General features: G+C 68.1%; 54 protein-coding genes (2 of these 54 running past the window's edge). 36 read left to right on the top strand and 18 right to left on the bottom strand.

Features of this window, described 5'->3' with window-relative positions; genetic code table 11:
- Window positions 1-307, top strand: partial view of an exodeoxyribonuclease III gene (locus tag BKH33_RS03310; protein ID WP_076069598.1) — the 3' portion only. Its footprint begins 527 nt before the window's first position; only the last 307 of its 834 coding nucleotides appear in the window; the start codon falls outside the window, past its left edge; its stop codon occupies window positions 305-307.
- Window positions 308-376: 69 nt separating this feature from the next.
- On the opposite strand, the gene BKH33_RS03315 is transcribed toward BKH33_RS03310, so the two are convergent.
- The 5 genes from BKH33_RS03315 to BKH33_RS03335 form a co-directional block, all read right to left on the bottom strand.
- A complete protein-coding gene (locus tag BKH33_RS03315; RefSeq protein ID WP_076142533.1) occupies window positions 377-1792 on the bottom strand; it encodes an ABC transporter permease in 1416 nt (471 codons plus the stop codon).
- Window positions 1789-2577 (bottom strand): ABC transporter ATP-binding protein, encoded by a 789-nt coding sequence (locus tag BKH33_RS03320; protein ID WP_003781990.1) that lies wholly within the window; start codon window positions 2575-2577, stop codon window positions 1789-1791. Before BKH33_RS03320 ends, BKH33_RS03315 begins: the two co-directional genes overlap by 4 nt.
- Window positions 2574-3641 carry a permuted SH3 domain-containing protein gene (locus tag BKH33_RS03325; protein WP_076067916.1) on the bottom strand — a complete coding sequence of 356 codons (1068 nt, stop codon included), beginning with the start codon at window positions 3639-3641 and terminating at the stop codon, window positions 2574-2576. The genes BKH33_RS03320 and BKH33_RS03325 overlap by 4 nt, the downstream gene beginning before the upstream one ends.
- Before the next feature lie 182 nt (window positions 3642-3823).
- Window positions 3824-5095: a galactokinase gene (gene galK / locus BKH33_RS03330; protein ID WP_076069603.1), complete on the bottom strand. Its 1272-nt coding sequence runs from the start codon at window positions 5093-5095 to the stop codon at window positions 3824-3826.
- A 90-nt stretch (window positions 5096-5185) separates the two neighbouring features.
- Window positions 5186-5983, bottom strand: coding sequence for a DeoR/GlpR family DNA-binding transcription regulator (locus BKH33_RS03335; RefSeq protein WP_043539097.1), 798 nt, complete (start codon window positions 5981-5983; stop codon window positions 5186-5188).
- Window positions 5984-6302: 319 nt separating this feature from the next.
- Here BKH33_RS03335 and BKH33_RS03340 point away from each other — a divergent pair, with 319 nt between their 5' ends.
- From BKH33_RS03340 to BKH33_RS03420, 17 genes are all read left to right on the top strand, one after another.
- The gene (locus BKH33_RS03340) at window positions 6303-6962 is read left to right on the top strand and encodes a 2'-5' RNA ligase family protein (protein WP_003782070.1); all 660 of its coding nucleotides are present in this window, start codon (window positions 6303-6305) and stop codon (window positions 6960-6962) included.
- Window positions 6959-7981: a YihY/virulence factor BrkB family protein gene (locus BKH33_RS03345; protein ID WP_003782034.1), complete on the top strand. Its 1023-nt coding sequence runs from the start codon at window positions 6959-6961 to the stop codon at window positions 7979-7981. The genes BKH33_RS03340 and BKH33_RS03345 overlap by 4 nt, the downstream gene beginning before the upstream one ends.
- A 192-nt stretch (window positions 7982-8173) precedes the next feature.
- Window positions 8174-8569, top strand: a complete 396-nt coding sequence (locus BKH33_RS03350; RefSeq protein WP_232621461.1) for a hypothetical protein — start codon at window positions 8174-8176, stop codon at window positions 8567-8569.
- A gap of 101 nt (window positions 8570-8670) precedes the next feature.
- Window positions 8671-9852: a mannose-1-phosphate guanylyltransferase gene (locus tag BKH33_RS03355; RefSeq protein ID WP_003781987.1), complete on the top strand. Its 1182-nt coding sequence runs from the start codon at window positions 8671-8673 to the stop codon at window positions 9850-9852.
- A gap of 625 nt (window positions 9853-10477) precedes the next feature.
- Entirely contained in the window at window positions 10478-11578 is a 1101-nt protein-coding gene (locus BKH33_RS03360) for a BMP family lipoprotein (RefSeq protein WP_003781983.1), read from the top strand.
- A gap of 66 nt (window positions 11579-11644) precedes the next feature.
- Entirely contained in the window at window positions 11645-13174 is a 1530-nt protein-coding gene (locus BKH33_RS03365; RefSeq protein ID WP_003781981.1) for an ABC transporter ATP-binding protein, read from the top strand.
- On the top strand, window positions 13171-14514 hold the full coding sequence (locus tag BKH33_RS03370; protein WP_076067924.1) for an ABC transporter permease: 1344 nt from the start codon (window positions 13171-13173) through the stop codon (window positions 14512-14514). The genes BKH33_RS03365 and BKH33_RS03370 overlap by 4 nt, the downstream gene beginning before the upstream one ends.
- Before the next feature lie 3 nt (window positions 14515-14517).
- Window positions 14518-15810 carry an ABC transporter permease gene (locus BKH33_RS03375; RefSeq protein WP_003782061.1) on the top strand — a complete coding sequence of 431 codons (1293 nt, stop codon included), beginning with the start codon at window positions 14518-14520 and terminating at the stop codon, window positions 15808-15810.
- 43 nt (window positions 15811-15853) lie between these two features.
- Complete coding sequence (locus BKH33_RS03380) at window positions 15854-16291, top strand: cytidine deaminase (protein ID WP_043539095.1); 438 nt, start codon at window positions 15854-15856, stop codon at window positions 16289-16291.
- Between the two features lie 71 nt (window positions 16292-16362).
- On the top strand, window positions 16363-17709 hold the full coding sequence (locus BKH33_RS03385; RefSeq protein ID WP_003782018.1) for a thymidine phosphorylase: 1347 nt from the start codon (window positions 16363-16365) through the stop codon (window positions 17707-17709).
- Complete coding sequence (locus BKH33_RS03390; protein WP_076142535.1) at window positions 17706-18518, top strand: hypothetical protein; 813 nt, start codon at window positions 17706-17708, stop codon at window positions 18516-18518. The genes BKH33_RS03385 and BKH33_RS03390 overlap by 4 nt, the downstream gene beginning before the upstream one ends.
- A gap of 44 nt (window positions 18519-18562) precedes the next feature.
- The gene (locus tag BKH33_RS03395; RefSeq protein ID WP_043539093.1) at window positions 18563-18895 is read left to right on the top strand and encodes a VOC family protein; all 333 of its coding nucleotides are present in this window, start codon (window positions 18563-18565) and stop codon (window positions 18893-18895) included.
- Between the two features lie 89 nt (window positions 18896-18984).
- Window positions 18985-19638 (top strand): deoxyribose-phosphate aldolase, encoded by a 654-nt coding sequence (gene deoC / locus BKH33_RS03400; protein ID WP_003782002.1) that lies wholly within the window; start codon window positions 18985-18987, stop codon window positions 19636-19638.
- A gap of 115 nt (window positions 19639-19753) precedes the next feature.
- Complete coding sequence (locus tag BKH33_RS03405; protein WP_003782048.1) at window positions 19754-20938, top strand: metal ABC transporter substrate-binding protein; 1185 nt, start codon at window positions 19754-19756, stop codon at window positions 20936-20938.
- Between the two features lie 8 nt (window positions 20939-20946).
- On the top strand, window positions 20947-21747 hold the full coding sequence (locus BKH33_RS03410) for a metal ABC transporter ATP-binding protein (protein WP_003782025.1): 801 nt from the start codon (window positions 20947-20949) through the stop codon (window positions 21745-21747).
- The gene (locus tag BKH33_RS03415) at window positions 21744-22796 is read left to right on the top strand and encodes a metal ABC transporter permease (protein WP_043539083.1); all 1053 of its coding nucleotides are present in this window, start codon (window positions 21744-21746) and stop codon (window positions 22794-22796) included. The genes BKH33_RS03410 and BKH33_RS03415 overlap by 4 nt, the downstream gene beginning before the upstream one ends.
- Window positions 22793-23677, top strand: coding sequence for a metal ABC transporter permease (locus BKH33_RS03420; RefSeq protein WP_003782072.1), 885 nt, complete (start codon window positions 22793-22795; stop codon window positions 23675-23677). Before BKH33_RS03415 ends, BKH33_RS03420 begins: the two co-directional genes overlap by 4 nt.
- 260 nt (window positions 23678-23937) lie before the next feature.
- Here the strand turns inward: BKH33_RS03420 and BKH33_RS03425 are convergent, their stop codons facing one another.
- Entirely contained in the window at window positions 23938-25677 is a 1740-nt protein-coding gene (locus tag BKH33_RS03425) for a phospho-sugar mutase (protein WP_043539081.1), read from the bottom strand.
- 273 nt (window positions 25678-25950) lie between these two features.
- Here BKH33_RS03425 and BKH33_RS03430 point away from each other — a divergent pair, with 273 nt between their 5' ends.
- Window positions 25951-26706, top strand: a complete 756-nt coding sequence (locus BKH33_RS03430; RefSeq protein WP_043539079.1) for an LOG family protein — start codon at window positions 25951-25953, stop codon at window positions 26704-26706.
- Window positions 26707-26811: 105 nt separating this feature from the next.
- On the top strand, window positions 26812-26979 hold the full coding sequence (locus tag BKH33_RS03435; protein WP_003782053.1) for a DUF3117 domain-containing protein: 168 nt from the start codon (window positions 26812-26814) through the stop codon (window positions 26977-26979).
- Window positions 26980-27128: 149 nt separating this feature from the next.
- On the opposite strand, the gene BKH33_RS03440 is transcribed toward BKH33_RS03435, so the two are convergent.
- Window positions 27129-27764 carry an O-methyltransferase gene (locus BKH33_RS03440; RefSeq protein WP_003782064.1) on the bottom strand — a complete coding sequence of 212 codons (636 nt, stop codon included), beginning with the start codon at window positions 27762-27764 and terminating at the stop codon, window positions 27129-27131.
- Between the two features lie 159 nt (window positions 27765-27923).
- On the opposite strand from BKH33_RS03440, the gene BKH33_RS03445 reads away from it, so the two are divergent.
- Window positions 27924-28760: a twin-arginine translocase TatA/TatE family subunit gene (locus tag BKH33_RS03445; RefSeq protein ID WP_076142538.1), complete on the top strand. Its 837-nt coding sequence runs from the start codon at window positions 27924-27926 to the stop codon at window positions 28758-28760.
- A 51-nt stretch (window positions 28761-28811) separates the two neighbouring features.
- Here BKH33_RS03445 and BKH33_RS03450 read toward each other — a convergent pair whose 3' ends face one another.
- The 3 genes from BKH33_RS03450 to BKH33_RS03460 form a co-directional block, all read right to left on the bottom strand.
- A complete protein-coding gene (locus BKH33_RS03450) occupies window positions 28812-29954 on the bottom strand; it encodes an Mrp/NBP35 family ATP-binding protein (RefSeq protein ID WP_003784649.1) in 1143 nt (380 codons plus the stop codon).
- Window positions 29955-30025: 71 nt separating this feature from the next.
- Complete coding sequence (locus tag BKH33_RS03455) at window positions 30026-30598, bottom strand: DUF1003 domain-containing protein (RefSeq protein WP_003784658.1); 573 nt, start codon at window positions 30596-30598, stop codon at window positions 30026-30028.
- Window positions 30591-31883 carry a magnesium transporter MgtE N-terminal domain-containing protein gene (locus BKH33_RS03460; RefSeq protein ID WP_003784661.1) on the bottom strand — a complete coding sequence of 431 codons (1293 nt, stop codon included), beginning with the start codon at window positions 31881-31883 and terminating at the stop codon, window positions 30591-30593. Before BKH33_RS03460 ends, BKH33_RS03455 begins: the two co-directional genes overlap by 8 nt.
- An 80-nt stretch (window positions 31884-31963) precedes the next feature.
- Between BKH33_RS03460 and BKH33_RS03465 the strand changes: the two genes are divergently transcribed.
- Both BKH33_RS03465 and BKH33_RS03470 read left to right on the top strand, forming a co-directional pair.
- Window positions 31964-32770: a YflT domain-containing protein gene (locus BKH33_RS03465; protein WP_003784653.1), complete on the top strand. Its 807-nt coding sequence runs from the start codon at window positions 31964-31966 to the stop codon at window positions 32768-32770.
- A gap of 29 nt (window positions 32771-32799) precedes the next feature.
- A complete protein-coding gene (locus BKH33_RS03470; RefSeq protein WP_043539709.1) occupies window positions 32800-33648 on the top strand; it encodes a sugar phosphate isomerase/epimerase family protein in 849 nt (282 codons plus the stop codon).
- A 9-nt stretch (window positions 33649-33657) separates the two neighbouring features.
- Here the strand turns inward: BKH33_RS03470 and BKH33_RS03475 are convergent, their stop codons facing one another.
- The 4 genes from BKH33_RS03475 to BKH33_RS03490 form a co-directional block, all read right to left on the bottom strand.
- Entirely contained in the window at window positions 33658-34620 is a 963-nt protein-coding gene (locus BKH33_RS03475; RefSeq protein ID WP_003784666.1) for a cation diffusion facilitator family transporter, read from the bottom strand.
- Complete coding sequence (locus BKH33_RS03480) at window positions 34617-34988, bottom strand: ArsR/SmtB family transcription factor (RefSeq protein ID WP_043539710.1); 372 nt, start codon at window positions 34986-34988, stop codon at window positions 34617-34619. Before BKH33_RS03480 ends, BKH33_RS03475 begins: the two co-directional genes overlap by 4 nt.
- A 96-nt stretch (window positions 34989-35084) precedes the next feature.
- Window positions 35085-36710, bottom strand: coding sequence for an aminopeptidase P family protein (locus BKH33_RS03485; protein ID WP_003784656.1), 1626 nt, complete (start codon window positions 36708-36710; stop codon window positions 35085-35087).
- 94 nt (window positions 36711-36804) lie between these two features.
- The gene (locus tag BKH33_RS03490; protein WP_003784660.1) at window positions 36805-37917 is read right to left on the bottom strand and encodes a Gfo/Idh/MocA family protein; all 1113 of its coding nucleotides are present in this window, start codon (window positions 37915-37917) and stop codon (window positions 36805-36807) included.
- A gap of 36 nt (window positions 37918-37953) precedes the next feature.
- Here BKH33_RS03490 and BKH33_RS03495 point away from each other — a divergent pair, with 36 nt between their 5' ends.
- A complete protein-coding gene (locus tag BKH33_RS03495; RefSeq protein WP_043539711.1) occupies window positions 37954-38799 on the top strand; it encodes a PHP domain-containing protein in 846 nt (281 codons plus the stop codon).
- A gap of 44 nt (window positions 38800-38843) precedes the next feature.
- A complete protein-coding gene (locus BKH33_RS03500) occupies window positions 38844-39470 on the top strand; it encodes a MarC family protein (protein WP_003784664.1) in 627 nt (208 codons plus the stop codon).
- 66 nt (window positions 39471-39536) lie between these two features.
- On the opposite strand, the gene BKH33_RS03505 is transcribed toward BKH33_RS03500, so the two are convergent.
- Window positions 39537-41219 (bottom strand): DEAD/DEAH box helicase, encoded by a 1683-nt coding sequence (locus BKH33_RS03505; RefSeq protein WP_003784663.1) that lies wholly within the window; start codon window positions 41217-41219, stop codon window positions 39537-39539.
- Window positions 41220-42149: 930 nt separating this feature from the next.
- On the opposite strand from BKH33_RS03505, the gene BKH33_RS03510 reads away from it, so the two are divergent.
- The 5 genes from BKH33_RS03510 to BKH33_RS03530 all read left to right on the top strand — a co-directional run bounded on the left by BKH33_RS03510 (window position 42150) and on the right by BKH33_RS03530 (window position 47544).
- A complete protein-coding gene (locus BKH33_RS03510) occupies window positions 42150-42917 on the top strand; it encodes an ABC transporter ATP-binding protein (RefSeq protein WP_003784672.1) in 768 nt (255 codons plus the stop codon).
- A gap of 1611 nt (window positions 42918-44528) precedes the next feature.
- The gene (locus tag BKH33_RS03515; protein WP_143229053.1) at window positions 44529-44774 is read left to right on the top strand and encodes a hypothetical protein; all 246 of its coding nucleotides are present in this window, start codon (window positions 44529-44531) and stop codon (window positions 44772-44774) included.
- A gap of 50 nt (window positions 44775-44824) precedes the next feature.
- Window positions 44825-45502 (top strand): ferritin-like fold-containing protein, encoded by a 678-nt coding sequence (locus tag BKH33_RS03520; protein ID WP_003780367.1) that lies wholly within the window; start codon window positions 44825-44827, stop codon window positions 45500-45502.
- Window positions 45503-45652: 150 nt separating this feature from the next.
- Entirely contained in the window at window positions 45653-46327 is a 675-nt protein-coding gene (locus BKH33_RS03525; RefSeq protein WP_076142542.1) for a peptidase, read from the top strand.
- Window positions 46328-46365: 38 nt separating this feature from the next.
- Window positions 46366-47544: an RCC1 domain-containing protein gene (locus BKH33_RS03530; protein WP_003784950.1), complete on the top strand. Its 1179-nt coding sequence runs from the start codon at window positions 46366-46368 to the stop codon at window positions 47542-47544.
- Between the two features lie 89 nt (window positions 47545-47633).
- Here the strand turns inward: BKH33_RS03530 and BKH33_RS03535 are convergent, their stop codons facing one another.
- Window positions 47634-47822, bottom strand: coding sequence for a CsbD family protein (locus tag BKH33_RS03535; RefSeq protein WP_003784949.1), 189 nt, complete (start codon window positions 47820-47822; stop codon window positions 47634-47636).
- 261 nt (window positions 47823-48083) lie between these two features.
- Between BKH33_RS03535 and BKH33_RS03540 the strand changes: the two genes are divergently transcribed.
- Together BKH33_RS03540 and BKH33_RS03545 are read left to right on the top strand one after the other, a co-directional pair.
- Window positions 48084-49529 (top strand): purine-cytosine permease family protein, encoded by a 1446-nt coding sequence (locus BKH33_RS03540; protein ID WP_076074921.1) that lies wholly within the window; start codon window positions 48084-48086, stop codon window positions 49527-49529.
- Window positions 49526-50410 (top strand): purine-nucleoside phosphorylase, encoded by an 885-nt coding sequence (locus BKH33_RS03545; RefSeq protein WP_003782786.1) that lies wholly within the window; start codon window positions 49526-49528, stop codon window positions 50408-50410. The genes BKH33_RS03540 and BKH33_RS03545 overlap by 4 nt, the downstream gene beginning before the upstream one ends.
- 37 nt (window positions 50411-50447) lie before the next feature.
- Here BKH33_RS03545 and BKH33_RS03550 read toward each other — a convergent pair whose 3' ends face one another.
- The gene (locus BKH33_RS03550) at window positions 50448-50828 is read right to left on the bottom strand and encodes a nuclear transport factor 2 family protein (RefSeq protein ID WP_003782788.1); all 381 of its coding nucleotides are present in this window, start codon (window positions 50826-50828) and stop codon (window positions 50448-50450) included.
- An 84-nt stretch (window positions 50829-50912) separates the two neighbouring features.
- Between BKH33_RS03550 and BKH33_RS03555 the strand changes: the two genes are divergently transcribed.
- The 4 genes from BKH33_RS03555 (at window position 50913) to BKH33_RS03570 (ending at window position 55579) form a co-directional block, all read left to right on the top strand.
- Window positions 50913-51506, top strand: coding sequence for a TetR/AcrR family transcriptional regulator (locus BKH33_RS03555; protein WP_003782797.1), 594 nt, complete (start codon window positions 50913-50915; stop codon window positions 51504-51506).
- 97 nt (window positions 51507-51603) lie between these two features.
- The gene (gene fumC / locus BKH33_RS03560; RefSeq protein WP_043539255.1) at window positions 51604-53040 is read left to right on the top strand and encodes a class II fumarate hydratase; all 1437 of its coding nucleotides are present in this window, start codon (window positions 51604-51606) and stop codon (window positions 53038-53040) included.
- A gap of 228 nt (window positions 53041-53268) precedes the next feature.
- Entirely contained in the window at window positions 53269-55098 is a 1830-nt protein-coding gene (locus BKH33_RS03565) for a subtype A tannase (protein WP_043539257.1), read from the top strand.
- Between the two features lie 94 nt (window positions 55099-55192).
- A complete protein-coding gene (locus tag BKH33_RS03570; protein WP_003782784.1) occupies window positions 55193-55579 on the top strand; it encodes a DUF1304 domain-containing protein in 387 nt (128 codons plus the stop codon).
- A 36-nt stretch (window positions 55580-55615) separates the two neighbouring features.
- Here the strand turns inward: BKH33_RS03570 and BKH33_RS03575 are convergent, their stop codons facing one another.
- Window positions 55616-56153: the 3' portion of a DeoR/GlpR family DNA-binding transcription regulator gene (locus BKH33_RS03575; RefSeq protein ID WP_076142544.1), read on the bottom strand. 230 nt of this gene lie beyond the right edge of the window; 538 of the gene's 768 nt are visible here — the last part of the coding sequence; the start codon falls outside the window, past its right edge — the gene reads right to left on this strand; the stop codon is at window positions 55616-55618.

Genomic DNA, 56153 nt, shown 5'->3' on the forward strand with positions numbered 1-56153 from the left:
GAACTGGAAGCCCAACCACAACAAGATCGCCGGTGTCATGGATGAGGAGATCGCCCATCTGGAGGGCTGGTTCTCCGACGGCTGGGTGGATGTCTCGCGCCACCTCGTGGGAGATGAGGAGCAGGGGCCCTACACATGGTGGTCCCAGCGCGGCAAGGCCTTCGACAACAACGCCGGCTGGAGGATCGACTACCAGGTCATCACTCCCGCCCTGGCCGAGCGGGCCCGCAGTGTGGCCGTGGACCGGGCGCCGGACTACGCTTCGCGCTGGTCCGACCACGCCCCGCTCGTCGTCGAGTACCTCTGAGTACAGCTGACGCCTCGGAGAACAGACGTCGGGGCCGGGCACATCAAGGTGCCCGGCCCCGACGGCGCATCAGTAGCGGATCGCGTCGATCGGCCGGATGCGGGTGGCCACGATCGCCGGGATGATGCCCGCCAGCGCGCCCACGGCGGTGGCGGCGACAAGGCCGATGATGGCTGCCACCATGGGGAAGGGCGGGGTCGTTTCCACCGGGATGCCCAGGAAGGAGCTCAGCGGCATGAAGCGCATCCCCATGATCGCGATCCCGATGCCGACGACGCCGGCGACCACGGTTGCCACCACCGACTCCAGCATGATGGAGAAGAAGATGCGTCGGCTCGTCGCCCCGAAGGAGCGCCGCACCCCGATCTCGTGGATGCGCTGACGCACGGTCACCAGGGAGATGTTGACCAGGCTCAGGGCTCCCAGAAGCATGACGAACACACCGGCGGCCGTGACCACCTGGGTGAAGGTGCTCGCACTGGAGCTCATGCTGCTGCCCTGGAGGTTGTCCTCGGTCCGGGTCGAGCCCTGGCCGAAGCGCGCGTCCAGGTCCTTCTTGGCCAGGCTGGCCACATCCTTGGCGCCGCTCTTGCCGGCCCAGACCTCCAGTGTGGGGGCGGGGCGGGTGGCGTCCTTGGGCAGCCAGCTCTCGTAGGGCGTGTTGAGAGCGAAGGCGGTCACGGGCTGTGTGCACGGCAGGCCCGCGTCCCGCTCGGGGTCGCCGCTGCAGCCGATGAGGGAGAGGTCCTCCGCCTCGAGCACACCGACGATCGTGAAGGAGGTCTGCACGGGGGAGAAGGAGGTGATGGTGATCGGCCCGGTGAACTGCTGGATCCCCATCGCGTCGAGGAACCCCTGGGTGACGACCAGGCTCGGGGAGAGATCGTCCTCGTCCTGCGCGGTGAACCAGCGCCCCTGGGAGATGCTCTTGTGATGCAGGAGCCCGTAGCTCAGGCTCACGGTCTGGGTGGGGACGCTCCGGGCGCCGTCGGGGAAGGAGAAACGGACGTTGGAGGTGTAGGTCGTCGCCCAGGACTTGACGTCGTAGCGCTCGACGAAGCTGCTCATCGCCCCCGAGATCCTCGCTGCAGTCGCAGCACTGGTCGTGGTGCTCGCGCCCGAGCCGTCTGCGCTGCTACTACCCCCGCCACTGCTCCCGCCACTGCCCCCACTGCTGCCGGCTCCGTTGCTGCCGGTGCTCTCGTCTGCGCTCGCCTCGGGTGCGTCGTCGGCCTGGAGGGCCTGGTCCAGGCCCTTGCCGGTGGGACTGACGTTGATCGTCACCGTGCCTTGGCGACCGGTGTACTTCTCGCCCACCTTGTTGATGGCGTCGACGGAGACCTGCCCCAGGGCGATGACGAAGGTCATGGCCGCCACTGCCGCCGCCACGCCCACCAGTGACAGCAGGACCCTCAGCTTGCCGATGCGCAGCTGAGCCCAGGCCTCGACGATGGCGCCGAAGAATCCGGTGAGAATGCCGTTCATGAGGCTCCTTCGAGACTGGTGGGGACGGTCGGGTAGGGGGAGGTCGGAGGAGTGGCGACCTCACCGAACTCCTCCAGGCTGCCGACCTGACGGCGCGTGACGGAGATCGGGGTGAGGGTGCCGTGATCGAGTCGGTACTGCGTGTGGGCGCGGCCGGCCACGGCCAGGTCGTGAGTGATGATGATGAGGGCGGCGCCGTTCTCGGCGCACTGGCGCTCCAGGAGCGTCATGACCGAGTTGCCGGTGTCGACATCGAGGGCGCCGGTGGGCTCGTCGGCCAGGATGACGCTGGGACGGCGGGACAGTGCCCTCGCGATGGCCACCCGCTGCTGCTCGCCTCCCGAGAGGCGTGCGATGGGTGATCCCACCTTGTCTCCCAGACCTACGGCCTCCAACAGCTCCGCGGCCCGTGCGCTACGGGTCCAGAAGGCCTTGCCGGTGTCGTACAGGAGCGGAGCGGCCACGTTCTCGGTGGTGCTCAGTCCCGAGATGAGATTGAAGGACTGGAAGACGAAGCCGAAGGTCCTCCCCCGCAGGTGGGCGCGGCGGCTCTCCCCGAGCCGGGAGGTGTCGGTGCCGGACAGCGTGTAGTTGCCCGACGTCGGTCTGTCGATGAGGCCCAGGATGTTGAGCAGGGTGGACTTCCCGGTTCCCGAGCGTCCCACGATGGCCACGTGCTCGCCGGGGGAGACGCTCAGGTTGACTCCCGTGAGGATCTGCAGGGGCTCGGAGTCGGGAACGGTGAAGGTGCGGGTGATCTCCCGCAGCTCCAGCAGCCCGCTCACAGGATTTCCTTACCGTCGGCGTCGTAGCAGGCGGAGTTGTCCGGCTCGCAGGTGTCCGGTGTGCCGGTACGGCGCGTGTCCTTGTTGGGCACGAACTGGAGGACCTCCTGGTCCGCCTTGAGGCCGGCGGTCACCTGGATGTTCGTACCGTCCGTGATTCCCAGGGTCACGGCGGTCTTGACCGCCTTCGAGGTGTCTCCGGACTCGGGGACCAGCCACACGAAGCCCGAGCCGACCTTGCCCTCCACAGCGGTGACGGGAATCAGCAGGGTGTCGGAGGCACTACCCGCGTCGACGCTGATGGTGGCGGGCATGCCGGCGAAGACCTTCTGGTCGCCGGGGACCGAGCAGCGCATCTCCACGCTGGTGCCGTCACCGGAGGTGGTCGTCGTCGAGCCGTCCCCGCCGGTGGTCGTCGAGCTGGTGGACTTGGTTCCGACCTTGAGGTTGTTGCACTGGAAGGGGGCCGGGCCCCCCTCGAGCGTCAGGGTCGCGGCGGTGGGGGCGTTGGTGAGCCGGTACTGCTGAGCGGCGCTGACGGTGCCGGTGGCCGAGTAGGTCGAGGGCGTGATCGTGGCCACGACCACGCCGACGCCGGTCTCCTGCTGCTTGATGACCTTGGGTGTCACCGTGCCGCTGACAGGCGCGTAGATCGTGGACCAGGTGACCTTGTCCGCGACCGGTGTCTGGGTGACGTTGCCCTCCCCGTCCGTGCTCGTCGTCGGGTTCTGGGTCTCGGTGTGCTTGATGTAGAGCAGAGGATCGCCGGCGCTGACCTGAGCGTCCTTCTCCACAGCCACCGAGTCCACCACGCCGGCCAGGTCGGCCTGGACCTCGACAGTGGCGTCCTGGACGATACGGCCCTTGACGTCGATCTTGTTGGCGATATTGCCCTTGGCGACAGTGACGGTGTTGACGTTGGCGGCGTAGCCGGGGGAGATGTCGGCGGTCGCGCTGTCGTTCTGCGAGGGGAAGAAGGCGATCTTGACCAGGGCGATGGCGACGATCACCGCGATGAGGGCCTTGAGGGCAGGCCAGACGAAGCGCTTCACGGCGTCCTCCATGATGACAACGGGATCGGAACCGGGGAGGGAGCCCGCGTTCCTGATTAATACGGGCAGAGACTACGGCAGGGACACTCATCTGACCTCATCCTGAAGGAGGAATGCTGAAAGCCCTCTCCAACCGAGGTTGGAGAGGGCTGAGCACCGTGAGCTACGCGGGCTGGCCGGCGGTGCTGCGCGGCTCAGGGAAGTCGACCGGCCGGGGCGGCGGGAACCGCGTCCAGGAAGGCCGGCGGGTTGAAGCCCTCGCGCTCGTAGGCCTGTGCCACGGCAGCGGCCACATCGTGGACGGTCTTGGCATCCACCAGGGCGATCGCCGAGCCCCCGAACCCGCCACCGGTCATGCGCGCTCCATGGGCGCCGGCGGCGCGGGCGGCCTCCACGGCCACGTCCAGCTCGGGGCAGGTGCACTCGTAGTCCACGCGCAGCGACTCGTGCGAGGCGTCCATGAGCCTGCCCGCCTCGGCGAGCTTCTCGCCGCGCAGAGGGCGTCCGTCCTGCAGGAGGTCGACCAACCGGCGGGTGCGGTCGATCTCGGTGACCACGTGCCGGGTGCGCTTGATCAGCTCGTCGGCGTCGTCGGTGCTGGAGAGCCGCTCCAGGGCCTGAGGCAGATCCTCGATCGCGATGTCCGCCAGGAGCTCGACGCCCAGGATCTGGGCGGCGCGCTCGCAGGCCGCTCGTCTGGCACCGTACTGACCGTCATCCAGGGAGTGCTTGGCCTTGGTGTCGATGACCAGCAGGGCCAGGTCCTCGGCGGCCAGGTCGAAGGGTACGTGGGCCACCGAGCCGTCGCGGCAGTCCAGCTCCAGGGCGTGACCCTCGCGGCAGCGCAGGGAGGCCGACTGGTCCATGCCGCCGGTGGGGGCTCCGGCCATCTCGTTCTCCGTGCGCACGCAGTTGGTCACCAGGCGGGCGCGTCCGGCGTCGTCGGGCTCCTCAGGCGTTCCGGCCAGCCCCAGGCCCGCGACCTCGTCGATGGCGACGGCCGCCGAGCACTCCAGGGCCGCCGAGGAGGACAGGCCGCCTCCCAGGGGCACGCAGGAGACAAGGGCGGCGTCGAAGCCGGGCAGGTCCTCGAACCCGTCACGCTCCAGGGCCCAGGCGACGCCGGCGATGTAGGCCGCCCAGTGCGCCACCTCGCCGGGAGTGCCCTTGGGGCCGATCGTGTCGAGGCTCGTGACGTCGACCTTCTCCCTGGTCTGGGGGGAGACCAGACGCACGGTGCGGTCGTCGCGGCGTCGCAGTGCCAGGTGCGCCCGGTGGGGCAGGGCGATCGGCAGGGCCAGGCCGCCGTTGTAGTCGGTGTGCTCCCCGATGATGTTGACGCGCCCAGGTGCGTACCAGACGCCGTCGGGCTCGGCCTCGAAGACCTCGCGGAACAGGGCGGTCGCGGCCTCGGCGCCCTCCTTCGGGCTCATGGCGGGGGCGAAGACGGGAGCATCGTTGGTCATCATGGTCTCCTGAGGTTGGTTGTTCTGATGTGCTCAGTCAGTGGGCGGGCGGTTGGCGGGACGCGAGTAAGGCTGAGGGAACGGTCGGGGTCAGGCTGCGACCGTCAGGCGGGTGCCGGTCTGCTGAAGGGAGCTGATGGTGTCGGTGTCGGGCTCGGCATCGGTGACCAGGACCCCGATGTCCCGGGTGGGGCAGAAGGACCGCAGACCCAGGACCCCCCACTTGGTGGAGTCCAGTGTGGCCACCACCGTGCGGCCTGCGGCTACGAGCGCCTGGTTGGCGGAGGCCTCCAAGAGGTTGGGCGTCATGAGCCCGGCCTCCGGGGTGAAGCCGTGGGCGCCCAGGAAGACCCACTCCACGCGCATCGTGCGCAGCGCGTCGACGGCCACCGGCCCCACCAGGGCGTTTGACGGCGTGCGCTCGCCCCCGGTGACCACCACGGTCGGGGCGTCACGGTTCTCGGAGCGGGCGGTATCGGCGGCGTCGAAGAGCACCTGTGCGGCCGGCAGCGAGTTCGTGATGACGGTCAGGGTCGGGAAGTGCTCCATCTCGGTCAGGGCCTGGGCGAGCGCCAGGGTGGTGGTCCCGGCCGACAGCGCCAAGGAGTCCCCGGGGCGCACCATGGCGGCCGCGGCCTGGCCGATACGGCGCTTGGCATCCAGATTGAGGGTGGATTTTGCGGTGAAACGGGGCTCGATGGTGGTGGGGCCGGCCGCCACCGCGCCGCCGTGAACGCGCTCGACCAGCCCCTGGGCGACGAGCTCGGTGATATCACGGCGCACGGTCATCTCCGAGATCCCCAGCTCCTCGACGACGTCGGCCACGCGGATGCCGCCCGTGGCCGCGACCCGCTCCAGAATGTGTTCCTGGCGCTGTCGGGCCAGCATCGGTGCCGGACGCGATGATCCGGCGGTGGAGGAGGCGGAGAGACCGGATTGCATGAGGCCAGTTTGCCAGACCTTGACGGCGAAAACACCATCTCCGCACGTTCTCGCACAGAGTCGCACAGAGGAATTGGTGGTAGTTCACATTTCAGCCATTCGGTCGGTCATGGCACACTTATCCCGCTCGTGCGGCACTCCCGGCTGGGATGTAGGGGGTGTGGCGCGGTAGTGTGTTCAGGTCACCTTCAGGACATCTGCTCGTCCTGACGCCCGACCCCGCATCAACCAGATCAGCCAATCGTCCCGTAGGAGCTCAGGAGCCATGCAGATCCCCGCACCAGACGCGCACCAGTGCGTGATCGGTGTGGCCATCGCCCTGCCCTCCCACTACGCCGCCCAGGTGCGGGCGGTGCGGGAGGCCGCTGGAGATCCTCTGGCCGAGGTCGTTCCGCCCCACATCACCCTGCTGCCGCCGACCGCCGTCGACGTCGACTCGCTCGATGAGGTCATGCGGCACTTGCGCAACGTGGCTGCGGGGACTCAGCCCTTCGACGTGCGTCTCGACGAGGTCGGCACCTTCCGCCCCGTCAGTCCGGTGGTCTACCTCAGTCTGCGCAGCGGTGCCAAGGAGTGCGACAGCCTTCAGGCCCGGGTCCGCGACCGCCGCGGCCCTCTGGCCCGCTCGCTCAGCTTCCCCTTTCACCCGCACGTGACCCTGGCCCATGAGGTGGCCGATGAGGGGCTCGACGTCGCAGCGAGGCAGGGTGCGGGGCTGGTCATGGACTTCACCGTCACCAAGCTCCATCTCTACCGCCACCTCACTCGGTCCGGCTGCGATGAGTATCCCGGCTCGGGGGGCTGGGAGGTGGTGGCCGCCTTCGCCTTCGGCGGTTCGCTCGCATCCGGTGCTGCTGACGTCTCCGTTGAGGGGACGGCGCCGGTAGCGCCGGCGACTCCGACGACTCCCGTGGTCTCGGTGTGATCGAGCGCGTCAAGGCCTTTCTGGCGGCCGGGCGGCGAACGAGGATCGGACGAGCCCTGGTCCGTTACGGCACGGCACGCGGTGCGCTCATGGCCGGTGGGATCGCTTACACGGCCATGTTCTCGGTCTTCGCGGTGCTGGTCATCGGCGTGAACCTGCTCATGGTGGTGCTCGGCAATCACCCCACTATCCGCGCGGCCGTTGTCGACTCGATCAACTCCATGCTGCCCGGCGTCATCGACGCCGGTAACGGTCGGGGGCTGGTGTCGGTGAACCAGCTGACGCTCACCTCCGCGCTCAATCTGGGCTCCGTGGTGGCGGCGGGAGCGCTCATCTACTCGGTCATCAGCCTCATGGGCACCCTCAAGATCGCACTACGTGCCATGTTCGGCCTGGTCAACCCCGCGATGAGGCCGGTGGTCGGGCAGCTGGCGAATATCGCCGGCTTCCTCGTCATCGTGGCCGGGGTGCTGGTGACCGCCGTTGCCTCGGTGGTGACGACGACGTTGTCGGGCAGCGTCGGACGGGCCCTGGGGCTGCCGGAGTCGCTGACCGGGACCGGGGTCTGGCTGACGACGCTCCTGATCTCCTTCCTCATCGACACCGGTGTCCTGTCGCTCCTCATCACCATCTGCGGGATCCGCCCGCCCCGACGCGATCTGGTGCTGGGGTGCATGCTGGGCGCCTTCGCGCTCGGCGTGCTGCGCCAGGTGGGAACCGGCGCGGTCGGTTCGGTGACGCGTAACCCGCTGCTCGCCTCCTTCGCGGCCATCGCCGTCCTCATCCTGTGGCTGCACCTGACCAGCCGTATCGTGCTGCTCATGGCGGCCTGGATGGCTAACCCGCCGCTGCCCCGCGACGTCGACCACCCCGACGAGGTCCACGCCCACGAGCGCCCCAACTACGTGACGCTCTCCGTGCCCGAGACCCTGACCTGGCCCCGCCAGTCCATCACCGGCAGCCTCGAGGCCGACCCGACGGCGCACCCCGACTACGTCCCTCCGGTGGTGATCCCCTGAGTGTGGATGAAACCACTTTCTTGGGAGAGATGAGGATGGCGGTGGCGTCCGAAGACGGAATTTTTACGAATCAAAAGGTGGGCGTGACGTGTTCTCGATTCCCTGGTCGCCTACTGATTCGGTAGGATATGTATGCATCGGCGAGTTGTGAGTCCGGGGAGTTGAGATTCTCGTCTGCATGGGTAGCATTGCGTGTCGAACGCAACCTTTGTTTTCTTTTTCCTGAAAGGAGCTGTCGTGTCAGCGGCTAAACGAGTACTCATCTTCGCCTTGGTTCTGCTGGTAGCGGGGGTGGGGACCATCGGGATTAGTCTTATTCCGGCGAGCGGCTCGGCCCCTAAGTACGAATGTGTCACTGACGAGCCCGTCAGTTCCGGGTTCAGCGATCCGAACCAGGGAGACTGTCCTGTCACAATTGAGAGCTATGAGGCTCGTTCCCGGTGGGAGAGTCAAGGATGGCTCGGTGAGAGTGCCTATCCGGTTCGCAAAGTGGCAGCCGCTGGAGTGGTGCTCGGCATTATTGGTTTGATTGCCGCAGGTGTCATGAAAGTGACGCAGCGGAAGAAGGTCGTCCGACCCGGGATGTAGTTGCTGAGACTGGGGCGGTGGTGTGTGCGAGGCGCCTGCCCGAGCGCTAGCCTGTGCCGGTGACTGACACTCCTGGTAACCCTGGCAAGCCCGATCACGCTGTGTGGCCCGACGGCTCTGGTCCTGCCGCCGGCTCGGCGCCGGCCATTCACGCCATCATTCCCGCCGGCGGCGCGGGCACCCGGCTGTGGCCGCTCAGCCGGCGCCACCGCCCCAAGTTCCTCCTCAACCTCACCGGGGTCGGCCACAGCCTCCTGCAGGACACCGTTGAGCGCCTCGCGCCGGTGACCGCGACGACGACGATCGTCACCGGCGTCGCCCACATCGCCGCCGTGGCCGACCAGCTTCCGGGTGTCCCGCGCGACAACCTCCTGGCCGAGCCCTCCCCACGTGACTCCATGGCGGCCATCGGTCTGGCCGCCGCCGTCATCGCTCACCGCCACGGGCGAGGCGCCGTCGTCGGCTCCTTCGCCGCCGACCACACGGTGGCCGACCGGGCCGCCTTCGAGAACGCCGTGCGCCAGGCCGCCCTCCTGGCCGAGCAGGGCTGGGTGGTCACCATCGGGATCGAGGCCACCGGCCCCTCGACCGCCTTCGGCTACATCCACGCCGGAGACCCTACCGACGTGCCCGGCGCCCCCGACGGGCGCCAGGTCCTGGGCTTCACCGAGAAGCCCGACGCCGTCACCGCCGCCGCCTACCTGGCCACCGGCGACTATCGCTGGAACGCAGGAATGTTCGTGGTCCGCGCCGGCGTCCTCCTGGACCACCTGGCCGCGCTCAGACCGCGGCTGGCCGCCGGCATCGAGGCCATCGCCGCAGCCTGGGACACTCCCGAGCGGGAGGAGGTTCTGGCCGAGCGCTGGCCGGCCCTGGAGAAGATCGCCATCGACCACGCCATCGCCGAGCCGGTGGCCGCCTCCGGGGGCGTGGCCACCGTCCCGGTCTCCATGGGCTGGAACGACGTCGGCGGCTTCGACGCCCTGGCCGAGCTCGTCGCTCCCCGCACTGAGGGGCCGGCAGCCGGCGCCGGCGTGCTCGACGGTGTCGACAGTACTGACGGCTCAGCCTCAGATGAGGCCCCGGCCGAGGTTCGGGTGGCTGGATCCGACGGTGCCCTCGTAGCCTCCACGTCCGGGCGCACGGTGGTGCTGCTGGGTGTGCCGGGCGTCGTCGTCGTCGATACCCCTGACGCCCTCCTGGTCACCACGCCCGAGCACGCCCAGGACGTCAAGGGTGTCGTTGACGCCCTGAAGGAGGACGGACGCGAGGACCTGCTCTAGCGGCACCTCCGGACCGCGAGCTGTCTTGTCTCCTCACTTCTGAGACATGTGAGCGTCATGGCCTCTGAGGTACTCGCTTCGGTGGGGCCTCCAGCGGGCCTGGTGGCGCTGGCTCAACCTGGCCTTGGCCCGAGCCCTCCTCGGGCCGGCGTACTGCACGAGGGCGGGGGTGTACTGGCCAAGGGCTGTGCGTACTGCACGAGCCTCCGCACCTCATGAAGTACCCCCGAACCCTGCCCAGTAGTACCCGACCTTCGTGCAATGGGCCCAGGCGAGGCCGAGCCACCTGGGTGACCGCGCCGGTCCCTGCCGGCAGGGCGGGCGACGACTGTCTCGCCCGGTCGGCCCGTCTCACGGTGTCATGAGATGTCATGACATCTGACGCTTTCAGAAGCCATGAGGCAACACACCTCCGGACCATGAATGCGGTAGCTGCTGGAGCCGCCGGCGCCCTGAGGGGCCCGGTGCCGGAAGAAGAGATTCTCCCGGCGCAGGGCCCTCGCGCTGAAACCGAGATGATCACGAGCCGACCCTGGTGGATCAAACGGTGTGAGAATGACACGCTTTCGCATATCCTTGACGCCCAATGTGTTGTCCGTCGCACGCGAGAGCCACGGAGGTTTCCATGAAGAAGACCTGTTCCGCGATGACGCTTGGCGCGGTCCTGGCCCTGGGCCTGGCCGCCTGCGGAACGCCACCGGCGCAGCGGCCCACGCGCAACCTCGAGGGCGCCAAGGACTTCACCGCCTGCATGCTCTCCGATGAGGGCGGCTTCGATGACCACTCCTTCAACGAGTCGGGCAAGAAGGGCCTGGACCGGGCCGGCAAGGAGCTCGGGGTCAAGACCGTCGCCGTGCAGTCGGAGAGCTCGGCCGACTACGCCACCAACATCTATGCGCTCATTCAGCAGAACTGCAAGCTCGTCATCGGCGTCGGCTTCAACATCGCCGCCGACCTGACCGAGTCGGCCAAGGCCAACCCCGACATCCAGTTCGCCCTCATCGACGCCTCCTTCATCGGAGCCGACGGGAAGCCGGCCACCCTGCCCAACGCCAAGCCGCTGCTGTTCAAGACGGCCGAGGCCGCATATCTGGCCGGATACGCCGCCGCCGGCACCTCCCAGACCGGGGTCGTGGGCACCTACGGCGGCAAGCCCCTGCCCACCGTCCAGATCTTCATGGACGGCTTCGCCAGGGGCGTGTCCCGGTACAACGAGGACACCGGCGCCTCCGTGCAGGTCAGGGGCTGGGACACCGCCACCGGCAAGGGCGGGTCCTTCGTCGGCAACTTCTCCGACGCCGCCAAGGGCCAGGCCATCACCGAGCAGTTCATCTCCCAGGGCGCCGACGTCATCATGCCCGTGGCCGGCCCCGTCGGCCAGGGCACGCTGTCCACCGTCAAGCAGCGGAATGCCGCCGGCGGCGCCAACGCCGTCATCTGGGTCGACTCCGACGGCTACACCTCCACCAGCGACGGCTCCATCATCATGACCTCCGTGGTCAAGGAGATCGGCAACTCGGTCTACGACACCGTCAAGGACGCCTCCGAGGGCAGGTTCTCCGCCGATCCCTACATCGGCACCCTCAAGAACAAGGGGGTGACCGCCGCTCCCTTCCACGACTTCGACTCCCGGGTCCCCGATCCGGTCAAGACCAGGCTCGAGGAGCTTCGCACCCAGATCACCAACGGAACCCTCGACGTCTCGACCCCCTACGACCCCTCCTGAACGTCCGCCCGGGGCCAGCACCCCGAGCCTCCACCGATCACTCGTCCCCCTGGAAGCGAGCCTGTTGTGAAGCTTGAGCTGCGCGGCATCACGAAGGCCTTCGGGCCGCTCGTGGCCAACGACCACATCGACCTGACCGTCGAGCCCGGCCAGATCCACGCCCTCCTGGGCGAGAACGGCGCGGGCAAGTCCACGCTCATGAACGTCCTCTACGGCCTCCATCAGCCCGACGCCGGACAGGTCCTCATCGACGACGAGCCCGTGACCTTCTCCGGGCCGGGCGACGCCGTAGCCGCCGGCATCGGCATGGTTCACCAGCACTTCATGCTCGTGCCCGTCTTCACCGTGGCCGAGTCCGTTGCCCTGGGCTACGAGCCAGTCGGGTCGCTGGGGATCATCGATGCCGGCGCCGCCGCGGCCAAGGTCACCGAGATATCCCGCCGCTTCGGCTTCGACGTCGACCCCAACGCCCTCATCGAGGACCTGCCCGTGGGCGTCCAGCAGCGCGTGGAGATCATCAAGGCCCTGGCCCGAGACGCCAAGGTGCTCATCCTCGACGAGCCCACCGCCGTGCTCACCCCGCAGGAGACCGACGAGCTCATCGCCATCATGCGCGAGCTCAAGGCCTCGGGCACCTCGATCGTCTTCATCACCCACAAGCTGCGAGAGATCCGTGAGGTCGCCGACACCATCACCGTCATCCGCCGTGGCCGCGTGGTCGGCACTGCCGAGCCCACCGCCTCGGCCACCGAGCTCGCCGGGCTCATGGTCGGTCACGACGTCTCCCTGACCGTGGACAAGCCCCCGGCAAAGGCCGGCCAGGAGGCGCTCACCCTGAGCGGCGTGAGCCTCGTCGAGGACGGCACCGTCCTGCTCGACGACGTCGACCTGCATGTGCGCGCCAGCGAGATCCTCGCCATCGCCGGCGTCCAGGGCAACGGGCAGACCGAGCTGAGCGAGGTGATCCTCGGGCTGCGCTCGCCCACCACCGGCGCCATCGCCTTCGACGGCCACGATGTCACCCGCCACGGGGTGCGCCGCCGCCTGCGAGCCGGACTCGGTTTCGTGCCCGAGGACCGTTCCACCGACGGCATGGTCGCCGAGCTCTCCGTCGCCGAGAACATGGTCCTGGACCGCTTCGACGACCCCTCCCTGGGGCGTGGCCCGTCGCTGTCGCCCAGGCGCGTGCACCAGGCCGCCCACCGGATGCGTGAGGAGTTCGACGTGCGCGTCACCGACGTCGACGACCCCATCTCCACCCTCTCGGGAGGCAACCAGCAAAAGGCCATCCTCGCCCGTGAGCTCTCCCGGCCCCTCAAGGTCCTCGTCGCCTCCCAGCCCACACGCGGCCTGGACGTGGGCTCCATCGAGTTCGTCCACCAGCGGCTCGTCGCCGAGCGGGACTCCGGCACCGCCGTCCTCATCATCTCCTCCGAGCTCGATGAGATCTACGCCCTGGCCGACCGGATCGCCGTCATGTACCGCGGGAGGATCGTCGGCACCGTCCCCGCCGACACCGCCCGAGACGCCCTGGGCCTCATGATGGCCGGCACCCCCGCCGAGCAGGCCCTCGACCCTCAGGAGCAGACACGATGAGCACCCCCACCACCGGCTCCAGCACGACACCGACGACTGACCGGCCTGAGGGCCGCTCCGAGCGCGCCCCGGGCGGTCGGCCAGGCAGTCGGCCGGCCAGTCAGGCCGCCCTGCTGCGACAGGTCGCCTCCTCACCGGCCGTCGTCGGGCTGCTCGCGGTCCTGACCGCCCTGTTCCTCAGCTCGATCCTCATCCTCGCGGCTGACTCCGAGGTGCGCTACACCGCCACCTACCTGCTCAATCGCCCCGGCGACTTCCTCCACGCCACCGGATCCACCCTGAGCGAGGCCTACAGCTCCCTGCTGCGCGGTGCCATCCTCGACTGGCGGGCCACGACCACCGTGCGCATGATCCGTCCCATCACCGACACGCTGACCAACGCCACCCCGCTCATCATCGCCGGACTCGGCATGGCCGTCGCCTTCCGCGCCGGCCTGTTCAACATCGGTGGTCAGGGGCAGATGATTCTCGGGGCGATCACGGCCTGCTACGTGGGCATCGCCTGGAACCTGCCGCCCGTGGCCCACCTGCTGCTGGCCGTCGTCGGGGCGGCCCTGGGAGGTCTGGTGTGGGGCGGTATCGCCGGCGTCCTCAAGGCCCGTACCGGCGCCAACGAGGTGATCGTGACGATCATGCTCAACTCGATCGCCGCCCACCTCCTGTCCCAGGTACTCAGCCTCAAGGCCTTCAACGGGGAGGGGGAGACCGGCAACCGCAAGTCTCTGGCCGTGGCCGACTCCGCCCAGTACCCCTCACTGGCGGGCAGCTCCTTCCGTCTCCACGCCGGCTTCCTCCTGGCCCTGCTGGTCGCCGTGGCCGTGTGGTGGCTCATGGAGCGCTCCCGCCTCGGCTTCCAGCTGCGGGCCACCGGTCTCAACGCCGACGCCGCCCGCACCGCCGGCATGAGCGTCCCCTGGGTGACGAGCCTGGTCATGATGATCTCCGGCGCCCTGTGCGGACTGGCCGCCACTGCGCCGGTTCTGGGCACTCAGAAGAGCATGGACGAGTCCGTCGTGGGCTCCATCGGCTTCGACGCCATCACGGTCGCGCTGCTGGGACGCTCCCGGCCCGTGGGAACCGTTCTGGCCGGGCTGCTGTTCGGGGCACTGCGTGCCGGCGGCACCGCCATGCAGGCCGCACCGGGTACCCACATCAAGATCGTCCTGGTCCTGCAGTCCACGATCGTGCTGTTCATCGCCGCCCCGCCCCTGGTCCGGGCCATCTTCCGGCTCCCGGAGCGCCGAGAGTCCCGCGGCGGCGATCCGTCCTCCGCCTCAGTCCCGGCCGCAGCTCCGGCTACGGCGCCCGCCCCGGCCGCTCCCGCCGCGAAGGAGGCCTGAGCCATGAGCGTGTCAACCGCTTCAGCCGAGTCAACCACCCCCGCCGCTTCAACCGATTCCGCCCCCGCGGCCGTCGGGCCCATGAACCTCAAGATCCCGATCACCGGCGTTGTCGTGCTCCTCCTCCAGGGGCTCATGACGCTGGGCGCCCACGGCACGACCACCTTCGGCCTCACCGCCTCCTCAGACCTCTTCCGCCTTGGAAACCCCGTGCTCAACGCGCGCCTGGTCATCCTCGTCACTGCCGGGATCGTCGCCGCGGCCACCGCCATCGCCCTCGACCGGGCCCGGCGTCGCAGCAGGATCCCGACCTGGGCCACCGTTCTCATCGGCGTCGGATTCGTGATCGCCTTCCTGACCTGGGCCGGTGCCGGGCGCAACGGTGTCATCCCGCTGGTGACCATCCTGTCCTCAGCGCTGGGGCTGAGCGTCCCCCTCGTCTACGGGTCGCTGGCCGGCATCATCGGGGAGCGATCGGGCACCATCAACATCGCCATTGAGGGCCAGCTCCTGGGCGGGGCCTTCCTGGGCGCCGTCGTGGCCTCGGCCTGCTCCAGCCCGTGGATGGGACTCCTCGCCGCGCCCGTGGCCGGAGTCCTCGTGGCGCTCCTGCTGGCCCTGTTCGGCCTGCGCTACCGGGTCAACCAGATCGTCGTCGGAGTCGTCCTCAACGTCCTGGTCTCGGGGCTCACCGGGTTCCTGTTCTCCACCTTCCTGTCCTCCAGCCCCAGCCTCAACCAGGCCCTGCGCCTGCCCACCCTGGCGGTGCCCCTTCTGTCCCGGATCCCGGTCATCGGCCCGGTCCTCTTCCGCCAGACGATCCTCGTCTACCTCATGTACGCCGCCGTGGCGATCCTGTCCGCCATGCTCTTCCGCTCCCGCTGGGGGCTGCGGCTGCGGGCATGCGGCGAGCACCCCAAGGCCGCCGACACCGTCGGCATCAAGGTGATGCGCACTCGCGTGGCCAACCTCGCCCTGGCCGGGGCGCTGGCGGGGCTGGGCGGCGCCTTCTTCACCGTCGGCTCGGGACTGTCCTTCGACAACGACATGACCGCAGGCAACGGCTACATCGCCCTGGCCGCCATGATCCTGGGCGCCTGGCGGCCCCTGGGGTCCCTGGGGGCGGCGCTGCTCTTCGGCTTCGCCACCTCCGTGGCCCAGACCCTGCCGGTCATCGGCAGCTCCGTCTCACCCGACATCATCTCGATGATCCCCTACATCGTCACGATCCTGGCAGTGGCAGGATTCGTGGGCAAGGTGCGTGCGCCCGCCGCCGAGGGGGTGCCCTACCCGTGACCAGTCCCGCCGGCCCCCGGAGAGCAGACCAGTGAACCCGACCGTGCCCCCACCTGTCACCCCCGGCGCCCTCACCGGTGCCGACTGGCAGAACCTGCACGACCTCGCCGTCGAGGCCATGACTCACGCCTACGCCCCCTACTCCCGCTTCAAGGTCGGCGCCGCCGCCCTGGTCGACGACGGTCGCCTCGTCTCTGGCTGCAACGTGGAGAACGCCGGCTACGGCGTCACCCTGTGCGCCGAGTGCGGCCTCGTCTCCGACCTCGTCCGCACCGGGGGAGGGCACCTGGTCGCCTTCGCCTGTGTGGACGCCGACGGCCGGGCCTGCGCCCCGTGCGGGCGCTGCCGCCAGCTCCTGAGCGAGCACGCCGCCGACGGTATGGTGCTGGCCATGCCCGCCGGGATGATGACCATCGACGAGGTCCTGCCCGACCGCTTCACCGCCGCCGACGTCGAGCGCGTCGTCGGCGAGCAGAGCTGATACGCAGTTGACGCAGAGCCGACGACCAGCCGCCTGATGCGCAGCTGACGAGCCGAGATGAGGAGAGCCCCGTGACCGTTCCCGCCGCCCCGTCGGCCGTCGAGCCCTTCGACGCCGTCGACGTCATCGCCGCCAAGCGCGACGGCGCCGCCCTGACCGACGCCCAGATCGACTGGGTGGTGGACGCCTACACCCGTGGCGTCGTCGCCGAGGAGCAGATGAGCGCGCTGGCCATGGCCATCTACCTGCGCGGCATGAGCCGGGCCGAGATCGCCCGCTGGACCGGCGCCATGATCGCCTCCGGCGAGCGCATGGACTTCTCCGGCCTCGGACGCCCGACGGCGGACAAGCACTCCACCGGGGGAGTGGGGGACAAGATCACCCTGCCGCTGGCGCCGCTCGTGGCCGTCTTCGGCGTGAGCGTCCCCCAGCTCTCCGGGCGCGGTCTCGGGCACACCGGCGGAACCCTGGACAAGATGGAGTCCATTCCCGGCTGGCGGGCCGACCTCACGGGCGAGGAAATCCTGTCGATGCTCGACGCCGGCGGCCCCGGCGCCGTCATCTGCGCCGCCGGAGCCGGCCTGGCTCCGGCCGACAAGCGCCTCTACGCCCTGAGAGACACCACTGCCACCGTCTCCTGCGTCCCCCTCATCGCCTCCTCGATCATGTCCAAGAAGATCGCCGAGGGAACCGGCGCCCTCGTCCTGGACGTCAAGGTCGGCTCGGGCGCCTTCATGAAGGAGATCGACCAGGCCCGCGAGCTCGCCTCCACCATGGTGGCCCTGGGCACCGACGCCGGCGTGACCACCCGCGCCCTGCTCACCGACATGTCCACCCCGCTCGGGCTCACCGCCGGCAACGCCCTCGAGGTCGCCGAGTCCCTCGAGGTGCTCGCCGGTGGGGGACCGGCCGACGTCGTCGACCTCACCGTGGCCCTGGCCCTGGAGATGTGCGCCGCCGCCGGCAGACCCGTGGGGGAGGACGAGGTCCGCGCCGCCCTGGCCGACGGGCGCGCCATGGACGTCTGGCGCGACATGGTCCGCCGCCAGGGAGGGGACCCGGATGCGCCTCTGCCCCGGGCACCCGAGACCGAGCTCGTCACCGCCCCGGCCGACGGCGTCCTCACCACCCTGGACGCCCTCGCCGTCGGGGTTGCCGCCTGGCGCCTCGGGGCCGGACGCGCCCGTAAGGAGGACCCCGTTCAGGCTGTCGCCGGCGTGACCATGCACGCCAAGCCGGGCGACGAGGTGCACGCCGGCCAGCCGCTGCTCACCCTGCACACCGCCACGCCCGAGCGCTTCACCCGCGCCCGGGAGGCGCTCGCGGGCGGCATCGTCATCTCCCAGGCCGGTTCCTCGCAGGCGGCCGACGCCGCCGCCCGCCGTGAGCGCGGCGTCGTCCTGGAGCGGATCGGATGACCACGCCCCGACCGGTGCAGCCGGCCATCGTCGCCCGGGCCGTCAACTCCCGGCTGCGGGTGGGACGCCTCATCCAGGCGGGCCAGGCCATCACCCTGACCCAGACCGATGCCACCACCTGCGGGCCCACCTGCCTCCTGGCCGCCCGCCTGCTCCTGGCGCCCGGCGAGCGCCGGGCCGTGACGGGTGAGCTCGCCCAGGAGATGGCCACATCGGAGCCCGGTCGGGAGGGTAGGCACCTGATGTCTCTCCTGTCCCGCCACCAGCTGCGGATCCAACGGGCCATGAATGTCCACGGCCTGGGGGTCCTGCCCTGGCCGAAGGCGCTCGGTTCCACGCCCTGGTCCGTGGCCCGGCAGATGACCGAGATCGCTGAGGCCTGTGCTCTTGGCCGCTCGCGCCGCCGTTACACGGTGAGGTGGGTGAGTGACCACGGCCCTGCCTGGGGCAGTGAGGTCGCCTCGATCCGTGAGGTGCTGGCAGGTGGGTTCCCGGTCATCCTGGTCACCGGCGGTCCGCTCGTCCTCGATCACGACGCCGAGGTGGATCCCACTGCGGGGGCGAGGCTGCGCGCCTCCCTGGCGCGAACCCCGGCCGTGCCCCGCCACTACGTCCTGGCCCTGCCCTGGCAGACCATCGAGCAGGACGACCCCGGTGAGGGAAGCGTGCACATCTACGAGCCCTCCAGCGGATCCGTGCGCCCCCTCAACCTGACCGTCCCGTGCGACCCGTACCGCCCCGGCCCCCGCGAGCTCGGCGGCTGGCCCCGCGTCCTCGCCGTCGTCGCTCCCGAAAACAGTTCATGGTGAGAACCAGTTATGCGAGAGTGATATCCATGCCGACACAACGGGTCATGCCGCTCATTACTGTGCGCGATCTTGATGCCGCCATCGAAGCCTATCGTCGCCTCACCGGGATGGAGGTGGTCATGAATCATGGTTGGATTGCAATCCTGTCTCCGCCAGGAGATCGTTCCATTCAAATCAGTTTGATCGCCTCTGATCCCACTGCGCCTGTCAATCCGGCGGTCTCCATCGAGGTGGATGACGTGGATGATGCCTATCAGATTGCTCGGGAGAACGGGTGGGAGATCGTGCATGATCTCGCTGTGGAGGAGTGGGGAGTGCGTCGTTTCTTCTTCCGGGATGCTGACGGAAACGTCATGAACGTCCTTTCTCATCTGTGAATCCAGCATCGCTGGTTTGTCGCGTGGATGTTTTGCCCGCATTAGGCAGGTCAGTCCATGATGGGGTGAACACCGTCGAAAGGAACCCCATGACCGCGCGCGCCCAGATCGCCTCTCTCATCGACCACACCCTCCTCAAGCCCGAGGCCACTGCCGCCCAGGTTGACGCGCTCGTCGCCGAGGCCGCGGCCCTGGGCACCTACAGCGTGTGCGTCTCCCCGAGCCTTCTTCCGCTGAGCCTGCCCGACGGACTGCACCTGGCCACCGTCTGCGGCTTCCCCTCCGGCGCCCACGCCACTGTCGTCAAGGCCGCCGAGGCCGCCGACGCTGCCGCCAAGGGCGCCGAGGAGATCGACATGGTCGTCAACCTCCGCCTGGTCAAGGAAGGCGACGTCGACGCCGTCGAGGCCGATATCCGCGGCGTGCGCGAGGCCTGCCGGGGCTCCGTCCTCAAGGTCATCATCGAGTCCGCCGCCCTCACCGACGACGAGATCGTCTCCACCTGCCGCGCCGCCGAGGCCGCCGGGGCCGACTACGTCAAGACCTCCACCGGCTTCCACCCCGCCGGCGGCGCCTCCACTCACGCCGTCGCCCTCATGCGTGCCACCGTCGGAGACCGCCTCGGCGTCAAGGCCTCCGGAGGTATCCGCACCGCCGCCGACGCCCTCGCCATGGTCGAGGCCGGCGCCAACCGTCTGGGCCTGTCCGCCAGCGCTGCTGTCCTCGAGGGTCTCAGCAACTGAGCTGTCCACACCTTCGCTGCGGACCTGCACCCCGGTATCGACGGAAGGACCGCCTCAACTTGCCAAGTTTCGGGCACCCGAAACTATACTCGGCGCTATGAGAACCATCCCCAGTATGAGTCGCCGCAGCGTCGCGGCGCTCGCCTGTCTCGCCCTGTCCGCACCCGCCCTGGCCGCCTGTGGTCACAGCTCGACCTCAGCCGACGCCTCGGGAACGGTCAAGGCGGTCGCCTCCACCACGCAGATCTGCGACTACATCACTCAGCTCGCCACCGGCGACGCCTCCAGCGATCTCTCCTTCGACCGCACCGGCGCGGACGGCAAGACCCAGCACTTCGGCGCTGACGCCGCCAAGGCCACGTCCCACCTCAAGCTCACCTGCCTGCTGGCCCCCAACGCCTCGGCGCACGAGCACGACATGACCACGGCCCAGTCCAAGGCCCTGTCCGAGGCGGATCTCTTCTTCATCTCCGGCGTCGACCTGGAGCACTTCCTGGACTCCGCCGTCGACTCCACCGGCTTCAAGGGCACCATGGTGGTGACCTCCGGTGTTGCCGGGGCCGCCGACGTCGATGACCTGGCCGCCCAGAAGAAGAAGGAGGAGGCCAAGCCCTACAAGGTCGACCGGGGCAGCGCCAAGGTCGAGGTCGCCAAGTGGCCCTTCCCCCCTGAGGAGGGGGAGAGCGAGCCCGAGTTCCGCTTCGACCCGCACGTGTGGACCTCGCCGAAGAACGCCATCGTCCAGGTCACCAACATCGGTGCCGCCCTGGAGAAGGCCGCTCCCGACCAGGCCGGTGTCTTCCGCAACCACGTGGACGCCTACGTCGCCAAGCTCAAGAAGCTCGATGAGTGGGCGGCCGGCTCCCTGAACTCGGTGCCCCAGGACAAACGGGTCCTGTTCACCAGCCACGACGCCTTCGGCTACTTCAGCAGTGAGTTCGGCGTCAAGTTCGAGGGCGCGGCCCTGTCCGACTTCAACGCCCAGCAGGACGCCACCGCCGACAAGATCAAGGAGACCGCGGACAAGGTCAAGGCCTCCGGCGCAGTGGCCATCTTCGCCGAGAACTCCAACAACCCCAAGTCCGTCCAGAAGGTCGCCGAGGTCGCCGGAGTCAAGGCCGTCATCGGTGACGAGGCCCTTTACGGAGACTCCCTGGGCACCCCCGGCTCCGACGGCGAGACCTACATCGGCTCCATCCTCCACAACGTCTCCAACCTCACCAAGGCATGGGGCGGCACGGTATCCGAGATTCCCGCGGACCTCTCCCAGTGGACCCCCAAGTCATCCGACGTCAAGTGAGAAACCACATGACAGGCCCCCGCGATCCCGCACCCGTCTCGGCTGAGCCGGTCGTCATCCTGGAGGATGCCTCCTTCTCCTACGGCTCCTCCACGGTGCTCACCGGCGTCTCCGGGCAGGTCCCGGCCGGGCAGGCCCTCGCGCTTGTTGGTCCCAACGGCTCGGGCAAGACCACCCTCATGCGTGCCCTGCTCGGCATGGTGAGTGTCAGTGCCGGGCGGGTGCGGGTCAATGGGGCGGTGCCGGGGCGCGCGCCGCGCGGGTCTGTCGGATACGTCCCCCAGGTCAGCGACCTCGACCCCACCTTTCCCGTCACCGTGCGGGAGGTGGTCCAGATGGGCATGTACTCCCAGCTCGGCATCCTGCGGCGTCCCGGGGCCCGGACTCGTCGTCGGGCGATGGAGGCCCTTGAGAGCGTCGGACTGGCCGACCGTGCCGAGCTGCGCTTCGGCACCCTGTCCGGCGGCCAGCAGCAGCGCGTCCTCGTGGCCCGCTGCGTGGCCGCCCGGCCCCGCCTCATCCTCCTCGATGAGCCCTTCAACGGTCTGGACCAGCCCAACCGCGAGGCCCTGCTGTCCATCATCACCGACCTCAAGGAATGGGGCGTCTCCCTGATCATCTCCACCCACGACCTGGTCCTGGCCCAGGAGACCTGCGAGCAGGCCGCCCTCCTGGCCGGGCGGCAGATCGCCTTCGGTCCGCGCGATGAGGTCCTCGTGGCCCGCTACATCGACGAGGCCTACGGAGGTCACGGCACCACCCGGCTGCTGGGGCTGCGATCCGCGGCCGGGGCGGGGGAGTCACAATGAGCGGCTTCATGACGCTCTTCAGCCAGGTCCTCGAGCAGCTGCGCCTGGCAGTCGTCAACGTCCCGGGCATCACCCCCCTTGCGGATGCCCCTTTCCTCTTCCGGCCCCTGGTGATGGTGGTGCTCCTGGGTGTCGTCGCCGGCGTCATCGGTGTCATCATCAACCTTCGCAGCGCCGAGTTCAGTGCTGAGGCCATGGTTCACGCGGTCTTCCCTGGGATCGTCGCCGGCGCAGTCTACTGGGGGATCAATGCGATCATCCCGGCTGCCTCTGTCGTCGCCGTCGCCGCGGCCCTGGTCCTGACCATCGTCTCCCACCGTTCGCGTCGGGGTGAGGCCTCGGAGGCCGGAACTGCCGTCGTCCTCACCAGCTTCTTCTCCATCGGGCTCATCCTGTCCCTGGCCAAGGGCGACATGTCCGGCCAGCTCGAGGCCCTCATGTTCGGCCGGCTCCTGGAGGTCACCGATGAGCGCCTGGCCCAGGCCTTCATCGTGTGCGCCATTGCGCTGCTGCTCATCGTGGCGACCTGGAAGGAGCAGGTCGCCTACGCCTTCTACCGCACCGGTGCCCGTGCCTCAGGGCTGCGCCTCCTCGCGCTCGACCTGGTCCTCAACACCGCCATCGCGGCTGCCGTCGTCTCCGCCTCGACGGCGGTGGGCACTCTCCTTGTCATCGGCTACCTCGTCATCCCAGGAGCGACGGCGCGCATCCTCGTCTCCCGGGTGCGCTCCATGGTCGCGGTCGCTATCGCCGTCGGCGTGGGCGGGGGGTACCTCGGCATGCTGCTCATGACTCTGCCCGAGACCCTCGACAAGCCAATCTCCCCGCAGGCCACCGTGGCCCTGGTCATGACCGCGATCCTCCTCCTCGCGGTCGGTGTCGCCGCTGCGCGCGAGCGGCTCCGCAGGGTGGTGCGGCAGGCTCGCTCAGCACGGCCCGCACCGGCTGCGACGACGGTGTCGAGCGGCGCGGACACGGGAGTCGCCTCAGATGAGGCTGCGGGTGCGGAGGGTGCGGTGGCTCCGACGGCCGAGGGGAGTCGGGCATGAGCGTCGGACTCGACATCCTCCTACTGCCCATCATCGAGGTCGTTCTCATGGGGCTGCTGGCCGGGCTCGTGGGCGCGGTCGCACTGGTTCATCGCCGGATCTTCTTCACCGAGTCACTCACCCACGCGACCTTTCCGGGCGCGATCATCGGAGTCGTGCTGGCCGCCTGGTTCTCGCAGGCGATCCTCGGTCAGCGCGCCGACTTCACCCTCCTGTCCACCCTGGTGCTCGTGGGGGCCGGCGTTATGTGCCTTCCGATGATCTGGCTCATGCGTCGGCTCTCGCAGGTTCCGGGCATGACGTCGCAGTCGGCCGCCGGCGTCGTCCTCACCTTCGGCTTCGCCCTGGGCTACTTCCTTGCCAAGTGGTTCTCCCCGTTACCTCTCAAGGTGGACTCCTTCCTGGCCGGATCCGTCCTCAACGTCAGCCACGTTGACGTCATCGCCGTTGGCGTCGTCCTGGTACTGACCGTGCTTGTGCTCATCGTGGCCGGGCGGTTCCTCACCTTCTACAGCTTCGACCCACTGGGCTACCGGGCCAGCGGGCTGCGCCCCGCCTGGGCCGAGGCCACCGTCATGGTCATGATCACCCTGACCATTGTCATGCTGGTTCCGGCCGTTGGCACGATCCTGCCCATCGCGCTCATCGCTGCGCCCGCGGCCGCGCTGGCCCCGTGGACCGCCACCATGCGGCGGCTGCTGGTGGCGGCCCCGATCCTCGGGGCGGTCACCGCCCTGGTGGGGTTGCTGGTGGCTGTCAGGCTGAGCCTGTCGGCGGGCGGTGTCATCGCCGTGGCCTCGGGGCTGGTCTACGTCATCTCCGCCGTGGCCCACTGGGCTGCGATGAGCAGAGTCCGAGCGCGGATCTCCTTCCGGCGCTGAGGCCTCGGTGCAGGGACGCCCCAGTGGCGCCGCGACGAAGGCTGCGGCGAGGGCGCTGTCGTGGTGCGTCCCCCGACAGAGTCGTCTACCGGCGCCACCGTTGATCGTCGGTCTGCCCAGGAGGATCGGTCCTCGTCAGCGCTACGTCCCCGGCGGCGTCGTAGCAGCGGACCTGAGCAAGCAGATCACCCCGGAGATTATCGACCACACCTCACCCTCCTGACGCTCGGGGCGTCGGAGAGACCCTCGGGAGAAGCGGCTCAGGCGGCGATGCCCAGGACGCCGCGCAGGTCCGCCTTGATGGTCTCCAGGCGCTCGGCGGCCGCTGCGCGCACCTCGGCCACCGGCGTCTCGCCGACAGGCAGGATCACCTCGCAGTAGCACTTGAGCTTGGGCTCGGTCCCGGAGGGGCGCACGACCACACGGTCGTCCGAAGCAGTCACCCACACCAGCCCGTTTGTAGGAGGCAGCGTGCCGCCATTGCCGTCCGAGACGCCGTCGAGCAGATCCACCGTCTTGGTGATCGGGGAGCCTGCAAGCTTGGCCGGAGCCCCGCCCTCGCGCAGACGCTCCATGGTTGCGGTGATGATGCAGAGGTCCTCGACCCTCATGCTCAACGGGCTCGTGGCGTGCAAGCCGTGCTCGCGAGCCAGCCGGTCGAGGAGGTCCTGTAGCGTCCGCCCCTGCTGCTTGAGTACGGAGGTCAGCACCGCCAGCCTCACCGAGGCCGAGATACCGTCCTTGTCCCGCACCGCAGCGGGATCCACGCAGTACCCCAGTGCCTCCTCGTAGCCGAAGACCAGACCCGGCTCCCGGCTGATCCACTTGAAGCCCGTCAGGGTGCGTCGGAATCCGAGTCCGTGGGACTGGGCGATCCGGCGCAGCAACCGGGAGGAGACCACGGAGCACGCCAGGACCCCGTTGCCGGCGAAAGCCGCCAGCTCAGCGGCCTGCTCGCCCAGGAGCGCACCGACCTCATCGCCGGTCAGCTGACGCCAGCCGCCGGGGGCGTCCGCGTCCGGGACGGCGGCCGAGCAGCGGTCGGCGTCGGGGTCGTTGGCGATCACCAGGTCCGCCTCAACCTCCCGCGCCTTGTCCAGTGCCAGGTCCAGAGCCCCGGGTTCCTCCGGGTTGGGGAAGGCGACCGTCGGGAAGTCCGGGTCGGGCTCGAACTGCTCAGTCACCTCGACGACGTCGGTGAACCCGACCCGGGCAAGCACCTCACGACAGGTGGCCCCGCCCACGCCGTGCATTGCGGTCAGAACGATCCTCACCGGGGCAGGGGCCTTCATCCGGGCCGCCTGGGCCGCCCGCTCGACGTACTCCTCACGAATGGCCGGGTCGACCGTCTCCCAGCCCGCCTGCGGGCGCGGCACCGAGGCAATCGGACCGACGGCGTCGATCGCCTGCGCGATCTGCGTGTCATAGGGGGGAACGATCTGGGCTCCCTGGCCCGAGTCGGACACAGCCAACCCGCCCAGGTAGACCTTGTAGCCGTTGTCCTGGGGCGGGTTGTGCGACGCGGTCACCATGACGCCGGCATCAGCCTCCAGGCGACGCAGCGCGAATGCGAGGACTGGTGTGGGGCAGTACGACTCGAAGAGAATCGCCCGCCCGCCCGCGCCTGTGACCACAGCGGCCGTGTCACGAGCGAACTGCTCGGAATTGTGACGGGCGTCGTAACCAATGACGACGCTGAAGCCCTCGCCGACACGGTTCTTGAGATAAGCCGACAGACCCGCGGCGGCTCGAATGACGACGACCCGATTCATCCGGTTGGGACCACCGCCGAGGCGACCGCGTAAACCTGCGGTACCAAAGGTGAGCGTGCCGCTGAAGGCGTCTGCGAGAGCTGCCTGAGCCGCGTCGGACTGCTCACCATGAGATCTGGCGGCAGCCAGGAGCTCAGTGAGCTCGGCGCGGGTGACGGGATCCGGATCGTCCTGGATCCAGGCGTTCACGGCAGCGTCGTCGTACACGTCTACAGGGCCTCGGGTCATATCCGTGACGGTACCGCGATAAAAGTGTTGGAAACGCTCACAATGACTCTCCTCACGGGTGTTTCCAAACACAAGGAGAATCTAGTCACGGTAACTGCAATGCGTGTACGAAATAAGTTAAACCGAATTAATTTTGCAATATGATTCGAGACTATTTTAGAGACGTGAGACATCTGACGATAAGGGGGTGGATGGTCGATGTCAATGCGGCGGGCTGATGCCCGCCGCTCCCAGCACCTCGCCGCACCGGCCGGATTAAGAGATCATGGCCGTATGAGTACACGCAAGTCCTACCACAAGGGACCAGTGGTGCTGCGCGGCACCCAGATCCCCTCCCAGACCACCGACGCGCGGCTGCTGAGCCGTACTGCAGAGGCCGACTGGCTCCACGCCGACCCGTGGCGGGTCATGCGCATCCAGGCCGAGTTCGTCGAGGGCTTCGGTGCTCTGGCCGAGCTGGGACCGGCCATCAGCGTCTTCGGATCGGCTCGCACCAGGCCCGATGATCCCACCTACCAGATGGCGGTGGAGGTCGGTGTCGGACTGGCTCGCGCCGGGTACGCCGTCATCACCGGGGGAGGACCGGGCATGATGGAGGCCGCCAACCGCGGCTGCCACGAGGCCGGCGGCATCTCGGTGGGTCTGGGCATCGAGCTGCCCCACGAGCAGGGCATGAACGACTACGTCGACCTCGGGGTCAACTTCCGCTACTTCTTCGCCCGCAAGACCATGTTCGTCAAGTACTCCGACGGATTCGTCGTCATGCCCGGCGGCCTGGGGACCCTTGACGAGCTCTTCGAGGCCCTCACCCTGGTCCAGACCCGGAAGATCTCCTCCTTCCCCATCGCCCTGGTGGACAGCGGCTACTGGGGCGGGCTGCTCGAATGGGTGCGCACTGCCATGGTCGAACGGGGCATGATCTCCGCGACCGACCCTGATCTGCTGCACGTCGTCGACGGCGCCGAGGAGGCCGTGGACTACGTGGTCGGTGCCGCTCGCCGGCTACGCAATGGCCGAGGTGGGGCGTGAATCGCGTCATGGCGGACACATCCTCGAACGTTGCACCTTGAATGTCGTAGAATATGACAGGTCGCGCGGCGATGTGCCCGCGCAGCACTGACGAAAGGTGAGCACATGGCTGCCATGAAGCCCCGGACCGGAGACGGCCCTCTCGAAGTCGTCAAGGAAGGCCGCGCCATCATTATGCGGGTTCCGCTTGAAGGCGGCGGTCGACTCGTCCTCGAGATCACGGCCGACGAGGTCAAGGAGCTTGGAGAGGCTCTGGCCAACGCCAAGATCTGATCGATCCGGGCGGCCTGGGTACGGCCGGTTCCACGCGGTCCTCGGCGTCGAGGAACCGGCGGCCGGGTCATCCAGCCTCACGAGAGAGGGTCGGACCTGTGACGGGTCCGGCCCTCTTCCTGTGCTCGGCCTTGCCTAATGGCGCGTCATCAGGTCTGGCGCACGGAGACGAGCAGGCCGTCCCCGACGGGCAGCAGCGTCGTCAGCAGCGCCTGGGAGGCGCGCAGCGCCTTGCCGAGCTCGCGGGCGGCCACCGTGGTGACGTCACGGCGGGCCGGGTCGGCCACGTGGTCGTTCCACAGGGCCCGGGTGACGGCCAGGACCCCGCCTCGGCGCAGCATCCGCAGCGCGTTGGAGGCCAGCAGGATCGCATCCTCCGGAGCGACGTCGAGCACGACCATGTCGTAGGAGCGGGCTGCCATCCTGGGCATGACGTCCGAGGCCCGTCCCTGGATGATGCGGGTGCGCGAGGAGGGGTAGCCGGCCCCGTCGAAGGCACGGCGGGCCTCGCGCTGGAGCTCGGGCTCGACGTCGATCGTGGTGAGGACCCCGTCGGAGCCCATGCCTCCCAGTAGCCACAGTCCCGAGACGCCGGTGCCGGTGCCCACCTCGGCCACGGACTTGGCGCCCACTGAGGCGGCCAGCATCTGCAGCGCCGCACCGGTCCCCGAGGACACCGGAGTGATGCCGAGCTCGAGCCCCCGCATGCGGGCCTGGGCGGTGGCCTCGTCCTCCGCCGTGAAGTCCTCGGTGTAGGACCAGCTCAGCGTCTTGTCCGCACTCACTGTGAGCCTTTCTCCTGCTGTGGGGCGCCAGGTGCAGCCCCTCGGCCTCATTGTTCCAGGTGTTCGGCCAGATAGGGGGAAGGGCGGGTAGTCGGGTGAGTCCGCCGGTAGGCGAACCGATGCGGAGCCTACGGGGTCTGACTCCCTATACTGAGCGGCGTGTTCGGCATCTCTGGATCTGAGTTCCTCGTCATCATCCTGGTGGCGGTGGTCGTTGTGGGGCCGCAGCGCTTGCCCGAGTACACCCGCAAGCTCACGCAGATGGTGCGTCAGCTCAGGGTGTTCCTGGACAACGCGCGCAGCCAGATCGCCGAGGAGGTCGGCCCCGAGATGGCTGACCTGGACCTGTCCAGTCTTGATCCGCGCCAGTACGACCCCCGCAAGATCGTGCGCGACGCCCTGGGGGAGGACATCGACGCCATCCGTGAGGACCTCGCTCACCCCTTCAGGACCGTCGGTTCGGCCGCTAAGGAGATCTCCGACGATGCCGCCCAGGCCGTCAACGACGTCGTCAAGCAGGACCGGGCCAACTCGCTGAGCAAGCAGATCGAGGCCAAGCGGGCCGAGCAGAGCTCTGAGAAGGACGCCTCTGACAAGGGCGCTGAGCAGGTCGAGCCGGTCGAGGCTCCTGAGGGTGACACCCCCTCCGAGACTCAAGAGGCTCAGGAGAGCTCCGCGCCTCCGCAGGGGGTGCTCCAGGGGACGAACGACGCCGAGCCCGAGCAGACCGAGCCCGCCGACCAGGCCGAGCCGCTCGAGAGTCCCGAACCGGCTGAGCCTGTCGATCCGGTCGAGCCCAGCGCGCCGGAGTCGGTGGAGGTCCCGACGAGCCTGGTCGAGCCAGGGGCTGATCCCTCAATGGATGCAGCCGATGAGCCCGGTGACGACAGTCATGCCGCTCCGGTGGGCCCTCTGTCTCCGCGAGACATCGTGCGCGCCGCCAACGCCGCCGCTCGAACCCGCGCTGAGGCCGCGCGGGTCGCCGTCGACTTCTGACCTCATCTGACCTCATCGTGCCGGGCAGGACCGGCTATCAGGTGCCGGCTATCAGGCCGGAGTGACTCCCAGGCTCTTGCCCGCCAGGCCTCGGGCGCGGTGGGTCAGACGTTGGGCGACGGCGGACAGCTCCAGGGCCGCGGGGGCGTCGGCAGCCGGCTTGCCGTCGTCGGCCACGACAGCCGGACAACCCGTGTCGGAGCCCTCCCGCAGACGGATGTCCAGCGGCAGCTGAGCCAGGAGCGGGACCTCGTAGCCGAGGGTCTCGCTCAGGGAGGCACTGACGATCGCGCCTCCGCCGGAGCCGAAGATCTCCAGGTGCGAGCCGTCAGGCTGAGGCATGTAGGACATGTTCTCGATGACGCCCACCACCTTCTGGTGCGTCTGGGCGGCGATGAGGCCCGTTCGCTCAGCCACCTCGGCGGCAGCCGTCTGCGGGGTGGTGACCACGAGGATCTCGGCGTTCGGCAGCAGCTGTGCCACCGAGATGGTCACGTCTCCGGTCCCGGGCGGCAGGTCCAGCAGGAGGACGTCCAGGTCGCCCCAGAAGACGTCGGAGAGGAACTGCTGGACGGCGCGGTGCAGCATGGGGCCGCGCCAGACGACCGGCTGCTTGTCCTCGACGAACATGCCGATCGAGATGACCTTCACCCCGTGGGCCACGGGCGGCACGATCATGCCGTCGAGCTGGGTGGGGACCCGGTCCACGCCCAGCATGCGGGGGATGGAGAAGCCGTAGATGTCGGCGTCGACGACGCCCACGCTCAGGCCCTGGGCGGCCATGGCAGCGGCCAGGTTCGCGGTCACCGATGACTTACCGACCCCGCCCTTGCCGGAGGTCACGGCGTAGACCCGGGTGAGGTTGCCCGGCTGGGTGAAGGGAACCACCGGTTCAGCGGCCCCTCCGCGCAGCCGGCGGCGCAGCTCGGCCTTCTGCTCGTCGTTCATGACGCCCAGACTCACCTGCACCCCGGTGACGCCCTCGACGGAGCCGACCTCGCGCTGGGTATCGGCGGTGATCGTGTCCTTCAGCGGGCACCCGGCCACGGTCAGGAGCACCTCGACACTGACCACGCCGTCCTCGGCGATGTCAACGGAGGAGACCATACCCAGGTCGGTGACGGGGCGGCGCAGCTCGGGGTCGATGACCCGGTCCAGCGCCTCCATGACGGCGTCATGAGTCGGTAGAGGCATGGCCTCATCCTAGGGGTGGTACTCGGCGCCTCGACAGGTGGTGCGTCCCACGTGAGAAGGGGAGGCCGTCCTCAGCGGGAGGGGTGGTGACCAGGATGGTTGCCGGTCTCGTCGTCGGCTCCCTCCTGGAACTCCGCGATCTCCTCACGGGTGAGGCGCTCCTCGGCGAGGATCTCGCTGAGCATGTCACGTAGTTCGCTGCGCACGAAGTCGCGGGTGGCGACGTCGTTCATGGCCAGACGCAGGGCGGCGATCTCCCGGGTGAGGAACTCGGTGTCCTCCAGGTTGCGCTGGGCGCGCTGGCGGTCCTGCTCGGCGGTGACGCGGTCTCGGTCGTCCTGCCGGTTCTGAGCCAGCATGATGAGGGGGGCCGAGTAGGAGGCCTGGGTGGAGAAGGCCAGGTTGAGCAGGATGAAGGGGTAGGGGTCCCATGCCCGCTGCACCTTGACCAGAACGAGGTTCGCCACGATCCAGGCGATGACGAAGATCGACATGTAGAGCACGAACTGGGGCGAGCCCATGAAGCGGGCGGTCGCCTCGGCGAAGCGGCCGAATCCGTCGGAGCGGGAGGCCCGGGCGGGGTGGGTCCTGCGCAGCCACCGCAGGCGGCTGTCGGGCAGCGGCTGGTCGAGCTGGTCAGGCATTGGCTCCCCTCTCGATCGTCTCGTCGGTGACGGCCTCGTCGGCCACGCGCCAGTCGTCGGGCATGAGGTGGTCCAGGACGTCGTCGACGCTGACGGCGCCCAGCAGGCGCCCGGCGTCGTCAAGGACCGGCAGGGCCGTCAGGTTGTAGGTGGCCAGCAGGCGCGTGACGGTACCGATGGAGTCCTCGGCTCGCACGGAGTCGACGTCGGTGTCAACGATCGATCCGACCAGCCGCTGGGGGCGCTCGCGCAGTGTCCGCTGGAAGTGGACCACGCCCAGGAACTTGCCGGTGGGCGACTCTAGGGGAGGGCGGCACACGAAGCCGATGGCGGCCAGGGCAGGGGGGATCTCGGCCTTGCGGGACTGGGCCAGGAAGGTCGCCACCGTCGCCTCGGGGGGCAGGATGATCGGCTCGGTGGTCATGAGGCCACCGGCGGTGTAGTCGTCGTAGGCCATGAGGCGACGTACGTCCTCGGCCTCCTCGGGCTCCATGAGGCCCAGGAGCTCGGCGGCCTTGAGCTGGGGGAGGTCGGCGACCAGGTCTGCCGCGTCGTCGGGCTGCATGGCATCCAGGACGTCGGCGGCGCGCCCGGCCTCCAGCCGGGACAGGAGTGCGACGGCGTCCTCGTTGCCGAGCTCCTCGAGGACGTCGGCCAGACGCTCGTCGGTCAGCTCGGCGGCCACGCGCATCTGGCTGTCTTGGGGCAGGTCGCGCATGACGTCGGCCAGGTCGGCCGCCTTGAGATCCTCCAGAGTGGCCAGCAGCGCCGTGGCGCCCTGCTGGTCGGCGCTGGCCGCCAGGCCCGTGACCTCCTCGGGGAGCACCGTGAAGGTCTCCCCACGGCGCAGGCCCAACGGCCCCGTGGAGGCGCGCTGGACGAACAGACGGGTCACCTTCCAGTCCATGCCGCGGTCGCGCTCGATGGCCACGTCCCGCACGGTGACGGTTCCCGATCCGTCGCGCATGGTGACCACCCGGTCCAGCAGCTCGCCGACGACGAGGGTCTCCACGTGGCGCTGGGTGAAGCGGCGGATATTCATCAGACCGGTGGTGATGACGGCGCCGGGCTCGATCGCGGTGACCCGGGACAAGGGCAGGAAGACGCGGCGCCTGCTGGAGACCTCGATGACGAACCCGACTGCTCGCGGCTCCCCACGCATCTGCAGCAGGACGACGACGTCATGAACCTTGCCCACCGCGTCGCCCAGGGGGTCGAAGACGGAGGTACCGATGAGGCGGGCCACAAATACCCTGCTGGTCGTGCGCGTCCTGGTGTTCTCCACAAGCCAAGCCTATGCGCCTGAGGCATGAATGGCTGCTGGCGGGGCGCTGCCGCGTGCCTGCGCGTGCGACGATAGGTCCCATGAGTGCCAATCCGAGTCCGCTGTCCTCCCTGACCTCGTCCAGTGGTGGTGTGATGCCCCAGGGGGAGGAGGTGGCCTCCTTCGCGACCTACCCCGAGGCGCAGAGGGCCGTCGACGCCCTGTCGGATCAGGGCTTCCCGGTACAGCACCTGGCGATCATCGGCACCGACCTGCGTCAGGTCGAGCGCATCACCGGGCGCATGAGCTGGGGGCGCGCGGCGATGTCGGGTGCGATGAGCGGCCTGTGGATCGGGGTGTTCTTCGGCCTCATCATGTCGGTGGCCGGCAGCAACGGGCCTCGGCTCAACTTCTGGGCCTGTGTCCTGCTGGGGGTGCTGTGGGGCATCGTCTTCCAGCTCTTCAGCTATGCCCTGACGCGCGGTCGCCGTGACTTCACCTCGATCAGCCAGGTCGTGGCCTCGCGCTACTCGATCATTGCCGCTCGCGAGGTTCGCGAGGCAGCCCAGGCCCTGGCCGATGTGCCGGGCAACCTCTCGCGCGGAGGAGAGGCCCAGCGCCGTTCCCAGGAGCGTCGTCGGGCCCGGGAGGAGACTTCCGGACCGACGGCCTTCGGCTCGCGCCCCGATGAGCAGCCTCGATTCGGGGTGCGACTGCCTCAGCCCGGCAGCACCCCCCCTGACGTGAGCCCTGCCTCGGCCTCGGTGCCGTCACCCGGCTCTCCGACTGTCCCTGAGGATTACGACCCCTTCCGGCGTCCCTCGCGCCGAGAGCGTCAGGAGGAGTCGGGAGGCCCGACGAGGTCGCAGGACTCCGGCGATGAGCCCGGTTCCGGTGACGATGAGTGACGAGCACTGAGGGACAGGGGATTTCAGCGATGAGCATTCCGGTGGGACTGTCGACCGCCTGTGTGGTTCCCGGCAGCGTTCCCGACACCTTCGCGATCGCCCAGGATCTGGGCTACGACGGCGTCGAGATCATGGTCTGGAGTGAGAAGGCCTCCCAGGACGCCACCCGGCTGGCGGCCCTGGTGGAGAAGTTCGACCAGCCGGTGCTGGCGGTCCACGCCCCTACGCTGCTGGTGACCCGCGGGGTCTTCGGCGTGGACCCCTGGGACAAGGTGGATCGTTCCATCGAGCTGGCCCACTACCTCGAGGCTCCCACCGTGGTGCTGCACCCGCCCTTCTTCTGGCAGACCCGCTACGCGCGCTCCTTCATCGCCGGGGTCGCGCAGCGAGAGGCCACCACGGGCATCCACCTGGCGGTGGAGAACATGTTCACCTGGAGGCCCCGCCACGCCCACTCCACGCGCGACTTCCAGGCCTACTCACCCACCTGGGACCCGGTGGGGCAGGGCTACAAGTCGGTGACGCTGGACATCTCCCACGCGGCCACCTCCGGCTCCGACGCCCTGGCCATGGCCCGTTCGCTGGGACCCACCCTGCGCCACCTGCACCTGACCGACGGCGTGCCCGGCCCCCTGGACGACCACCTGCTTCCCGGGCAGGGAAACCAGGACTGCGCCGGGGTCCTCAGGCACCTGGCGGCCACCGGTTTCGAGGCCGGCGGGGGACAGGTGGTCGTCGAGGTGACCACCCGGTCCATGACGGCCGCTCAGCGCCTGGAGGGGCTCGCCAGCGCGCTGGCCTTCGCCCGCGAGCACCTGGAGGGCGGGGAGCCGGCCCACATCCCCGAGCCGACCCGCAAGCGTTACCGTCGCGGCTGAGGCCTGCTGCTAGCAGTAGGCGGCTTCGTGCTCGAGGTGCGAGACGGGCTCGAGCTGGAGGGTCGCGTGCTGGATCTTGACCGGGAAGTGCTCGGCCACGCAGCTCTGGAGCCGGTCGAGGATCTCCTCGGTGTGACCGTCGCGCAGGCACTCGTCGCGGACGACGACGTGCGCGGTCAGCACCGGCATCCCCGAGGCAACGGTCCACGCGTGCAGGTCGTGGACCTCCTCGACGTGATCGACCCCGAGCATGTGGGTGCGTACCTGCGCCAGGTCCAGCTCCTTGGGCGTGAAGTCCATGAGGACCGCCAGGGCTGAACGCAGCAGCACCACTGCCCGGGGCAGGATGAGGACGGCGATCACGAGGGAGGCCACGGCGTCGGCCCGTGTCCACCCGGTCCGGGCCACCACGGCGGCCGCGATGATGACGCCCACCGATCCCAGGGCGTCGTTGAGGACCTCAAGGAAGGCGGCTTTCATATTGAGGTTGTCGCCGTGTCCGTCATGCCCCCGGCCGCCGGAGAGGACCAGCAGCGCGATGACGTTGGCCGCCAGTCCGATGACACCCATGATGAGCATGCCGGAGGCCTCGACCTGCGGGGCCACCAGCAGGTTGTGGACCGCCTTGAAGGCCACGAACACGCCGACGACGGCGAGCATGCCCGCCTGGAGCGCGGCCCCGATGACCTCGGCCCGGCGCATCCCCCAGGTGGAGCGGTCCGTGGCCGGCCGCATGGACAGGTGCGCGGCGGTTAGGGCCATGATCAGGCCGACGACGTCGGTGAGCATGTGCCCGGCGTCGGCCAGGAGCGCCAGCGAGCCGGTCAGCAGCGCCATGACGATCTCGGCCACCAGGACGGTGACCGACAGGCACAGGGCGACCAGGAGCCGGCCGCGTGAGGCCCCGGCGCCGTGGCTGTGCGAGTGGCCGTGGGAGTGGTTGTGCTGCGCGTGGCTGTCCGGGGCGCTCACAGAGGGTCCTTGCCCTTGCTCGAGGCGTCTGCGGAGATGGTGGCGGACAGGGACTCTGCTGCGGTCAGGACCTGCTCGATGGCCTCGGGGTTCTCGATCCGGCTGACATTGGCCCGCCCGTGGGAGTGGCTGGAGATGAGGCCTGCGCTGCGCAGGATCGCCAGGTGCTGGGAGACAGTCGACTGGGCCAGGCCCAGGTGCTCGGTCAGCTCCACGACCCGGTGCTCACCGCCATGGAGGTGACGCAGGATCGCCAGACGGGTGGCGTCCCCCAGGACGTCGAGCAGGGAGGCCACGGTGGAGGCCTCGTGCACGGCGCCGTGGTCCTGCGAACGATCCTCGGGGAGCAGTCCATGTTTCATCGTCATACGACGATGCTATTCGTGGCTGCCGATGATGTGCAAGGGGTGCAGGCCTGGCCCGGCCGTGTCAATGAGCACCAAATGAGCACCAGGCGAGGCCGCTTAGGCGATGAGGCCGCTCACCCAGGCCTCGACCTCCTCCACGGTGCGTGGCACGTCCTGGGTGAGTCGCTCCACGCTGCCGTCCTCGCGCACAACGACGTCGTCCTCGATGCGCACGCCGGTGCCTCGCATCTCCTCTGGCACCAGCAGGTCGTCCTCGCGGAAGTACAGACCCGGCTCGATGGTGAAGCACATGCCCGGCCTGAGCTCGGCATCCATGTACATCTCGCGGCGCGCCTGCGCGCAGTCGTGGACGTCCAGGCCCAGGTGGTGGCTGGTGCCGTGCACCATCCAGCGGCGGTGGTACTGGCCCTCGGGAGCCAGTGAGTCCGCGGCGCTCACGCCCTCGGGCAGCATCCCCCACTCCTCCAGGCGGGCGGCGATCACCTCCATGGCCGCGGCGTGCACGTCCTTGAAGCGGCAGCCCGGGGTGCCCGCCCGGGCGAAGGCGGCGTCGGCGGCATCGAGGACCGCCTGGTAGATCCGGCGCTGGGCCTCGGTGAAGCGGCCGTCCACCGGGATCGTGCGGGTGACGTCGGCGGTGTAGAGGGAGTCGACCTCGACGCCGGCGTCGACCAGGACCAGCTGGCCGGGCTCGACGGCGCCGTCGTTGTTGATCCAGTGCAGCGTGTTGGCGTGGTTGCCGGCCGCGGCGATCGTGTCGTAACCCAGGCCGTTGCCCTCCTCACGGGCCTTGGCTCCGAAGGCCCCCTCCAGGACCCGCTCTCCGCGCCAGTGACCGCGGGCCCGTGGGATGGAACGGATGAGGTCGTCGAAGCCCGCCTTGGTGGCGGCGACGGCGGCGCGCAGCTGGTCGATCTCCCAGGGGTCCTTGACCAGGCGGAGCTCGCTGGCGGCCTCGGCCAGGCCGGCGTCGACCTCGGTGGCGGTCTGGCCGGTCTCCAACCCGACCTGCTGACGGATGGTGGTCACCAGAGCAGTGACGGCCTCATCGGCCTCGGCGACGACGCGCAGCTGGACCGCGCCGGGGCCCGCGTCCTTGGCCAGGGCGTCAGGCAGGGAGTCGATGTGGGCGCAGCGCATGCCGGTGGCCGACTCGACCTCCTCCAGAGAGGGACGTACTCCCACCCACAGCTCGCCGTAGCGGGGATCGCCGTAGAACTCCTGGCTGGAGCGCGAGGCCCGAGGACGGAAGTAGAGGACTGCCTCGTGCGTCGGGGTGTCCGGGGCCTGCGCAGCAGCCGCCTTGGTGCCCGTTTCCCGGCCGGGTGCAGAGAGGGGCTCCAGGACCAGGACGGCGTCGGGCTCGAAGTCCGTGCCGGTCCCGGCCAGGTGGGCGAAGGCGCTGTGCGGGCGGAAGCGGTAGTCGCAGTCGTTGTTGCGCACCTTGAGCGTCCCCGCCGGCAGCACCAGTCGCTCGCCGGGGAAGAGCGATCCCAGGGCCTCGCGCCGCGCTGCCGCCCACGGGGCCGCCTCGCTGCGGGAGGGCAGCCCCTCAGGACGAGGACCCCAGCCCGAGCCGATGAAGTCCCTGAAGGCCTGGTTATCGGGCTGGCGGGACCGGTTGGACCCACGCGCCGCCAGGGACTGGGGGGCCTCCTGGGAGGAGCTGGGCGTGGAGGCGTCGTCGGAGGGGCGGTCGTCCGCAGGAGAAGTCGATGTCATAGGGGCATCATCGCACCGTCGAGCCGTCGCTGGGGCGGGGAGCGGCACAAGCGGCTGAGGGAACGGTTGAGGCGGCGCTCGAGGAGAACCAGACCTACGAGTCGGCCGGGAAGCGCACCTCCACCTGTCGGCGAGCCTCCTCCAGCGCGGCTATCGCCGCCACCGAGCTGCTGAGTGGGTGCAGCTCGGACTCGTTCGCTCCGGTGCGAACCAGGCGGCAGACCTCGGCCACCTCGTAGGCGAGCTGATGCCCGGGCCCCGGCTCCTTGCGCTCGACCGACAGGTCCTCGCGCCCCTGCGCCCCCTGAGCCGCGTCACCGTTCGCCGTCGGCCCGCGCAGCTCGATCCGCTCGGGCCACTGGCAGTCATCAATGGCCACGACGTCACGGTCCGAGGCGAAGGTAGACTCCGTCCCCGGTGAGGTCTTGGAGTGCAGGCAGACGACCTCCATCCCCGCGTGCTCGCCGGAGTCATAGGACAGGATGACGGTGCCCCGCACGTCGACGCCGGAGCTCAGCAGCTCTCCCGTGGCCGTCACTCGGTCCGGTTCCCCGAAGAGGTGGATGGCCAGGCTGACCGGGTAGATGCCCAGGTCCATGAGGGATCCGCCGCCCAGGGCCGGATCGAAGGCCGGCGGCAGATGTCCGGCCCGGTAGGCCTCCATCCGCGAGGAGAACTGCTCCTTGGACAGCACCACTCGATGCAGCCGGCCCAGCCGAGGAAGGACGTCGCGCAGCCGAGCCACGCCCGGCTCGAAGGCGGAGAGCCATCCCTCCATGAGGAAGCGGCCGGCCCGCCTGGCCGCCTCCACCATCGCGTGGGCCTGGGCGGCCGTCAGCGCGAAGGGCTTCTCCACCAGGACGTGGAAACCGGCCTCCAGCGCCGCGATCGTATGCTCCGCGTGCAGAGAGTTGGGCGAACCCACGTAGACGACGTCGATCGGGGCCTCGGAGTCCGGGCCATGGGCGGCGAGCATCTCCTCAAGCGATGCGTGGGCGTGGGAAATCCCGTGCTCCTGGGCGAAAGCGGCGGCGCGCTCGCGGTGGGCGGAGGTGACAGCCACGATCTGGGCGGCCGGCTCCCGCGAGACGGCCTCGGCGAACCAGCGGGCGATGAAGCCGGCCCCGATCACTCCGAAGCGGACCGGGGCGTCGTCGGTGTGCTGTGCAGCGGGTGCGGTGTTCGTCGTGCGGCTCAGATCACTCATGCCGTCCAGTCTCCCACGCCTCCCTACACTGTCCTGGTGCGCATCGACCCCCACACTCACTCGGCCTGCTCCGACGGCACTGACTCACCCGCCGAGCTCATGGTCCAGGCGGCCGGGGCGGGCCTCGACGTCGTCGGACTGACGGACCACGACACGATGGCCGGCTGGGACGAGGCGGCGTGCGCCGTGCCGGCCACCGGCGTCGCCCTCCTGCGCGGCACCGAGATCTCCTGCGCCGCACAGGGCGTCACTCTCCACCTGCTGTCCTACCTGCACCGGGCCGACGACCCCGGTCTCGGTGAGGCCTTCGCCCGCGCGCGCACCTCACGGGGCACCCGCGCGCAGCGGATGGTTGAGCGCCTCGGTGAGGACTACCCGATCACCTGGGAGGACGTTGTGACCCAGTCAGCCGGCACCCACACGATCGGCCGGCCCCACATCGCCGACGCCCTCGTGGCCGCCGGGTCCTTCCCCGATCGCAACGCCGCCTTCGCCGGGCCGCTCGCCACCTCCTCCCCCTACTACGTCCATCACTGGGCACTGGACCCGGTCGAGGCCTGTCGCCTGGTGCGCGCCGCCGGCGGGGTCCCGGTGGCCGCCCACCCGCGCGCCTCCTCGCGCCAGCGCCGCCTCGTGCCCGATGAGGTCTTCGCCGAGATGGCCGATGTCGGACTGGCCGCCCTGGAGATGCATCATCGGGACCAGACTCCCGAGCAGCGCGAGCAGGTCCGTGTCCTGGCCCAGCGCCTGGGCCTGGGGCTGTCGGGGGCCTCGGACTACCACGGCACCGGTAAGCCCAACCGCCTGGGGGAGAACCTCATGCCGCCCGAGCTCCTGGAACAGATCGTCGACGAGGGCGTCCTCGACCTCGTCAAGCCCTGAGTCGTGCCCTGACTCCTACCGGTCGCCGGTGATAGAAAGCCACTATGCAGTCCGTCTTCGAGCCCACGGTCTTCGCCACGACCTTCATGACGCTCCTGGTCATCCAGGACCCCCTGGGAGCCATCCCGATCTTCCTGTCCCTGACCTCGCGGCAGACCCCCACTGAGCGGGCCGCCTCCGCGCGCCAGGCCACGGTCGTCTCCTTCGGCGTCATCCTGCTCTTCGCGGTCTTCGGCCGCTATATCCTGAAGTTCCTGGGCATCTCGGTGCCCTCCCTCCAGGTGGCCGGCGGGTTGCTCCTCCTCCTGGTGGCCCTCGAGCTGCTGACCGACAAGGCCGATGAGAGCCCCGACCCCGACGCCGTCACCTCCAACGCCGCCCTCGTCCCCTTGGGCACGCCCCTGCTGGCCGGCCCGGGTGCGATCGTCGCCGCCATGGTCGCGGTGGACGCCACCGGCGGCGGCGCGGCCGGATGGGTCTCGGTGACGGCCGCGATCATCGGCACGCATATCGTCGTCTGGATCTCGCTGCGCTTCTCCCTGGGACTCAACCGGGTACTGGGTACCTCCGGTATCCGAATCCTCACCCGGGTCATGGGACTGCTTCTGGCGGCCATCGCCGTCCAGATCATGGCCGACGGCGTCTTCGCCTTCCTGGAGACCCGCCTCTGACCCGGGGTCGACGTCGGGGCCGCCGTCGCCGGCGGCCCCGGGCTGCTCAGGCCTACTCAGGCCTACTCAGGCCTGCTCGCCGGCCGACCCGTCGACAGGGCGACCACCGCGAGTGCGCTTGCGGGTGCGTTTGCGCCGGGGCTTCGCCTCGTCATCGGCCGAGCGTCGGGAGCGTGAGCGCTCACCGCGCTTGGTGTCCCTGCTGCCGCGGCTCCGCTGGCTGTTGCCGTCGCGCCCACCGCGCCCGCCCTGCCGACCGGACTGCTTGCGTCCGCGCCTGCCGGTCTCGCCCAGGTCCTCGATCTCCTCGGCGTCCAGGCCCTCCAGGGTGCGCTTGTGACGGGGGAGACGACCAGTGACCTTCTCGGGGATCGACAGATCGGAGAAGAGGTGCTCACTGGTGTGGTAGGTCTCCACGGGCTCCTCGATGGGCAGGCCGAGGGCCTTGGCGATGATCCGCCATCGCGGCACGTCGTCCCAGTCCACGAAGGTGACGGCCGTCCCGGAGTTGCCGGCGCGGCCAGTGCGTCCGATGCGGTGGACGTAGATCTTCTCGTCCTCGGGGCACTGGTAGTTGATGACGTGGGTGACGTCGTCGACGTCGATACCGCGGGCGGCCACGTCAGTGGCCACGAGCACGTCGACCTTGCCGTTGCGGAAGGCGCGCAGCGCCTGCTCCCGGGCTCCCTGGCCGAGGTCGCCATGGAGGGCCGCGGTGGCGAAGCCGCGTGAGCGCAGGTCGTCGGCCACCCGGGCCGCCGTGCGCTTGGTACGCGCGAAGATGATGGTGCGTCCGCGTCCCTCGGCCTGGAGGATCCGGGAGACGACCTCCACCTTGTTCATCGAGTGGGTGCGGTAGACGACCTGCTGAACCGTCTGGACCGTCATCCCCTCATCGCCCGGGTCCTGGGCGCGGATGTGGGTGGGGCGGGTCATGTAGCGGCGCGCCAGGGCGACCACCGCGCCGGGCATGGTGGCGCTGAAGAGCATCGTGTGGCGGTCGGTACGGGTGCGGGCCAGGATCTTCTCCACGTCGGGCAGGAAGCCCAGGTCCAGCATCTCGTCGGCCTCATCCAGGACGACGGTGGTCACGTGAGCCAGGTCCAGCACACCGCGGTCCATGAGGTCGATGAGCCGGCCGGGCGTTCCCACGACGACCTCGGCTCCCCGCCCGAGGTCCTCGATCTGGGGCTCGTAGGCGCGTCCGCCGTAGACCTGGACGATACGCACGGTGCGCTTCGCGGCAGCCGTGGTCAGCTCCTCGGCGACCTGCTTGGCGAGCTCGCGGGTGGGCAGGATGACCAGACCCTGGGGGCTGCCGGAGGCGGGATCCTCGTCCCAGCCCTCCTCCCCGGGGCCCAGGGTGTCCATGAGCAGGGGGATGCCGAAGCCCAGGGTCTTGCCGGTACCGGTCTTGGCCTGACCAATGATGTCCTGCCCCTCCAGGGCCACCGGCAGGGTGAGGGCCTGGATGGGGAAGGGGTGGGTGATGCCCTTGGCGCCCAGGGCCTCGCAGATCTCCGGCTCGACGCCGAAGTCGGCGAAGGTCTTGCGGGTCAGGTCGGTCGAGTCGCCCTCGTCAGTGATGTCGGGAGTGGCCTCGTCCAGGACCGGGGCGTGGGCGCCGGCCGTCTCGATGATCCCGGACATGGCGGTAGTGGCGGCGTCGGCGCCGTCGGTGGTGGTCTGCTCGTCTGTGGAGTTGTTCGCGGGCTCGACGTCGTCGGCCCCGTGCTGCTCGTTGGTCACGAGGTTCCTTGTCTTCTGTTCAGGTTGTTCCGGTCCGGCGCGGGTATCGCTCGCGCGCTCAGATCAGGTGCGCTGCGTTGGCGGAGGCGCCGTCGGGGTGGCAGCCGATCGCGAGTCATATCTGAGTCCATCTGACGACCGGGCAACCATGGACCTCGTCAGCGTAGCGGGTTTCCAACGTATTCGCGTCGCTCGGCGGCGTCATGACGCCTTGGGTGTGGGCGATGTCACGGTGGTGGCAGGAGGTGTGGACATAACAGGGGTCGTGTGCGGAATGTCGGGCGGAGTGGGTCCTGCATTGCGTGCGCGTCCCCATGTGGTGCGACGTTCAAGTAAAACCTCTCTGGCAATTCATTGAAAAGTGACTGATGGGGGTGAGGTCAGAAGATTGCGCTGTTACCATAAAAATATCCGAACGTGTTGCGTGAGTCTCATGCGGGAGGGATCTGGGTATGCGCCACTGCAAGCGAGGTGTAGTTGCTCTATTGATGGTAGGGCTGATCTCGATTGTTGTTCCAGTTGGAGATGCGGTAGCTGTTGGTTGGGGGCCGTTGCGCTCAGTCTATAATGGCATCGAGCGAGTGAGAGGGGATGGATATTTTTTTAACTCAGGTAACTCGTCTGCTGTAACTCAGTATAACCTGACAGATTCTAGGGATGACGGTAATACCGTCTATGGTTACACTACGGGTAGTATTTTTAAGAATAACGCCGATGGTGCGAGTTCCTGGGATAACCTAGGTGGTTATTCTACTCCGGAAATTAAGAATACTACGGCGACGATGTATACCTCATTTCCTCTGAGTGGGACTGGTTCGCGCGCGAGGGGTGCTGTGATGGTTTGCGCTCAGATGGGGTTTCCCGTTCCTGACTCCTGTTCGGATAGCGCATTCCCTAGTTTTGACTATTAATCCATTGAATTCGGAAAGCATGTCCAATTCCATTCTTGATGTCGACAACCTGTTCGTCAGTTTGCGAAAGACGCCTGTCCTGCGTGAGGTGAATCTGTCCTGTGGTCCTGGCGTGACGGCTCTCGTAGGGGCGAACGGAAGTGGCAAGTCTACTCTGCTGCGTGCGGTTCTGGGGCTTGTGCCACTGACTTCCGGGACTATTTTCGTAGACGGCATTGACCTACGTTCAGGGCTTCGACGAGCAAGAAGGAAAATGGGGTATCTTCCTCAGGGGCCGTCATTCCCGGGAAGTTTCACTGCTGTGGATGCGCTCTATTATGCTGCGTGGCTTCAGGAGATGGGGGTGAATGATGCCCAGAGGGCGGTTAATAATATTGTTTCCAGTTTCAATCTCACTGAAGTCATTGATCGTCCGCTGGAGTCGCTTTCAGGGGGCACGCGTCAACGCGTGCTGCTGGGACAGGCAGTCATCCATCAGCCGCCGCTGGTGCTTCTTGATGAGCCTACTTCCGGCCTGGATCTGACGCAGCAGGCATCATTTCGGGCGGCGATATCACGCTTGTCTCAAGCGTCGACGGTCCTGCTCTCCACTCATCACACGGACGATGTTGAGCTGCTGGCGAACCGCGTCCTTGTGCTGTCGCAAGGGAGGTTGGTGTGGCGCGGCAGTGTTGACGAGCTGGAAAGTCGTGCGGGCGACGAGGTGCAGGGAGGTCGTCGTCTCCGCCTTGAGTCATCCATCTCTGCGCTCATCGGTGCTCGAGTTGGGGGTAACGATGGTGGTTGATAGGGTGAGACGTCCGTTATGGCGGTACTTGCTTAAGTGTACGGCGGTCCGTTACTGGGGTCCGTGTCTGCTCCTGATTGTTCTCCTCAACTCTTTCGGGAGGTCATGGCATTGGGAGTTTGAGTGGCTCTGGGCGGTCGAAACGCTAACGTTCTCTTCGATTTTTGTTGCACCGTTTTGTGCTGGTGTGTCTGCGTTTGAGGCGAGTAAATTGGCGGCGGCTCGTGAGTTGTTGTCTGTGGCGCCTAAGGGGTTGAGGGCAGTGCTCTCTATTGTCGTCATGGTCTGGTCGACTGTGGTGGCAAGTGTTCTTCTGTCAATCGTTTTCGTGGGAGGGTGGGTTCTTTATCGGACTGCAGGTCTACTTCCGCGATGGAGTGACCTCGTTTCTTTGGCTCCGTTTGTTCTGTTCGCTGCGCTTGGGTGTGCTGTAGGTGTGCTGTTGGGGTGGTGCTTCCCTGCAAAAGTCACTCCGGGTCTCACGGCGGTAGGCGTTTTTGGATTCATGATGATCGGGTATGTGGTGGGGAATGGGGCGTTGTCTGGGCTTGTCTCCACCGGGGGTGCCTCTGGAAGTCTTGTCGGCCTGAAGATCTCGCTTCGGTTGATCGGATGGCAGAGTGTTCTATACCTATGTCTTACGCTGCTTGCCGTTTGTATGATCGGTTTATGTGTTTGCGCAGTATCGTGGCGCCTTAAAGTATGCGCCGCTCTGTGCGCAGTTACTGTTGCAGTCTCCGTGGTTGGTGTCCTGGGGGCGGGGGAACGCTACACGAGTGATTCGTCGGTTAGATTCGTCTGCGAAGTTGGACATCCTCAGATATGTCTTGTTCGTGGATATGACAGTCGAGCGCACGATGTACGCTCCGCTCTAGCTCCCTACTACAAGGCGTTGGCTGTTGCTGGAGTCGAGGTGCCGGATCGTGTGGTGCAAGGTGGAGGTGAGTCCTCGAAAGACCTCTTGGTTGTTGATTCCAGCGATGTCGTCAGTCCGAACGACCAAACCCTGCGCAACTCCCTCATCAGCTCGCTCAGCGACAACAAGTGCGCTGTGTGGGGAGGAGGTCGGGGTGATGATCCGCGGCCGGTGATCTGGGACTGGTTCAGTGTGAGAGTGAAGGGCGAGACCCCCTATGCAGGTAGTGGGGTGGATCTTGCGTCGATGAGTACCGATCAACAGGATGCACTCTTACGTGAATCGATCCACAGGCTCGAGCAGTGCCGATGATTCGTGTGCGGAGTCGGTGTGCGCGTCAGTGGGATCTTGTCGATCGACGGTGGTGGGCGGCTCTGGGGTATCTCCGAGTGCCTCAGGTTGCGGGAGTCTGCCTTGTGACGGTGCTCCTGTGTGTCGTTGCTCCTAAACAGCCGGTACCGGTGCCCGGAAGGCTGACTGTCCGTGCGGTCGTCACCAATACGCTCCCCGTGTTTCCCGCACTTTTCATTGTCGGCTCGGCGGCTGCGGTGGGTGTTCGGGAAGCGGTATCTGCTCGAGGTCGCCTGCGTGTGCTGGTCGTTTTGTCGGTATGTGACGGGGCGATGATCGTACTGTCCAGCCTGCTTGCGTGGGCGGTAGGTGTCCCAACCTTTGGTCGGAACAGTCTGTTTCTCGTGTCCGTCGGGGTGGGGCTGTCCATGTGGATTGGTGCGCGAGCGGCCGGCGTGGCAGTGACCCTGCTGGTGACCTGCAGCTGGATGGCGGGCATCGACGCCTTCAATGAGGCTAAATGGTGGGCGTGGCTCATGGCCCCTCCCGATCGTTTCAGCGCCTGGGTAGGTGTGCTGTCGACCGCGCTCGTCGCTGTTGCAGCAGTCCTGGTGGGGCCACGGCGCTACGAAGGAGACGGCGGGGTCTGATACGGGTGACAGATCAAGGTGGCTCGGCGAGCGGTGGGAGGCTGGCTACGATGGTGGCCATGACTCAGATGTCGACGCCGTCACCGCAGCCCAGCGCCTCCACCCCGATACGGGTCGGTCCCCATGAGCTGTCCGTCGTCGGCGTCGTGGCCGTCTCCCGGACGGCCGCCTGTACCCGATACGCCAAGGACGCCGACCGCGCCCCACAGATGGCTGCCCGGGTCGACCTGTTGCGCATGAGTGCCTGGGAGGTGTCTTCCTTCGACCGGGTTGTCGCTCTGGCATCGGCGCACGGTATCGACGCCGCCGGCGCGGCCGAGCGCTTCACGGATGTCCTCGGGGACCTCGACGAGCGGCTTCGTCCCCTGGACTGGGCCGAGCGACTGGTCAAGACCTACATCGCCTTCGGGCTGCTCATCGACTTCGGCATGGCACTGAGCGACTCGCTGGCCGAGCCTCTGCGAAGCGGACTCATCGACGAGCTCGGCCAGGACCCGATCAGCTCCTACGCCATCGCCGAGCTGGAGGCCAGCATCGCTGCCGACTCGCAGCTGGCTGCGCGGCTGGGGCTGTGGGGAAGGCGCGTCGTCGGCGAGGAGATCGGAACCTTTCAGAGGCTGCTCGGCCAGTTCCCCGAGCTGCTCGGCTCCGTGGCTCCAGAGCAGTTCCACGCGGTGCTGTCCCAAGGTGCCGTCTCGCGGATGAAGGGACTGGGACTGAGGGTGTAAATCCCCCTTAATTCATGTGAGGTGGCCTACAGTGGGAGTAGTGCCCGTGTCGGCAACGTGACATGACCGGGGTTATGCCGGGTAAGGTGGCGACATCCAACCCTATGACCCGCCTTGAGGGCCACGGCTCTCGGCGCTGAAGGAGTTCCCATGAAGCGAAGTGTGTGGATGGCCGCGTCCGCGGCCGTTGCCCTGTCTGTTGTCCCGGTCGGCGCGGCCGCTGCCGAGTCCAACCCCGCTGCGGACCCCGCTCCGGCTGCCCAGGATGCGCATCAGGTCAGCTCTCCCGCAAAGCAGCCCGATTCGCCCGCTCCCGCTGTTCCCGATCCCGATGGCGGCAAGCCTTCTCCGGCGCCTGCTCCCGCTGATGACGCCGGCAAGACCGACTCTCCGGCGCCGGGTGCCAACAATGCGGCCGCTCAGCAGAATAAGCCGGAGGCTCCGGCAGAGCAGTCCCAGGCAGGCTCTCAGGAGAAGGCGGGCTCTCAGGGGAACCAGGGCAACCAGGGGGCTGCTGAGCAGCCCCAGGAGAACCAGGGTGGCGCCCCCGCGGCCCCGGAGGCCGCCCCCGAGCAGCAGGCGGCCCAGGGTGAGGCACCTGCGGAGTCCTCAGAGGGTGCTCCTTCCGGCTCCGGAGAGGGTGCCGCCCAGAGCCCTGCCGAGGCTCCCCACGAGCAGGCTGCTGCCCCCCAGGGCGGCTCCGCCAATGCCAACCGCTCCGCCCTTGCGCAGACCGGCGCGGGGACGACTGCCGCCTGGATGGCGCTGGGCGCTGGTGCTACGGGCGCCGCCATGCTCATGGCTCGTCGTCGGCTGACGTACTGATACGCATCGGTCCTTCACGTTGAGGAGAGGTCTGGCCCATGGATGACCGGATGCTCGACGGGGATAGGGTGCTGTGGTTCATCGGCGGCAGTCCCGAGCGTGCTCGGGAGGCTCTGGAGGCCGGTCATGCCTGGACGCCCGAGCAGCGTGCGCAGCTCGAACAGATCGCTTCGTCCGCCGGATATCCCTCTCAGTCCGCCGGGTACCCGCCTGCGCAGCAGCAACCCGCTGCGCAGGAGCCCGTGTCCCCCTACGTGCCCGGAGGCGTCTTCGCCTCCGATGGTGCCTATGGGAGCGGCTACGCTGACGGTTCCACCGCGGACTACGGAGCGACGCAGCCGGCTCCCGCGGAGCAGCCCCAGCCGCAGGCCGTGATGCCCACGCAGCCTCAGCCGCAGGGCTTTCGGCTCCAGCCGTTGCCCACTGTGCCCGAGGCAGAGCTGAACCAGGGCGTCACCCAGTACTCGGACGGGGGGATGCGGCGTAGGTGGGTTCTGCCGGTCGTTGCGGTCGGGGTCCTCGTCATCGGGCTGGTGGGAGGCGCTCTCGGAGGGCACTGGCTCTGGCCCGCCAAGGAGACATCGGCCCCGGCCGGCTCTGCTGCAGCCCCCACTGCGACGAAGCCGGCACTCCTGCGCGCCGGCAGCGGATCCTTCGTCTGCTCCTCCAACGGCACCGGGGTCTCCTGCTGGGGCGCCGACGCTCAGGCCAATACCCAGGGCGCGCGGGTCTCGCCGACGGCGGTTCCCGGGCTTGAGAAGGTCAAGGTCTCCGCGCTGAGTGTGGGCAAGGGCTTCGCCGTGGCCGTGGATGACAAGGGCGCCGTTTACGCCTGGGGAGCCAATGAGGTCGGTCAGCTCGGTAAGAAGACCAATGAGGCACTCGTCAACCAAGCTGTTCAGGTCGGTAAGCTCCCGGCCGTCCCCACCGAGCTTGTCTCGGGGTATGAGCACACCTGTGCGTTGACCAAGGGAACGGTGTGGTGCTTCGGTTCCAACCGATACGGGCAGGTCAACGGTGCCGTCTCCGACTCGCCGTCGGGCTTGGTGCAGGTTGACAAGATCGACGGGGCGACCCGGATCGGCACCTCCGGCTACGACACGTGGGCCACTGTTGACAAGGGGACCTGGACCTGGGGGAACAACTCCTGGGGACAGGCGGACCCCTCGCAGAGCGTGGTCAATGTGGCGCCGACTCTCATTCCTGCCGACAGCTGATGCCGCCCGCCCTGGTTTGAGTGGCCGCACCGCCATATGGAAGGAGCCCAGCCTCATTCGCAGAGGCTGGGCTCCTTGTAGTTCAAGGCTTACTTGTCGCCCTTGAGGCGGTTGACCGCGCCCTTGACGGCGTCCTTGGCGTCCTCGGCGACCTCCTTGACCTTGCCCTCGGCCTGCTGGAGCTTGCCCTCGGTCTCGGTCTCCTTGTTTCCGGTGACCTTGCCCGCAGCCTCCTTGGCCTTGCCGGCGATCCTGTCGAAGGTTCCGTTGTCGCTCATGAGAGCTCCTTTCCGTGGTGAGTCTCCATAGAGGCGGAGACGTGGCGGATGACTCGACTATACATGTGGATATCTGAGACGGCGCTCGGTATTCAGTGAGAGTTTCTATGAAGATATCCTAAAATGTGTGGCACATCCTATTTTTGGAGAATGGGCTGCTCTGTTCGTCTCTCCGACGTCGCCCGACGTGTCTGAAGACCCGTAGACTTCAGGTGCATCTCATCTGAGAGTCCCCCGATACCTACACTGAGGTCGATCACCATGAGCAGCGCTGCTGACGCATCCACCGCTACCCGCGTCGAGAACGCCGGTCTTGACGTCATCGCCGAGTCCGATCGTAAAGGTCGGCCGAGTGATCTCTTCATGCCCTGGTTCGCGGCCAACATCTCCGTCCTGGGACTGTCCTGGGGCGCCTGGGTCCTCGGATTCGGGCTGTCCTTCTGGCAGGCGGTTGTCGCCGGCAGCATCGGTGTCGTCGTCTCCTTCCTCCTGTGCGGTGTCGTGGCCGTCCTGGGCAAGCGGGGAAGCGCCCCCACCCTGGCCCTGTCCCGAGCCGCCTTCGGTTACAACGGCAATCGTCTGTCCGCGGCCCTGTCATGGATCCTCACGGTGGGCTGGGAGACCGTCCTGTGCGTCTCGGCCACCCTGGCATCGGCAACGGTGCTTCAGGCCCTGGGCTGGCACAACCAGGTCGGGGCTCAGATCCTCGGCTTCCTGCTCACCGTCGGCCTGGCCGCCAGCGCCGGTATCCTCGGCTTCGAGGCGATCATGAGGGTTCAGACCTGGATCACCTGGGCCACCGCGATCCTCACGGTCATCTACCTCGTCCTCGTCGCTCCCCAGATCAGCTTCCGCACACTCCTGGCGCTGCCCTCTGGAGGTTCAGCGGCCTTCATCGGGGCCCTGGTGATGGTGGCTACCGGCTTCGGCCTCGGCTGGGTGAACGCCGCCGCCGACTACTCCCGCTACCTTCCCCGCAAGGCCTCGACGGCCGGCGTCATCGGCTGGACCACGCTGGGATCGGCCCTGCCCTGCGTGGTGCTCGTCTTCTTCGGCATCCTCCTGGTGGGGTCCGACGCCGAGCTCGGACAGGCCATCAACGCCGACCCCATCGGTGCTCTGACCACGATCCTGCCCACATGGTTCCTCGTCCCCTTCGCGGTCGTCGCTATCCTGGGGCTGGCCGGCGGCATCATCATGGACCTGTACTCCTCAGGTCTGTCCCTGTTGGCCACTGGTCTGCCGGTGCGCCGGCATGTGGCCACCTCGATCGACGCCGCCATCATGACTGCGGGCACCATTGCCGTCATCTTCGGTGCCGATGACTTCCTCGGTCCCTTCCAGGGGTTCCTCACCACCCTGGGAGTCGTCATCGCCGCCTGGGCCGGCGTCATGGTCGCCGAGGTCATCATGCGTCGCCGCGACTACGACGAGGAGGCCCTCTTCACGCCCGACGGCGTCTACGGCTCAGTCAACTGGGAGGCCATCGCCCTGGTGGCTGCCGGTTCCGTCGTCGGCTGGGGGCTGGTGGTCAACTCGGCCGCCTCCTGGTTGTCCTGGCAGGGCTACCTGCTCGGGCCCCTGGGCGGTCGCGACGGGGCCTGGGCGGGAGCCAACCTCGGTGTGCTGGTCGCCCTGCTCATCGGTGTGCTCGGGCACCTCGTCCTTGGTCGAGGCCGGGTGGCCCGTCAGGAGGCCCGCTCGTGAACGACACCGCCACCGGCTTCGCCCTCGAGCCTGAGCGCGTGGAGGCTCTGGGTGCCTCCGCCGGAGCGGAAGGCCCTGGCCCGGCCTTGGAGGGCGCCCATCAGATCGCCCGACGCACCGGCGCGCCTTACCACGACCTTCTGGTTGTCCTGGGATCCGGTGCCGCAGACGCCTTGGCCGCTTGGGGTGAGCCGGAGGCGAGCCTGCGCCTGTCCGATCTGCCCGGCGTCCTCGCCCCCGTCGCGCCGGGACATGATGACCGCCTCGATTCCTATGTCGTCGGTCGTGACCAGGAGGTGAGTGAGCAGGAGGGCGGGGGAGAACGACGTGTACTCGTGGCCCGCGGCCGCAGCCACCTCTACGAGGGGCACGGCCCCAGGCCGGTTGTCGCCCTGGCTCGGATCGCGGCCGCCGCTGGCGTGCGCGGAGCCGTCCTGGTCAATGCCGGGGGCTGCCTGCGCAGCTGGAGGATCGGCGAGGTCATGACGATCACCGACCACCTCAACCTCACCGGCTCCTCACCCTTCGATGGCCCGGTCTTCACTGACATGCGCAGCGTGTGGGACGGAGAGCTCGCTGGTGCGCTGGGCAGTATCACAGCGCGTTCCGGCGTCTACGCCGCTCTGCGTGGACCGGAGTACCAGACCGTGGCGGAGAGCCGGATGCTGGCTGACCTTGGGGCGGACTGCGTGGGTATGTCCACGGTCATGGAGGCCATCGTCCTGCATCGGCTCGGTGTGCGTGTGGCCGGTATGAGCATCGTCTCCGACCTGTCCTTCGCGCAGGCACCCACCGATCCCGACGAGGTCGTCCGTCTCGCGGCCGCCGCGCACGCGACGATCGCCGCCGGCATCGAGACGGTGCTGGCGGCGATGTCCTGAGCGGTCGACGTCGAATCGTGTTGGGATCCCGTTCGGGTCAGTTCACGCCCATGAACATGTAGGCGCGTGTCACCTTGCCGTCGACGTCGCGGAAGACGGTGTCGACTCCGCGCCCGACGACGTCGCCGCCCGGCGCGGTCATCGACCAGCGCAGCAGTAGCGCATCGCCGGACTCCAGGCGTTGGTCGTAGCTGAAGGTCAGGCCCTTGCCCACGATGAGGTCATTGTGGACGCGGCCGATATGCGCCGCGATATCAGCGGTTCCGTTCAGGGACAGGCCGAGTGAGGAGATGTGCAGCGAGCCATGAGGCGCCCACACCTGCTCGATGAGCGCAAGGCGTTTACCTGCGTCGGGCTCGGTCCAGGTGCTCAGGTAGGCGGCGTCGAAGTCGGTGCTGGTCTGGGTGGAGTCGGTCATGAGTCGTGCCTCTCGGAAGGTTATGTTGACAGTGTCAGCATAATCGTGAAGTTGACTATGTCAACGTATTGGTAGGCTTGATTTGTGAGCCCCTGTGATTCAGCACCGACTCGTGCCGCCATCCTCGACGCAGCCTCAAGACTGCTTGAGGACAGCGGCCCTGAGGCGGTGACACTGCGCGCTGTCGGAGAAGCCGCCGGTGTGTCCCGCTCAGCGCCCTACCGTCACTACGCGGACAAGGCGGCGCTCATGCGCGCCCTGGCCGAGCGGACGCTACGACAGATCGCGGGGTGGATTCGTCACGGCGCGGAGCGTCATCAGGACGCCTGGCAGCGGTTGCGCGCCGGCTGTCGGGCCTATATCGACTACGCCGTCGAGCACCCGCACCACTATCAGCTGGTCTTCGGGGACGCCCCGATCGCCGAACCGGATCCCAGGCTGGAGGAGGCTGCTGACGACGCCATGGCCGCCGTCGGCGAGCTCGTCGCCCAGGCCCAGGACGCCGGTCTGCTGCGCCCCGGCCCCACTCGTGAGATCGCGACTGTCGTCTGGGTTCTGCTTCATGGCCTGGCCGCCCTGCAGATCACCGGCCATCTCCATGAGCCCAGGACCATCGACGGGGACGAGCACCTTGCGGACCTGCTCGACCTGGCGCTGGAACAGCTCCGGCCGTCATAAGGTGCCACGGCGGCGCCGTTGGCCGGTAGCGATCTGAGACGTGTCTGGGACGCCCGTCCTCGCACGGCGGGGATCATGAGCGCCTAACCTTGCACCTATGACAACTGATGCAAAGACGCCAGACCAGGCTGTCACGACCCGTACCGAATCCGACTCCATGGGCACCATCGAGGTGGATGCCAACCGCTACTGGGGGGCCCAGACCGAGCGGAGTCTGCACAACTTCGACATCGGCCGTGAGACCTTCGTGTGGGGCCGCCCCATGATCAAGGCCCTGGGAATCCTCAAGAAGTCCGCCGCCCTGGCCAACGCCGAGCTCGGCGAGCTGCCCACCGACATCGCCGAACTCATTGCCAAGGCCGGCGATGAGGTCATCGCCGGTGACCTCGACGCCGAGTTCCCGCTCGTGGTCTTCCAGACCGGCTCGGGCACCCAGTCCAACATGAACTCCAACGAGGTCATCTCCAACCGAGCCATCGAGCTGGCCGGTGGTGAGCGCGGCTCCAAGACCCCGGTCCACCCCAACGACCACGTCAACCGCGGCCAGTCCTCCAACGACACCTTCCCCACGGCCATGCACATCGCCGTCGTCAACGAGCTGGCCGCCATGTACCCGCGTGTCCAGCAGTTGCGCGACACCCTCGACACCAAGGCCAAGGCATACGCCGACGTCGTCATGGTGGGCCGCACCCACCTGCAGGACGCCACCCCCATCACCTTGGGCCAGGTCATCAGCGGCTGGGTCGCCCAGATCGACTTCGCCCTCGACGGCATCCGCTACGCCGACTCCCGCGCCCGTGAGCTCGCCATCGGCGGGACCGCCGTCGGCACCGGCCTCAACGCCCACCCAAAGTTCGGTGCCCTGTGCGCGGCCAAGATCAGCGAGGAGACCGGCATCGAGTTCACCCAGGCGGACAACCTCTTTGCCGCCCTGGGCGCCCACGACGCCCTGGTCCAGGTCTCCGGGGCGCTGCGGGTCCTGGCCGACGCCCTCATGAAGATCGCCAACGACGTGCGCTGGTACGCCTCTGGCCCCCGCAACGGCATCGGCGAGCTCATCATCCCCGAGAACGAGCCCGGCAGCTCGATCATGCCCGGCAAGGTCAACCCCACCCAGTGCGAGGCCATGACCATGGTGGCCACGAAGGTCTTCGGCAACGACGCTACCGTCGGCTTCGCCGGATCCCAGGGCAACTTCCAGCTCAACGTCTTCAAGCCGGTCATGGCCTGGTGCGTCCTGGAGTCCATCCAGCTCCTGGGGGACGCCTGCGTCTCCTTCGACACCAACTGCGCCTACGGCATCGAGCCCAACACCGAGCGGATCGAGGCCAACCTGGAGACCAACCTCATGCAGGTCACCGCCCTCAACCGCCACATCGGCTATGACAAGGCGTCCAAGATCGCCAAGAACGCGCACCACAAGGGCCTGTCCCTGCGTGAGTCCGCCCTCGAGCTCGGCTTCGTCACCGCCGAGGAGTTCGACAAGTGGGTCGTCCCCATGGACATGACCCACCCCAGCGCCGCTGAGGACTGAGCCCCTGGACTGTTCTTCAAGTCGACGACGGCGCCGCCCTCTGTGTGAGGGCGGCGCCGTCGTCGTGCGGGCGAGTGGTGCCCTATCGCGCTCGTCATCGGCCAGGTGCCGACTCACGGAAGCAGCACAGGCGCGTCCTGGGGTCGTCCTTGTCTTAAGGTGATGTGCTAGCCACGTATGCAGACACCCGAGCGAGGCACGCGACTGACTGTGCCGGAGGGAACCATGATGAACCTGCCACGACGCACCATCCTGACCGCACTGCCCGCTACGGCGGGAATCCTGGGGGTGGGTGCCTGTTCCGCCGGAGGAACCGCCTCGCAGGCCTCCGCCACGGCGTCGTCGCAGGCCCCCACCGATACGAAGCTGGTCCTGAACAAGGGCGCCTGGCGCTATGACGCGAAGGGCGACGTCTACTACCAGCTGGGGCTGCGCTACGTGGCCACGCCCCAGGCCTCCGACTACGAGACCCTGGGCATCTACGTGCCCGGTGCCTACCTCACCGGAAAAGACAATGGCAATGGCACCTACACGGCCACTGTCAACGCCTCCGGCGCCGTCGGCGACTTCACCGCCGCCACCGCACCCACCGTCTTCCCGGTCAACACCCCGGGGTACTCAGCCCAGAAGCCGCCCACCGAGTACTCCTACGACACCATCAAGGCCTACATGGAGGCCGGCTTCATCTACGTCCATGCCGGCCTGCGCGGCAAGGACTCCAACTCCCAGACTTACTCCGGCAACGCGCCTTGGGGCGTCACCGACCTCAAGGCCGCCGTGCGCTACCGGCGTTACAACGCGGCCCTGATCCCCGGCGACGCCGCCAAGGTCTACGTCTTCGGGCACAGCGGGGGAGGGGCCCAGAGCGCCGTCGCCGGGGCCTCGGGCGACAGCGGGATGTTCGCCCCCTACCTGGCCGCCCTGGGCGCCGCCACCACTGACTCCAGCGGCAAGGCCCTGTCCGACGCCGTCGCCGGAGCCATGTGCTGGTGCCCCATTACCAGCCTGGGCAGCGCCAACGCCGCCTACGAGTGGAACATGGGGCAGTTCGCCTCCTCCGACACCAGGGCGGACGGTACCTGGACGAGGGCCTACTCCCAGGACCTCGCGGCCGCCTTCCCCGCCTACCTCAACGCGCTGAGGCTGACGGACTCCAAAGGCAAGCCTCTGACCCTGGAGTCCTCCTCCCAGGGCACCTACCTGGCCGGCTCCTACTACGACCATCTCGTCGCGGTCATCCAGAAGTCCCTCAACGACTTCCTGGCGGCCACAACCTTCCCCTACACGCCCTCGTCCACCGAGATGGCCGGGATGGAGCCCGGCGGGGGCGGCGGTGCGCCGTCGGGAACCCCGCCCAGCGGCGGCGGTGGCACGCCTTCCAAGGGCGGGGCGTCCGGAGGCGGCAGCAAGGGCAGTAGCGAGTCCACCACCTACAACACGGTGGAGGACTACATCGCCTTCCTCAACTCATCCTCGCAGTGGGTCACCTATGACGCCTCCAAGAAGACTGCGACGATCACCGGCCTGCAAGGCTTCGTCGCCTCCCAGAAGAACGCCTCCAAGGACGTGGGGGCCTTCGACGGCGTCGATCGGGGACAGACCGAAAACCTCGTCATGGGCTCGGGGGAGAGCAAGCTGCACTTCTCCTCCTTGAGTCGCGAGGTCATCTCCAAGGGGCAGTCGAGGTACTCGGGGCTGTCCGGCTGGAGCGACGACTACGGTGCCACCGCCTACGAGAAGGACCTGGCTACGAAGGACTCGGTCGGCACCGACATGGCCACGCGCGTGTGGATGTACGACCCCCTCTACTACCTCACCCAGGACTCCAAGGGGCGTGGCACCTCGACCATCGCCCCGGCCTGGCGAATCCGCACCGGCATCACCCAGGGCGACACCGCCTCCACCGTGGAGGTCAACCTGGCCCTGGCGCTCCAGCAGGCCGGAGCCGACAGCGTCGACTTCGCCACCATCTGGGGGCAGGGGCACACGATGGCCGAGCTGACCGGCACCGGGGAGGAGAACTTCATCGCCTGGGTGACCAAGCAGGCCTCCTCCTGAGCCGGGAAGGTTCCGGGGATCGTCCCCCGGAATAACGACGGCGGTGGGGCAGTTGAGGTTCCGGTTTCTGCTCGTCCTCATGAATCGAGAAATCGTGCTGACTGCTGCCATGGTTTTCGCCGTCCTGGCCTCCGCCCTCCACGTCCTCGTCTTCTACATGGAGTCCATCGCCTGGGAGGGGCCTCTGGCCCGCAAGACCTTCGGCGGCACTCCAGAGGAGGCCAGGGCGCACGCCTTCTACGCCTTCAACCAGGGCTTCTACAACCTCTTCCTGGCTCTCCAGGCGATCATCGGGGTCGTCCTCGTAGCCCTGGGGCACATGGCGATCGGGGCGGCCCTGATGCTGGCCGGGACCGGAGCCATGCTGGCGGCGGCGATCGTCCTGGCCCTGGCGTCGGCGCCCCACCGCAGCGCGGCGGCCAAGCAGGGGACCTTCCCGTTGCTGGTCGTCGTCTGCACCCTCGCAGCACTCCTGGGCTGAGCCGATCCGCTTCGATCTGGTCCCGGTCGTTCTCCGTTAGTCGCACAGCACGACGTCGACCCCGGCGCCCCGTAGCTCCTCGAGGGCGTCGGGGTCGATCTGGCTCGTTGTCAGCAGTGCGTCGAGGTCCTCGATGCGCCCGAACCGGTAGGTGTTGGTCTGGGTGATCTTGCTCGGAGCAGTCGGCAGAATGCGTCGGGTGGAGGAGGCCATGATGGCGCGCTTGACCGTGGCGTCGTCGGACTCCATGACGGTCAGGCCCTCACGGGTGGACACGGCGCAGGTGGATAGGACCGCGACGTCGGCTCGGAACGCGCGCACCGCGTCGACCGCCTCGGCGGAGAACAGGGAGAGGGACTCCGGATCAACCGGGCCGCCCGCGATGGTCACCGCGGCTCCACGCACGGAGGCCACTGCCGCGCCGGCGCCCAGCGACAGGCACAGGACCCGGATGTCGCGGCCGGCGAGCTGCTCGGCCACCATCTCGCAGGTGGTCCCGGAGTCGATGATCACCGCCTCTCCGTCCTCGATGAGCTGGGCGGTGGCCTGCGCCAGACGGCGCTTGATCTCCACG

Origin of the sequence: Actinomyces naeslundii (assembly GCF_001956585.1) — a bacterium.
GTDB classification, from domain to species: Bacteria; Actinomycetota; Actinomycetes; order Actinomycetales; family Actinomycetaceae; genus Actinomyces; species Actinomyces naeslundii.

Bases quoted from the DNA above. Each gene is read 5' to 3' on its own strand.
- galK (WP_076069603.1), bottom strand. From the start codon at position 5,095: ATGACCAACGATGCTCCCGTCTTCGCCCCCGCCATGAGCCCGAAGGAG.
- BKH33_RS03435 (WP_003782053.1), top strand. From the start codon at position 26,812: ATGGCTGCCATGAAGCCCCGGACCGGAGACGGCCCTCTCGAAGTCGTC.
- BKH33_RS03395 (WP_043539093.1), top strand. From the start codon at position 18,563: ATGCCGCTCATTACTGTGCGCGATCTTGATGCCGCCATCGAAGCCTAT.
- BKH33_RS03510 (WP_003784672.1), top strand. From the start codon at position 42,150: ATGTCCAATTCCATTCTTGATGTCGACAACCTGTTCGTCAGTTTGCGA.
- BKH33_RS03425 (WP_043539081.1), bottom strand. From the start codon at position 25,677: ATGACCCGAGGCCCTGTAGACGTGTACGACGACGCTGCCGTGAACGCC.
- BKH33_RS03535 (WP_003784949.1), bottom strand. From the start codon at position 47,822: ATGAGCGACAACGGAACCTTCGACAGGATCGCCGGCAAGGCCAAGGAG.
- BKH33_RS03370 (WP_076067924.1), top strand. From the start codon at position 13,171: ATGAGCACCCCCACCACCGGCTCCAGCACGACACCGACGACTGACCGG.
- BKH33_RS03470 (WP_043539709.1), top strand. From the start codon at position 32,800: ATGAGCATTCCGGTGGGACTGTCGACCGCCTGTGTGGTTCCCGGCAGC.
- BKH33_RS03540 (WP_076074921.1), top strand. From the start codon at position 48,084: ATGAGCAGCGCTGCTGACGCATCCACCGCTACCCGCGTCGAGAACGCC.
- BKH33_RS03415 (WP_043539083.1), top strand. From the start codon at position 21,744: ATGAGCGGCTTCATGACGCTCTTCAGCCAGGTCCTCGAGCAGCTGCGC.
- BKH33_RS03480 (WP_043539710.1), bottom strand. From the start codon at position 34,988: ATGACGATGAAACATGGACTGCTCCCCGAGGATCGTTCGCAGGACCAC.
- BKH33_RS03420 (WP_003782072.1), top strand. From the start codon at position 22,793: ATGAGCGTCGGACTCGACATCCTCCTACTGCCCATCATCGAGGTCGTT.
- BKH33_RS03525 (WP_076142542.1), top strand. From the start codon at position 45,653: ATGAAGCGAAGTGTGTGGATGGCCGCGTCCGCGGCCGTTGCCCTGTCT.
- fumC (WP_043539255.1), top strand. From the start codon at position 51,604: ATGACAACTGATGCAAAGACGCCAGACCAGGCTGTCACGACCCGTACC.
- BKH33_RS03315 (WP_076142533.1), bottom strand. From the start codon at position 1,792: ATGAACGGCATTCTCACCGGATTCTTCGGCGCCATCGTCGAGGCCTGG.
- BKH33_RS03500 (WP_003784664.1), top strand. From the start codon at position 38,844: ATGCAGTCCGTCTTCGAGCCCACGGTCTTCGCCACGACCTTCATGACG.
- BKH33_RS03485 (WP_003784656.1), bottom strand. From the start codon at position 36,710: ATGACATCGACTTCTCCTGCGGACGACCGCCCCTCCGACGACGCCTCC.
- BKH33_RS03375 (WP_003782061.1), top strand. From the start codon at position 14,518: ATGAGCGTGTCAACCGCTTCAGCCGAGTCAACCACCCCCGCCGCTTCA.
- BKH33_RS03455 (WP_003784658.1), bottom strand. From the start codon at position 30,598: ATGCCTGACCAGCTCGACCAGCCGCTGCCCGACAGCCGCCTGCGGTGG.
- BKH33_RS03360 (WP_003781983.1), top strand. From the start codon at position 10,478: ATGAAGAAGACCTGTTCCGCGATGACGCTTGGCGCGGTCCTGGCCCTG.
- BKH33_RS03405 (WP_003782048.1), top strand. From the start codon at position 19,754: ATGAGTCGCCGCAGCGTCGCGGCGCTCGCCTGTCTCGCCCTGTCCGCA.
- BKH33_RS03565 (WP_043539257.1), top strand. From the start codon at position 53,269: ATGAACCTGCCACGACGCACCATCCTGACCGCACTGCCCGCTACGGCG.
- BKH33_RS03325 (WP_076067916.1), bottom strand. From the start codon at position 3,641: ATGGAGGACGCCGTGAAGCGCTTCGTCTGGCCTGCCCTCAAGGCCCTC.
- BKH33_RS03450 (WP_003784649.1), bottom strand. From the start codon at position 29,954: ATGCCTCTACCGACTCATGACGCCGTCATGGAGGCGCTGGACCGGGTC.
- BKH33_RS03465 (WP_003784653.1), top strand. From the start codon at position 31,964: ATGAGTGCCAATCCGAGTCCGCTGTCCTCCCTGACCTCGTCCAGTGGT.
- BKH33_RS03340 (WP_003782070.1), top strand. From the start codon at position 6,303: ATGCAGATCCCCGCACCAGACGCGCACCAGTGCGTGATCGGTGTGGCC.
- BKH33_RS03530 (WP_003784950.1), top strand. From the start codon at position 46,366: ATGGATGACCGGATGCTCGACGGGGATAGGGTGCTGTGGTTCATCGGC.
- BKH33_RS03430 (WP_043539079.1), top strand. From the start codon at position 25,951: ATGAGTACACGCAAGTCCTACCACAAGGGACCAGTGGTGCTGCGCGGC.
- deoC (WP_003782002.1), top strand. From the start codon at position 18,985: ATGACCGCGCGCGCCCAGATCGCCTCTCTCATCGACCACACCCTCCTC.
- BKH33_RS03335 (WP_043539097.1), bottom strand. From the start codon at position 5,983: ATGCTGGCCCGACAGCGCCAGGAACACATTCTGGAGCGGGTCGCGGCC.
- BKH33_RS03390 (WP_076142535.1), top strand. From the start codon at position 17,706: ATGACCACGCCCCGACCGGTGCAGCCGGCCATCGTCGCCCGGGCCGTC.
- BKH33_RS03490 (WP_003784660.1), bottom strand. From the start codon at position 37,917: ATGAGTGATCTGAGCCGCACGACGAACACCGCACCCGCTGCACAGCAC.
- BKH33_RS03550 (WP_003782788.1), bottom strand. From the start codon at position 50,828: ATGACCGACTCCACCCAGACCAGCACCGACTTCGACGCCGCCTACCTG.
- BKH33_RS03410 (WP_003782025.1), top strand. From the start codon at position 20,947: ATGACAGGCCCCCGCGATCCCGCACCCGTCTCGGCTGAGCCGGTCGTC.
- BKH33_RS03520 (WP_003780367.1), top strand. From the start codon at position 44,825: ATGGTGGCCATGACTCAGATGTCGACGCCGTCACCGCAGCCCAGCGCC.